General features: G+C 60.0%; 46 protein-coding genes and 1 tRNA gene. 33 read left to right on the forward strand and 14 right to left on the reverse strand.

From position 1 onward, the window contains the following. The 3 genes from WB402_RS09175 to WB402_RS09185 all read left to right on the forward strand — a co-directional run. Nucleotides 1-410, forward strand: a 410-nt coding sequence (locus WB402_RS09175) for a metal ABC transporter ATP-binding protein (protein WP_424207118.1), incomplete at its 5' end; no start/stop codon positions are given. Next, nucleotides 407-1,249, forward strand: coding sequence for a metal ABC transporter permease (locus tag WB402_RS09180; RefSeq protein ID WP_424207120.1), 843 nt, complete (start codon nucleotides 407-409; stop codon nucleotides 1,247-1,249). The genes WB402_RS09175 and WB402_RS09180, both read left to right, overlap by 4 nt. After that, nucleotides 1,219-1,452 (forward strand): hypothetical protein, encoded by a 234-nt coding sequence (locus WB402_RS09185; protein ID WP_424207122.1) that lies wholly within the window; start codon nucleotides 1,219-1,221, stop codon nucleotides 1,450-1,452. The genes WB402_RS09180 and WB402_RS09185 overlap by 31 nt, the downstream gene beginning before the upstream one ends. A 74-nt stretch (nucleotides 1,453-1,526) precedes the next feature. Here WB402_RS09185 and cydX read toward each other — a convergent pair whose 3' ends face one another. The 4 genes from cydX to cydP are packed head-to-tail and all read right to left on the reverse strand — an operon-like array spanning nucleotide 1,527 to nucleotide 4,597. Further along, nucleotides 1,527-1,652 (reverse strand): cytochrome bd-I oxidase subunit CydX, encoded by a 126-nt coding sequence (gene cydX, locus WB402_RS09190; RefSeq protein ID WP_424207124.1) that lies wholly within the window; start codon nucleotides 1,650-1,652, stop codon nucleotides 1,527-1,529. Nucleotides 1,653-1,673: 21 nt separating this feature from the next. Beyond that, nucleotides 1,674-2,816 (reverse strand): cytochrome d ubiquinol oxidase subunit II, encoded by a 1,143-nt coding sequence (gene cydB, locus WB402_RS09195; RefSeq protein ID WP_424207126.1) that lies wholly within the window; start codon nucleotides 2,814-2,816, stop codon nucleotides 1,674-1,676. Beyond that, on the reverse strand, nucleotides 2,813-4,387 hold the full coding sequence (locus tag WB402_RS09200) for a cytochrome ubiquinol oxidase subunit I (RefSeq protein WP_424207128.1): 1,575 nt from the start codon (nucleotides 4,385-4,387) through the stop codon (nucleotides 2,813-2,815). Before WB402_RS09200 ends, cydB begins: the two co-directional genes overlap by 4 nt. A gap of 33 nt (nucleotides 4,388-4,420) precedes the next feature. Next, nucleotides 4,421-4,597 carry a cytochrome oxidase putative small subunit CydP gene (gene cydP, locus WB402_RS09205; RefSeq protein ID WP_424207130.1) on the reverse strand — a complete coding sequence of 59 codons (177 nt, stop codon included), beginning with the start codon at nucleotides 4,595-4,597 and terminating at the stop codon, nucleotides 4,421-4,423. A gap of 343 nt (nucleotides 4,598-4,940) precedes the next feature. Between cydP and WB402_RS09210 the strand changes: the two genes are divergently transcribed. Together WB402_RS09210 and WB402_RS09215 are read left to right on the forward strand one after the other, a co-directional pair. After that, entirely contained in the window at nucleotides 4,941-5,192 is a 252-nt protein-coding gene (locus WB402_RS09210) for a hypothetical protein (protein ID WP_424207132.1), read from the forward strand. A 125-nt stretch (nucleotides 5,193-5,317) separates the two neighbouring features. Beyond that, nucleotides 5,318-6,436, forward strand: coding sequence for a site-2 protease family protein (locus WB402_RS09215; protein WP_424207134.1), 1,119 nt, complete (start codon nucleotides 5,318-5,320; stop codon nucleotides 6,434-6,436). Between the two features lie 158 nt (nucleotides 6,437-6,594). On the opposite strand, the gene WB402_RS09220 is transcribed toward WB402_RS09215, so the two are convergent. Continuing rightward, nucleotides 6,595-6,681, reverse strand: a tRNA-Leu gene (locus WB402_RS09220). 78 nt (nucleotides 6,682-6,759) lie between these two features. On the opposite strand from WB402_RS09220, the gene WB402_RS09225 reads away from it, so the two are divergent. Continuing rightward, nucleotides 6,760-7,752, forward strand: coding sequence for a glucokinase (locus WB402_RS09225; protein ID WP_424207136.1), 993 nt, complete (start codon nucleotides 6,760-6,762; stop codon nucleotides 7,750-7,752). A 97-nt stretch (nucleotides 7,753-7,849) separates the two neighbouring features. On the opposite strand, the gene WB402_RS09230 is transcribed toward WB402_RS09225, so the two are convergent. Together WB402_RS09230 and WB402_RS09235 are read right to left on the reverse strand one after the other, a co-directional pair. Continuing rightward, nucleotides 7,850-9,445, reverse strand: a complete 1,596-nt coding sequence (locus WB402_RS09230; protein WP_424207138.1) for a glycoside hydrolase family 57 protein — start codon at nucleotides 9,443-9,445, stop codon at nucleotides 7,850-7,852. Nucleotides 9,446-9,471: 26 nt separating this feature from the next. Further along, on the reverse strand, nucleotides 9,472-10,413 hold the full coding sequence (locus WB402_RS09235; protein ID WP_424207140.1) for a DUF4912 domain-containing protein: 942 nt from the start codon (nucleotides 10,411-10,413) through the stop codon (nucleotides 9,472-9,474). Between the two features lie 261 nt (nucleotides 10,414-10,674). Between WB402_RS09235 and WB402_RS09240 the strand changes: the two genes are divergently transcribed. From WB402_RS09240 to WB402_RS09260, 5 genes are all read left to right on the forward strand, one after another. Next, nucleotides 10,675-10,881 (forward strand): SAP domain-containing protein, encoded by a 207-nt coding sequence (locus WB402_RS09240; RefSeq protein WP_424207142.1) that lies wholly within the window; start codon nucleotides 10,675-10,677, stop codon nucleotides 10,879-10,881. A 33-nt stretch (nucleotides 10,882-10,914) separates the two neighbouring features. Further along, nucleotides 10,915-11,130, forward strand: coding sequence for an acetyltransferase (locus tag WB402_RS09245; protein WP_424207144.1), 216 nt, complete (start codon nucleotides 10,915-10,917; stop codon nucleotides 11,128-11,130). 89 nt (nucleotides 11,131-11,219) lie between these two features. Then, nucleotides 11,220-11,561: a ribosome hibernation-promoting factor, HPF/YfiA family gene (gene hpf / locus WB402_RS09250; RefSeq protein WP_424207145.1), complete on the forward strand. Its 342-nt coding sequence runs from the start codon at nucleotides 11,220-11,222 to the stop codon at nucleotides 11,559-11,561. Nucleotides 11,562-11,633: 72 nt separating this feature from the next. After that, nucleotides 11,634-12,293, forward strand: a complete 660-nt coding sequence (locus WB402_RS09255) for a class I SAM-dependent methyltransferase (protein ID WP_424207147.1) — start codon at nucleotides 11,634-11,636, stop codon at nucleotides 12,291-12,293. 52 nt (nucleotides 12,294-12,345) lie between these two features. Then, entirely contained in the window at nucleotides 12,346-13,155 is an 810-nt protein-coding gene (locus WB402_RS09260; protein ID WP_424207149.1) for an alpha/beta hydrolase, read from the forward strand. Nucleotides 13,156-13,177: 22 nt separating this feature from the next. Here the strand turns inward: WB402_RS09260 and WB402_RS09265 are convergent, their stop codons facing one another. Next, nucleotides 13,178-16,021 (reverse strand): AMP-binding protein, encoded by a 2,844-nt coding sequence (locus WB402_RS09265; RefSeq protein WP_424207151.1) that lies wholly within the window; start codon nucleotides 16,019-16,021, stop codon nucleotides 13,178-13,180. Continuing rightward, nucleotides 15,978-17,513 carry a glycogen synthase GlgA gene (gene glgA / locus WB402_RS09270; protein ID WP_424207153.1) on the reverse strand — a complete coding sequence of 512 codons (1,536 nt, stop codon included), beginning with the start codon at nucleotides 17,511-17,513 and terminating at the stop codon, nucleotides 15,978-15,980. The genes WB402_RS09265 and glgA overlap by 44 nt, the downstream gene beginning before the upstream one ends. Nucleotides 17,514-17,974: 461 nt before the next feature. Between glgA and glgC the strand changes: the two genes are divergently transcribed. From glgC to malQ, 3 genes are read left to right on the forward strand one after another with little or no spacing between them, the layout of a single operon-like run. Beyond that, nucleotides 17,975-19,243: a glucose-1-phosphate adenylyltransferase gene (gene glgC, locus WB402_RS09275; protein WP_424207155.1), complete on the forward strand. Its 1,269-nt coding sequence runs from the start codon at nucleotides 17,975-17,977 to the stop codon at nucleotides 19,241-19,243. Continuing rightward, nucleotides 19,233-20,939: a glycoside hydrolase gene (locus WB402_RS09280; RefSeq protein ID WP_424207157.1), complete on the forward strand. Its 1,707-nt coding sequence runs from the start codon at nucleotides 19,233-19,235 to the stop codon at nucleotides 20,937-20,939. The genes glgC and WB402_RS09280 overlap by 11 nt, the downstream gene beginning before the upstream one ends. Beyond that, complete coding sequence (malQ, locus tag WB402_RS09285; RefSeq protein WP_424207159.1) at nucleotides 20,936-22,408, forward strand: 4-alpha-glucanotransferase; 1,473 nt, start codon at nucleotides 20,936-20,938, stop codon at nucleotides 22,406-22,408. The genes WB402_RS09280 and malQ overlap by 4 nt, the downstream gene beginning before the upstream one ends. Nucleotides 22,409-22,461: 53 nt before the next feature. Here the strand turns inward: malQ and glgP are convergent, their stop codons facing one another. Continuing rightward, nucleotides 22,462-25,020 carry an alpha-glucan family phosphorylase gene (gene glgP / locus WB402_RS09290; RefSeq protein ID WP_424207161.1) on the reverse strand — a complete coding sequence of 853 codons (2,559 nt, stop codon included), beginning with the start codon at nucleotides 25,018-25,020 and terminating at the stop codon, nucleotides 22,462-22,464. Nucleotides 25,021-25,132: 112 nt separating this feature from the next. Here glgP and queA point away from each other — a divergent pair, with 112 nt between their 5' ends. From queA to WB402_RS09340, 10 genes are all read left to right on the forward strand, one after another. Beyond that, entirely contained in the window at nucleotides 25,133-26,179 is a 1,047-nt protein-coding gene (gene queA, locus WB402_RS09295; RefSeq protein WP_424207163.1) for a tRNA preQ1(34) S-adenosylmethionine ribosyltransferase-isomerase QueA, read from the forward strand. Next, on the forward strand, nucleotides 26,169-27,299 hold the full coding sequence (gene tgt, locus WB402_RS09300) for a tRNA guanosine(34) transglycosylase Tgt (RefSeq protein WP_424207165.1): 1,131 nt from the start codon (nucleotides 26,169-26,171) through the stop codon (nucleotides 27,297-27,299). The genes queA and tgt overlap by 11 nt, the downstream gene beginning before the upstream one ends. A 19-nt stretch (nucleotides 27,300-27,318) precedes the next feature. After that, nucleotides 27,319-27,660, forward strand: coding sequence for a preprotein translocase subunit YajC (yajC, locus tag WB402_RS09305; protein WP_424207167.1), 342 nt, complete (start codon nucleotides 27,319-27,321; stop codon nucleotides 27,658-27,660). Nucleotides 27,661-27,774: 114 nt separating this feature from the next. Beyond that, nucleotides 27,775-29,700 carry a protein translocase subunit SecD gene (gene secD / locus WB402_RS09310; RefSeq protein WP_424207169.1) on the forward strand — a complete coding sequence of 642 codons (1,926 nt, stop codon included), beginning with the start codon at nucleotides 27,775-27,777 and terminating at the stop codon, nucleotides 29,698-29,700. A gap of 8 nt (nucleotides 29,701-29,708) precedes the next feature. Continuing rightward, a complete protein-coding gene (secF, locus tag WB402_RS09315) occupies nucleotides 29,709-30,641 on the forward strand; it encodes a protein translocase subunit SecF (RefSeq protein WP_424207171.1) in 933 nt (310 codons plus the stop codon). Between the two features lie 489 nt (nucleotides 30,642-31,130). Beyond that, a complete protein-coding gene (locus tag WB402_RS09320; protein WP_424207173.1) occupies nucleotides 31,131-31,616 on the forward strand; it encodes a hypothetical protein in 486 nt (161 codons plus the stop codon). A gap of 217 nt (nucleotides 31,617-31,833) precedes the next feature. Continuing rightward, a complete protein-coding gene (gene glyA / locus WB402_RS09325; RefSeq protein WP_424207175.1) occupies nucleotides 31,834-33,099 on the forward strand; it encodes a serine hydroxymethyltransferase in 1,266 nt (421 codons plus the stop codon). Nucleotides 33,100-33,160: 61 nt separating this feature from the next. After that, nucleotides 33,161-33,724, forward strand: coding sequence for a transcriptional regulator NrdR (gene nrdR / locus WB402_RS09330; protein WP_424207177.1), 564 nt, complete (start codon nucleotides 33,161-33,163; stop codon nucleotides 33,722-33,724). Further along, entirely contained in the window at nucleotides 33,721-34,821 is a 1,101-nt protein-coding gene (ribD, locus tag WB402_RS09335) for a bifunctional diaminohydroxyphosphoribosylaminopyrimidine deaminase/5-amino-6-(5-phosphoribosylamino)uracil reductase RibD (RefSeq protein WP_424207179.1), read from the forward strand. Before nrdR ends, ribD begins: the two co-directional genes overlap by 4 nt. A gap of 77 nt (nucleotides 34,822-34,898) precedes the next feature. After that, nucleotides 34,899-35,555 (forward strand): riboflavin synthase, encoded by a 657-nt coding sequence (locus WB402_RS09340; RefSeq protein WP_424207181.1) that lies wholly within the window; start codon nucleotides 34,899-34,901, stop codon nucleotides 35,553-35,555. A 5-nt stretch (nucleotides 35,556-35,560) separates the two neighbouring features. On the opposite strand, the gene WB402_RS09345 is transcribed toward WB402_RS09340, so the two are convergent. Together WB402_RS09345 and WB402_RS09350 are read right to left on the reverse strand one after the other, a co-directional pair. Next, on the reverse strand, nucleotides 35,561-36,073 hold the full coding sequence (locus tag WB402_RS09345) for a hypothetical protein (protein WP_424207183.1): 513 nt from the start codon (nucleotides 36,071-36,073) through the stop codon (nucleotides 35,561-35,563). A gap of 98 nt (nucleotides 36,074-36,171) precedes the next feature. Next, nucleotides 36,172-37,455 carry a serine/threonine-protein kinase gene (locus WB402_RS09350; RefSeq protein WP_424207185.1) on the reverse strand — a complete coding sequence of 428 codons (1,284 nt, stop codon included), beginning with the start codon at nucleotides 37,453-37,455 and terminating at the stop codon, nucleotides 36,172-36,174. Between the two features lie 238 nt (nucleotides 37,456-37,693). On the opposite strand from WB402_RS09350, the gene ribBA reads away from it, so the two are divergent. Genes ribBA through tsaB form a run of 9 tightly spaced genes read left to right on the forward strand, consistent with a single transcriptional unit; the run spans nucleotide 37,694 to nucleotide 43,740 of the window. After that, a complete protein-coding gene (gene ribBA / locus WB402_RS09355; RefSeq protein ID WP_424207187.1) occupies nucleotides 37,694-38,866 on the forward strand; it encodes a bifunctional 3,4-dihydroxy-2-butanone-4-phosphate synthase/GTP cyclohydrolase II in 1,173 nt (390 codons plus the stop codon). Continuing rightward, nucleotides 38,863-39,339 carry a 6,7-dimethyl-8-ribityllumazine synthase gene (gene ribE / locus WB402_RS09360; protein ID WP_424207189.1) on the forward strand — a complete coding sequence of 159 codons (477 nt, stop codon included), beginning with the start codon at nucleotides 38,863-38,865 and terminating at the stop codon, nucleotides 39,337-39,339. The genes ribBA and ribE overlap by 4 nt, the downstream gene beginning before the upstream one ends. A 9-nt stretch (nucleotides 39,340-39,348) precedes the next feature. Then, nucleotides 39,349-39,789, forward strand: a complete 441-nt coding sequence (gene nusB, locus WB402_RS09365) for a transcription antitermination factor NusB (protein WP_424207191.1) — start codon at nucleotides 39,349-39,351, stop codon at nucleotides 39,787-39,789. A gap of 9 nt (nucleotides 39,790-39,798) precedes the next feature. Further along, nucleotides 39,799-40,761: a thiamine-phosphate kinase gene (gene thiL, locus WB402_RS09370; RefSeq protein ID WP_424207193.1), complete on the forward strand. Its 963-nt coding sequence runs from the start codon at nucleotides 39,799-39,801 to the stop codon at nucleotides 40,759-40,761. An 8-nt stretch (nucleotides 40,762-40,769) separates the two neighbouring features. Beyond that, nucleotides 40,770-41,969 carry a formate-dependent phosphoribosylglycinamide formyltransferase gene (gene purT / locus WB402_RS09375; RefSeq protein WP_424207195.1) on the forward strand — a complete coding sequence of 400 codons (1,200 nt, stop codon included), beginning with the start codon at nucleotides 40,770-40,772 and terminating at the stop codon, nucleotides 41,967-41,969. Between the two features lie 14 nt (nucleotides 41,970-41,983). Continuing rightward, entirely contained in the window at nucleotides 41,984-42,415 is a 432-nt protein-coding gene (locus WB402_RS09380) for an HIT family protein (protein WP_424207197.1), read from the forward strand. A 5-nt stretch (nucleotides 42,416-42,420) separates the two neighbouring features. Further along, nucleotides 42,421-42,678: a hypothetical protein gene (locus tag WB402_RS09385; protein WP_424207199.1), complete on the forward strand. Its 258-nt coding sequence runs from the start codon at nucleotides 42,421-42,423 to the stop codon at nucleotides 42,676-42,678. Further along, the gene (locus WB402_RS09390) at nucleotides 42,675-43,031 is read left to right on the forward strand and encodes a DUF4870 family protein (RefSeq protein WP_424207201.1); all 357 of its coding nucleotides are present in this window, start codon (nucleotides 42,675-42,677) and stop codon (nucleotides 43,029-43,031) included. The genes WB402_RS09385 and WB402_RS09390 overlap by 4 nt, the downstream gene beginning before the upstream one ends. 37 nt (nucleotides 43,032-43,068) lie before the next feature. Next, entirely contained in the window at nucleotides 43,069-43,740 is a 672-nt protein-coding gene (gene tsaB, locus WB402_RS09395) for a tRNA (adenosine(37)-N6)-threonylcarbamoyltransferase complex dimerization subunit type 1 TsaB (protein ID WP_424207203.1), read from the forward strand. Nucleotides 43,741-43,753: 13 nt separating this feature from the next. On the opposite strand, the gene ppsR is transcribed toward tsaB, so the two are convergent. Then, nucleotides 43,754-44,581: a posphoenolpyruvate synthetase regulatory kinase/phosphorylase PpsR gene (gene ppsR, locus WB402_RS09400; protein ID WP_424207205.1), complete on the reverse strand. Its 828-nt coding sequence runs from the start codon at nucleotides 44,579-44,581 to the stop codon at nucleotides 43,754-43,756. A gap of 105 nt (nucleotides 44,582-44,686) precedes the next feature. Beyond that, nucleotides 44,687-44,909, reverse strand: a 223-nt coding sequence (locus WB402_RS09405) for an NAD(P)-dependent oxidoreductase (RefSeq protein WP_424207207.1), incomplete at its 5' end; no start/stop codon positions are given.

Genomic DNA, 44,909 nt, shown 5'->3' on the forward strand with positions numbered 1-44,909 from the left:
ACCGTGCATTGGCGCGCCGCGCCATGGAGGAAACCGGCGTGGCGGAGCTGCGCGCGCGTCCCATCGAGACCCTCTCCGGCGGGCAGTTGCAGCGCGTGCTCATCGCCCGGGCCCTTGCCGGCGAGCCGCGCATCCTGCTGCTGGACGAACCGACCTCCAATATCGATCTCCGCGCCGAGGTCGACATCTTCGACCTGCTCAAGACGCTTAACGCACGCATGACCATTGTCGTGGTGTCGCACGACATCGGCTTCATTTCGCCGTACGTAACGCTCGTTGCGTGTCTCAACCGAACGCTGCTGTGCCATACCGCATCCCCGATTTCAGGCGAGATGATCCAGCAGCTCTATGGGGCGCCGGTGCGCATGATCCGGCACGTGACCGACCGGGAACCGGGGGTGCCCTCATGAGCGGTTTTTTCGGAACGCTCGCGCACGAAACCTTCCTGCAGCATGCGCTGATCGGTGGGCTGCTCGCGAGCCTGGGTTGCGGCGTGATCGGCACTTACGTGGTGGCCAAGCGCATCAGCTTTGTCGCCGGCGGCGTCGCCCATTCGGTGCTCGGAGGAATGGGTATTGCCTACTTCCTTGGCGCCAGCCCGCTATCCGGAGCCCTTGTCGCCGCGCTCGTCGCGGCGCTGATTATCGGCTGGGTAAACCTGCGGCTCCGCCAGAACGAGGACACGATCATCGCGGCGCTGTGGGCGGTTGGCATGGCGGTCGGCGTTCTGTTTATTTCCCGCACGCCAGGTTACAACGCGGACCTGATGAGCTACCTCTTCGGCAACATCCTCATGGTGTCGCGCGCGGATCTCTACGTGATGGCGGCGCTGGATGTGGTCGCGATCCTGGTCGTAACGTTATTCTCCAAACAATTTCTGGCGGTGTCATTTGATCAGGAGTTCGCCCGGGTGCGGGGAGTCCGCGTTGAGGTTTTCCACCTGCTGCTGCTCTGTCTGGTGGCACTGACCGTCGTGGTGTTGATCCAGGTGGTGGGATTGATCCTCGTGCTCGCGTTACTCACGTTGCCCGCCGCGATCGCCGCGCAGTACCTCTCGCGACTGGTTCCGATCATGGCGCTCGCGATCGTGCTGGGCATGGCGTTTACCTGCGGCGGCTTGGCGCTGTCCTATGCGCCCGACCTTCCCGCCGGCGCCACCATCATCCTGCTCGCGGGCGTAACCTATCTCTTTTCGCTGGGCGCCAGGAGGCTGCTGCCATGGCACAAGACTCACCGGACTCGCGCGTAACGAAGCGACAAATGGCCGCCGGGCGCGTTGCGGCGAATCCGAAGACGGCCCCCTTCGTCCGCCATCATCGCCGCTACGACGAATGGTTCGAACGCCACCGGGCGGCTTATCTCTCGGAGCTGCTCGCCGTGCGCGCGCTGCTGTTGTGGAGCGGTCGCGGGCTCGAACACGTCCGGACCGATCTGGTAACTATTATTTTTTGAGGTTTGTGAAGGCGGATTTGAACCCTCGGAATAAGCCGGGTTCGACAACAGGTTGGCGGTTCCATCAAAACGCCTTAGCGGCGCGGCGATCCGTCTTCGTCGTCCCTGCCGAGGCAGTGTTCCGATTCCAGCCACATCACGTTGACGATGCCGAAGGCGCAGGCCAGCAGCACGCCTAAAATCCAGGTGAAGTACCACATTGTCGTTCTCCTCTGTCTGCCTCAATAAACCGTGTGCGTCTGTTCACGCATCTGCTGCACCGTGACCTTGCCGCCCATGACCTTGTACACCCAGATCGTATAGCCCAAGACGATGGGCAGGAACACGAGCGTGGCCCAGAACATGAGTGTCAGGGTGTACGGGCTCGAGGTCGCATCCCACACCGTCAGGCTGCTGTTCGGCTCCAGGCTGGACGGCATGATGAACGGAAACATGGATACGCCCGCCGTGACGATAACGCCCATGACCGACAAGGCGCTGGACACAAACGCCAGGGCGCCGCGCCGCGCGGCGCTGAAGACCAGGACGCCCAGGGCACCGGCGAATCCGAGCACCGGTGCAATAACCGCCCAAGGATAAGTCTTGTAGTTGGCCAGCCACGCGCCCGCGACATGTGCCACCGTTTTGGCAAGCGGATTCGACGGCGCATCGAGTGCCGGGATCGTGGTTATGCGGTAACCGTCTATGCCGAAGCCGAGCCAGATCCCCGCGAGCGCGAACGTGACGATGAGCGCGATCGCCGCGAGCCGCGCCGCGCCGCGCGCGCGTTCAAGCAACACGCCATCGGTGCGCATTTGCAGATAAGTCGCGCCGTGCATGACCAGCATCGACAGGCTGACGATGCCGGTGAGCAGCGCGAACGGATTGAGCAGCCCGAAAAACGAGCCGTCGTAGTGCGCCCGCAGGTTGCCATCGAGGTAGAACGGCACGCCCTGCAGCAGATTGCCGAAGGCGACGCCGAACACCAGGGCGGGCACGGCGCTGCCGGCGAACAACCCCCAATCCCAGGCCGAGCGCCAGCGCGGGTCGTCGACCTTGCTCCGATAATCGAAGCCAACCGGCCGGAAGAACAGCGCGAATAACACCAGGAGCAAGGCGACGTAGAAGCCTGAGAAGGCCGCGGCGTAGACCAGCGGCCAGGCCGCGAAGATCGCACCGCCCGCCAGGATGAACCACACCTGGTTGCCGTCCCAATGCGGGCCGACGGTGTTGATCATGACGCGGCGTTCGTCGTTGTTGCGCCCGAGGAACGGCAGCAGCGTTCCAACGCCCATGTCGAAGCCGTCGGTCAGGGCAAAACCGACGAACAGTGCACCGATGAGTACCCACCAGATGACACGCAGGGTTTCGTAATCGAAGATCATGGGTCGCTCCTTGTCTGCCGGCTACCGGTCTCCAACGCGTAGCGGCCGGTATGCAGGCTGCTCGGGCCGAGACGCGCGTACTTGAACATCAGGAACAAATCGGCCGTGAGCAGCAGCGTATAAAAACCCACGAACCCGGCGATGCTGAATATCAGGTCGGACGTCGCCAGGGTGGAGGTGCCCAGAAAAGTCGGCAACACTTCGCCGATGGCCCACGGCTGGCGTCCGTATTCGGCGACGATCCAGCCGCATTCCACGGCGATCCACGGCAGCGGCAGGCCGTAGAGCGCCAGACGCAGCAGCCAGCGCTTGCGATCGGCGGTACGGCGCGCGCAAAAGTAGAACGCCGCCGCGAAGATGAACAGCATAAGGGATCCGGCGGCGACCATGATCCGGAATGTCCAGAAAAGCGGCGCCACGCGCGGGATCGTGTCCTGCGCCGCGTCACGGATCTGCGCCTCGGTGGCATCGGTCACGTTGGGCGTGTAGCGCTTGAGCAGCAGGCCGTAACCCAGATCCTGGCTGCGCGCCTCGAACGCCGCCTTGACGGCGGCGTTCTTGTCGCCGGTGCGCAGCCGCTCCAGCATGCGATAGGCGATCATGCCGCTGCGGATGCGCTTTTCGTGCTGCACCACCAGCTCCTTGATGCCGATGACGGGCTGGTCCACCGAGCGTGTCGCGATCAGCCCGAGCAAGTAGGGGATACGGATAGCATCTTGCGTCGTCTCGTGTTCCTGGTCCGGCAGGCCGAAGAGCGTGAACGCCGCGGGCGGCTTCTGCGTCTCCCACTCCGATTCGATCGCCGCGAGCTTGACCTTTTGCACGTCGCCCAGGGTGTAGCCGCTTTCGTCGCCCAGCACGATGACGGAGAGCGCCGAGGCGAGACCGAATCCGGCCGCGACCGCGAACGAGCGGCGCGCGAACGCCAAGTCGCGTCCCTTGAGCAGGTAATAGGCGCTGATCGCCAGGACGAACATGGAGCCGGTGACGTAGCCGGAAGCCACGGTGTGCACGAACTTCACCTGCGCCACGGGATTGAAGAACAGGTCGGCGAAGCTCGTGAGCTCCATGCGCATGGTTTCGTAGTTAAAGACCGCGCCCACGGGATTCTGCATCCAGCCGTTGGCGATCAGTATCCACAGCGCCGAGAGACTGGAGCCGACGGCCACGAGCCAGGTCACCATCAGGTGCTGCACTCTGTTCAGGCGGTCCCAACCGAAAAAGAACAGCCCGACGAAGGTCGACTCCAGAAAAAACGCCATCAGCCCTTCGATCGCCAGGGGCGCGCCGAAAATGTCTCCGACGTAATGCGAGTAGTAGGCCCAATTGGTGCCGAACTGGAATTCCATGGTGATGCCGGTGGCCACGCCCATGGCGAAGTTGATGCCGAACAGTTTGCCCCAGAATCGCGTCATGTCCTTGTAGATCTCGCGCCCGGTCATGACGTACACCGACTCCATGATGGCGAGTATGAAGCTGAGTCCGAGGGTCAGGGGTACGAACAGGAAGTGATAGAGGGCGGTAACGGCGAACTGCAATCGCGAAAGGTCCACCACAGTTTCCGAGACCATGTGCATCCTCCTTGAATAATATCCGGGCCGTGTTCAGCGCGCCGCTGCGCCGCCACGGCCGAGAATCACCGCGCTGACGCTGCGATCGGTGAGTTGCCGGTCGATGGGGTGATTGAAAAACGCGTACCACAGGCCGAAGATCAGGAATAGCTTCACCAACAGGACGACGGTGATTTCCTTCGCCAACCGGTTGTCCCTGAACTTTCTCATGGTTGAGCGCATGGAGCCTCTCTGTGCAACAGAGCTCAGTATTATAAGAGTAATAACCCCTGAGTGTCTTGCCCAGTGCGACAATCATCGCAACGGCGCCAATCAAGAGTAAAAACGGAAAAACGCCCCAGGAGGCGACCCTGCAGGTTCTCTGCCAGCACCGCTTTGATGCAACCGGGACCGAGCAGTCTGGCGAGGGTGGTGACGAAATGCGCGAAGAGAAATAGCACAGACCTCATCATGTCGATGCTACGCGCGCGTGCCGAATTGGCAAGGCTGCGAAATTGTTATGGGTTATGGTACAAAGTAGCATTTCGCCAGGCACAGGTTCAGGTGTATCTCGATGACCTTGACCCGGAAGGCCGTGCGGGTCGAGATCTATGTCGACGGAGTCCGGGACGGCGCTCCAGTGCGGCAGGAGATGAAGCGTGTGCGGCAACTGGTGGGCGCTATAAACGGCTACGCCTATCGCGCGCGGGTGCCTACTGTCCGCCCGGCGATGGACTATACGGCGCGGCTCATACCGCACCACGATGGCCTGGCGATTCCGCTGGAAGCCGCTCACATCCTAATGGCAGCGGTGATTGGATTTTGAATGGAGGATTGCGAACGTGGAAACCATGCAACCAGGCAGTATTGCCGGGGTAACAGCGCTCAAGGGCATCGTTGGCCGCTACCCATGGAATGGGTAGGCCGGCGCACCAAGAAGAGAGAACGCTCATGACTCGACACAACATCCCGTTAGGCAGGATTCTAGGGATTTCGATTGGTTTGGATTACTCCTGGTTTGTGATCTTTGCGCTGCTTACTTGGATGTTGGCGGGTAGTTACTATCCCGCCGAGTTCAAAGACTGGCCTCCGCTGCTGTACTGGTTCATGGGCGCGGTAACGGCCATCATGCTCTTTGTGAGCGTCCTGCTCCATGAACTTGGGCACTCTGTGGTAGCACTGCGGTACAGAGTTCCGGTGCGCAGCATTACGCTTTTCCTCTTCGGGGGTGTTGCTCAGATTGGGGCGGACCCGCCCAGCGCCAGCGCCGAGTTTCTTATTGCGACCGCGGGCCCGCTTGTGAGCCTGGTCCTGGCGGTCCTTTTCTACACGGTGCAGCCGCTGGCAGCTGGCATGGAACCCCTCTTGGGTCTGGCAAAGTACCTGGTCTACATCAACCTGGCCCTGGTGCTGTTCAACCTGATTCCCGGTTACCCACTCGACGGCGGTCGCGTGTTCCGGGCGATTGTGTGGGCGATCACGGGAAAAATGCGCCGGGCGACCCTCATTGCAGCAAACGTCGGTCGGTTCTTTGCTTTTCTGTTTATCTTCGCCGGCATCTGGCAGATGTTCAGCGGCAACTTTGGCGGAGGGCTTTGGATCGCGTTCATCGGCTGGTTTCTCGACAACGCGGCTTCCGCCCAGGTGCAGCAAGTGATGTTTCAGGATTTGCTGGCAGGCCATAGAGTCTCGCAGGCCATGAGCCCGCGTTGCGCCGCCGTTCCCACCGATATAACGCTACAGCAGTTGGTGGACGAACACATCCTCGGTGGCGGGCAACGCTGTTTTCTCGTCAACCGCGGAGACAACACCGTAGGTTTGATGACTTTGCACCGGATCAAGGAAGTGCCGCGTCGCGATTGGGCAACGACGAGTGTTGCTCAGGCCATGCTTCCCTTGGAACAGTTAAAATGTATCGATCCTGATACCGAGCTGTGGGCCGCCCTCAAGGAGATGGACCGCGATGGCGTCAACCAGTTGCCCGTCGTCCGGGATCACCATGTCATCGGCATGTTAAGCCGGGGAGATGTCATCACTTTCCTGCGTACGCTCCAGGAATTGGGAACGTAATCGACATAACAACGGAAACTCCGGGACCATAATGAAACGCTCAAAAACTAATTGAGGCTAAGTTCCAGATCGGAGGCGTTTCCAAACAGGATCTGATCTAAAGATTCCCGTCGCACAGTCCTGATCCGGATTTACTGTAACTGTAACCGCTTGATATATGGTACCGAGGGTCGGAATCGAACCGACACGGTGTCACCACCACCAGATTTTGAGTCTGGCGCGTCTACCAGTTCCGCCACCCCGGCTTGAGGCGCGCAGTATAGCAATCTTGCCAAGCTCCTCACAATGTGATGTCCTGTCCCCGATACCTGGGTTGAATCGACATGCGCGTGCTGGCGGGCGACATCGGCGGGACCAAGACACTGCTGCAAATCGCGGAATGCAGGGCGGGACGATGCCGTCCCGTGCGCGAGCAGCGGTTCGACAGCGGAGCTTACGACAGCCTGTCATCCATCATCCGTGAATTCCTGAAAGAAGATAAGAAGCAAAGCGTCAAGGCGGCCTGCTTCGGCATCGCCGGGCCGGTGGTGCAAACCGCAAGGGGCGAGAGCGTCAAGGTCACCAATCTGCCGTGGGAAATCCACGGACCGGATCTCATACGCAAGTTCAAATTTTCCGCACTGCGCCTGATCAACGACTTCCAGGCCGTCGGTTATGGCATCGAGGCGCTGGCGAAAAAAGACCTTGTCGTTTTACAGAAAGGCCGGTCGGTCCGGCACGCCCCACGCGCGATAATCGGGGCCGGAACCGGGCTGGGCCAGGGAATTCTCGTCTGGAATGATGACCACTATTCTCCGCTGGCGACCGAAGGCGGGCATGCGAATTTCGCCCCCACGGATGAGCTGCAGCTCGATCTGGTGCGGTATCTGCTGAAAACCCACGGCCGCACTTCCTGGGAACTGGTTCTCTCCGGCCATGGTCTGGTCGACCTGTATGCTTTCATGAAAGCGCGCGGTGAGGTATCGGAGTCGCCGGCTGTGGCCGAAGCCATGCGATGCGACGATCCGGCGGCGATCATTACCCGCGCCGCACTCGAGCAAAACGATCCACTGGCAAACCGGGCGCTGGATCTGCTCGTAGACATCTACGGCGCACAGGCGGGCAATCTCGCGCTGACCGCCGGGGCCACTGGTGGTGTTTACATCGCGGGCGGCATCGCGCCGAAAATTCTATCCAGACTCACCGACGGCCGATTCATGCGCGCGTTTCTCAACAAGGGCAGGATGCGGTCGTACGTGGAGGCCGTTCCGGTGCAAGTGGTAATCGACCCGCGCGTGGGCCTGATCGGCGCGGTGCGGGCGGCAAGCCGGTTGTAATATCAATGTAGCGTGAGCTATGCGCACGATATGAGTTTCAGCATGACCGTGCGTGTAGCGCACGTTACGTTATTCTGTTGGAGTGGGGGAATTTAATTTAAACCAACGGCCTGTTCTGAAATATCCGGTAATCCATGTCCGGAAACAGGCTGTCGCGCGCGGTGACTTCTCGCAGATAGTTCTCGTCGTAGTTCCCTGACTCGACCATGTCTGCAATCCGGTGGAAACGATGCAGGTGGGTTTTGAAACGTCGCACGGCGTATTCCACGCTGGTTCCAGTTTTCATGATGAACGGCCAGTCGCTCGATTGCGCCAGCAGCAGCTCGCGCGCGGTTTGATCCAGTGCCCAGCGTTGTAAACCATCCGCATTGGGAAAACGCTGTACCAGCGTGCTCATACGCTCGGCGGCGGCATGCAGGTACGGATAAATCCAGTCGTTGGAACCGTTCAGCCACACCTCGTGAAATCCTCCCGCGCCCCAGCTGCACTCGGGCGGCGAGACCGGCTGCAGATCGCCGAAGCGGTCGAGATATTCCGACGGCGTGATGGTTTTTATATCGCTCTGGTCGTAAGCGATCTTGCGCAGCAGGAAATCAATCCACTGCGGACCCTCGAACCACCAATGACCGAAAAGCTCGGCGTCATAAGGCGCGAGGATGATCGGCGGGCGATCGAAGAACGACGCCAGCCAACCGACCTGCATCTGGCGGTTGAACATGAAATGACCCGCGTGTTCCGACGCGCGCTCGCGCGCCCAACCGGGGTGGTACGGTTCTTTCCAGGCGGTCTTGCCGGTTATGCGGTGATATTTCAGACCGGTGAAAGTCGAAATGCCGGCGTGACGCAGTTTCGCGATATGCGGATCGTGCACGTCGAAACCGGCGTCGCGATAGAACTCACGATAGGTGGGATCGCCCGGATAGCCTTCTTCCGCGGCCCAGACCTGCTTGCTCGATTCGTAGTCGCGCGCGAACGCCGCGGGACCGGCGGGCGTGCGGACCGGGCGATGCACGCCGTACTTCGGCCGCGGATCGGCGTTGAGCAGGCCGTGCGAGTCCAGAATGAAATACTCGATGCCGAATTCGCGCAGCAGCCGGTCCACGCCCGGCTTGTAGCCGCACTCCGGCAGCCAGATGCCGCGTGGGCGCCGGCCGAGGATGCGCTGATGCGTGCGCACCGCCATCGAGAGCTGGGCGTAGAGGCTTTCCGCGTTGACTGCGAGCAGCGGGAAATAACCATGAGTGGCGCCGCAGGTGAGAATGTCGAGGTAGCCGGCTTCCATCAGGCGGCGGAACGCCTGTGTGACGTCGAGTCGATCCTGCTCGACGAAGCGGCGACGCAGGCGCGCATACAGGTCGGTATAGAACTGCACCACCGGATGAAAATACGCATCGTTCTCGGTACGGCGACTCTCGCCCTTCAGTGCTTCGAGCCGTTCGTCGAGATAACGCACGTAACGCTGCTGCAGCAGCGGGTCGGTCATCATCGAGAGCAGGGTCGGCGTGAGCGACATCGTCACGCGGAAATGCGCGCCATGTGACGCGAGCCCCTCGAAGACGTTGAGCAATGGCAGGTAGGTTTCGGTGAGCGCCTCGAAAAACCAGTCTTCTTCGAGGAAGCGGTCGTGTTCCGGATGGCGCACGAACGGCAGGTGCGCGTGCAGGACGAGCGCGAAGTAGCCTTTGGGATCCATAATCAGCCGGGAGCTGGCGCGATCCTTTATTTATGCGGGCTGCTGATGTTACCCGGCCAGGCGAGACGTTCGGAGGAGGGCGCGGGAGGCGCGCCGCCCGGACTGCTGATGGAAGCGGCCCAGCCCAGGCGCCCCCCACGCACGATGCCACCGGCGCGCCGGTACATGGCGCGGAATTGTTTTTCGCTCACCCACCACAGGCGATCGGTGCGCTCGGAGGCGTGCAGGCTCGGGATGCGCGCGATGCCGCGGCGTGTGGCGGTGACGAAACTTCCGTCCGCTTCGTAATAGCCGAGCTGCAAATAAATCGCGCCGGTGTCGGCGGATTCATCGAGATGGAAATACCAGTGGCCGCGCTCGTGCGGCAGGGATATTTCCTCGACGATTTCAAAGGCATCGCGGACGATGCGCCCCAGCCGCAACTTGAGCGATCGGGAGTTTGGCATGGTGTTCGGCGGAATGACCCAATAGCCGTGCAACACGCCCGGTTTCTGCGGCAACAGACAAAGCGTTGCCTCGGTGACTGGCGGCAGATTATCGATATCTTCGCCGAGATCGGCCGCCGTCACGGCGGGCGCAGCGGCGCTGCCGGGCGGGGCTGTCGCGTATTTGGCGCTTTCGACCCGCTCTTCCTCGGTAGACTGGCGGGCGATGTCGTCGGCCCATTCCCATCGGGGTAGCGGCGCGGACGGAGCCGCCGCCGGCGTCGTGGTTGGTGCGCGCGTTGCCGCCGGTTTCTTTTTCCCGCGGGCGAACGCCGGTTTAGCCGGTGCCCGTGCGGCTTTGGATTTGGTCGCCGATGCTTTTTTCGCGGACGGAGTTTTTTCCGGTTTTTTCGCGGCGGCCGGTTTCGGCGAGTCGCTCCCGGTCAGCAGGCGTTCAAGTTCGCCGCGGGACATTTTTGAATATCCCTTCAAGCCACGGGCGCGGGCCTGGGCGCGAAGTTCGGTGAGGGTTTTGGTCGTCATAAAGCTACCCTTTGCTTGCAGGGTTAGGGCAAAGCGCGTTGGAAAATAACATTCATCGAGTCACCGCCATCCTTTCACTCCTGGCCGGAATTGTAAAGGCCCGGGCCGAAAACGGGAGTGAACGCCCGGCCTATGGCGCTGTCAGTACAGCTGTGATTTATTGACATCGGTCAAAGTCGAACCGCGCCTGCGGCGTCATGATTTTGTCAGATGTGCAGGCGTATCTTTGGAACTTCTCACATTTCTCAAGGAGGCGAAATCATGAAAATCCAGAGAGTACGCGAGATAGCCCGCGAGCAGGGGCTGGACCCGGGCCAAGCCGGCAAAGCCGAGTTGATCAAGGCGATCCAGATCAAGGAAGGCAATTTCGATTGTTTCGCCACGGCCTATGGCGGAGTGTGCGATCAAACCGGTTGCCGGTGGCGCGAGGATTGTTTTGCCGCGGCCAGGAGTGCCAGAAATTCCTGACCCCGGCGATGGCAGGTGGAATGCGGAGGTACCATGTTTTTGAAGCATAAACCCAGCAGCAATATTGTTGAGGTGATGGACCTCGAAGCCTTGTTCGATCCGTTCAGGACCGATTTCAAGGGACGATTTCACGCCGGCGAAGAAATGCAGGATCCGACCGGGTTTCGCAAGGCCGACATGCTGTTTCTCTCAGGCGAACATCTGCCGCGCTGCTGGTTGGACAGACATTACAAGGAGCGAAAGATATAAAATCAGCGTATGCTTTTGTCCTACAAGACGTCTCAGCGCAAAGAGTCACTGTTGCCCGGTCACCGATGCATCAAAGGGGGAGCATGATCATGCAGATTCCATTACAGGTAACTTTGAAGGACATGCCGCAATCCGAAGCCGTGGAATCCCGCATCCGGGAAAAGGCCGACAAATTAGGCCGCTTTTACGACAAGATCAACAGTTGCCGGGTGGTGGTGGAATCGCCACAACGGCACCAACACCAGGGAAAACTCTACAGCGTGCGTATCGATCTCACCGTCCCGGGCGCCGAATTGGTGGCGAACCGCGCCCAGGATGAAGATATCTATGTCGCCATCCGCGACGCTTTTGTCGCCATTACCCGTCAGCTGGAAGATTTCGCCCGGCGCCAGCGCGGTGAAGTGAAGACGCACACGGCGCCAGGCGCTTGAGATGTTGCCCGGGCAACCGGGCGCGTGTACGGCGAGACTCAGGCATGACACCAGTGCAAGGGAGTTATGCGCGTGGATATCAATGCCATCCAGAAGGTCTATCGACGTTACGCCCAGGGTTATGATATTTACTTTGGCGCGTTGCTTCAGCCTGGGCGCAAGGCGATTATCGAGAAGATGCATTGCCGCTCCGGCGATCGCATTCTCGAGGTAGGGGTGGGTACGGGCCTGTCTCTGCCGCTCTATCCGCGGGGCGTACATGTGACAGGCATCGATATATCGCGGGAAATGCTCGCGCGCGCTCACGCCCGTACGATCCGGTTGCATCTCGATCACGTGATGGTGCTGCGGTTGATGGATGCAGAGTTCCTGCAATTTCCCGATAATAGCTTCGACAAGGTGGTAGCGATGTATGTCGTGTCGGTCGCGCCGCATCCGGCGCGTCTGGTATCCGAGATGCGCCGCGTATGCCGGCCGGGCGGCGAGCTTTTCATCGTGAATCATTTCCAGCACACCAATCCGGTGGTGGGCGGGCTGGAGCGGCTGTTTGCTCCGCTGTCCCGGCTGATGGGATTCCATCCGGATTTTTCCCTTGAGAATTTTCTGCGTGAATCCGGGCTGGACGTGGCGGAACGGACACCCGTCAATGCCCTCGGTTACTGGACGCTGCTGCGGGCATGCAACGGCAAAACCGCGGTGCGGCTCGGTGCATCTCGAACCGTGGCGACATAAGGACGTGCCGTTCGAACGGACGCGGGGAATCATGTTGTTAGCGGCGGCCCTGATGAGCGCAAACAGCGGGACCGACGCGGCTGCACCCGGTATCGGGAAAATGGACCCAAGCACGCGCGCGCCGGAAGCCAGCGTCTGCGGATTTATCCGCGAGCCGCTGGCGTTCTGGTTGTTCCGCCGCGCGGCCGGGTCGGCCGACGCCGGGCGCGTCGCCGGGATTCGCGATATCGACCGTCTGACATTCACGGCCGGAGACGGCCGGACCCTGGGCGGTTACCGGCTGCGCGCCGCCGCACCCAATGGCTATCTTCTGGTGGCGCAGGGCAATGCGATGCTTGCCGATCAGATCATGGGCGAGTTGCAATACTTTCGCGATCAGGGATTCGATGTTTACGTTTACGATTATCGCGGTTACGGCCTTTCCGAGGGCAGGAGCCGCCTGACCGCGATTATTTCCGATTACCGGGAGATCATTGCGAACCTCAACACCCAGCCCTATCACCGCCATGCGCTGTACGGCATGTCGATGGGCGGAGTCATCCTGCTGAACGCCGCGGGTGAGAGCGGCGATTATTCCTCACTGGTTATCGATTCCTCGCCCAGCCGGATATCGCCGCTGGGTTGCCCGGAGCAATACGATCCAATCAATCATTTACCGGCGGACAGCTCCCGCCTCGAGATCATCGCCGGCGGGCGCGACCGCGTGGTGCGCCCGCAAGAAATACAGGAGCTTCTGTTTGCGGCAAAATTTCGAGGCGCGCGGGTCGTGCAGCGCACGGAGTTTGCGCACCCGTTCCAGGATGCCACCGATGCAATTCACCGAAGCCGAATGAAAGCGGTGGCGGATTTTTTATCGCGCTGAAAGCGAAGGAAATCGGACTGTCTCAGGCGGGCGGTGGCCGATCGGACAGATCGGGTTCGCCGCAATGCCGCAGGATTTCCGCGCGCGCGGCATCGCGCAGCCGGATCGCCGCCGCCCAGTCGGCACCTTCGGGTGGGACCGGTGTGCCGATTGTGACAGCCACCGTTCCGCGGCGCGGGAACCACTGGTCCGACCGCAGGATGGAGCGGGTGCCGCGGATGGTTACGGGCACGAGCGGCACGCCCGCCTCGGCGGCGGCGACGAAAGCGCCCATGTGAAACGGCAACAGGCCCGGTGTGCGCGTGAAGGTGCCTTCGGGAAAAAAAACCAGTGTTTTCCCGCGGCGCGCGGCGCGTGCCACGACGCGCGCGTCTTCCACGCCGCGTGCCAGCTCGAAACGCTCCACGAATTCCGCTCCGATATGCCGCAAAAACAAGCGAGCGACAAAACGCGCGGTAAGCTCGCGCTTGGCAACGAAACTGAATTCTCCGGGCAACACCGCGGCAAGAACGATGCTATCCAGATAACTCGCGTGGTTGGCCGCGATTAGGTACGGGCCGCGCGGCAGTTTGTCGAGATCCTGCACGTGTAAGGACACGCCGGATAACCGCTGCAATATTCTTGCCGCGGCGCGAATGACGGCCAGTGCCCAGGCGGGGCGCGGAAGCGCTGCCACTGCCAGCCAGACCGGCGGCGCCAATATCCAGAACAGCATCCAGGCATAGAGCGCATACAGCATGGCGCCGGCCCCGCGCGCGGCCCGGCGTAGTTGTGGCGTCATGCCGGTCCAGGCCAGATGCAGAATCTGTCGCCACGCGGGGCGTGTGGGTGCGGTTAGGCGGCCGCGTTCATACAGATCGCGGCTGGCGGCGCGTCGTACCTTGCCGCTCGAGGTTTTGAGCACGGTGTGCGGGGGCGCGAGCACCACATCATCCGGCGCGGCGCCGGCCAGGTCCACCGCGAGAGCGGTGATCGCGGTTTGCAACCGTTCCCGCGCGTCTGGTTCCGTCTCATGCGTTTCCGCCAGTATCACCAGCTTCTCGGTAGCGGTGGCGCGATCGATACTGCCGAATACGGCGATGCACCCCTTGCGTATGCCCGGCAGGTTACCGATCGCCTCTTCCAGTTCATGCGGGTAGATATTGCGCCCGGCGCGGATGATGATGTCTTTCACGCGCCCGGTGATGTACACGTCGCCGCCGGCCATGTAGGCGAGATCGCCTGAATCCAGCCATCCGTCGTGAAACAGACGCCGGGTTTGCTCCGGGTTGCGAAAATAACCGGAAGTCGCCGAAGGCCCCTTAAACTCGAGTTGGCCTTCTACACGTTCGCTTACCTCGTAGCCGGTGGAATCGACAAGGCGAATCTGGTGCCCGGCCAGGGGTTGTCCGCAGGCGACAAAGCGCAGCGCGTTCGTGTCGTCCGCCGCGGCGGGCACGGCCCGACCTTCACGCATGAACACCTCGCGGTTGATGCGATCGATGACGGGCGCGCGCCCGGGTGGCGGGAAGGCCAGGCCCACGGAGCATTCCGCCAACCCGAACACCGGGTACATGGTTTCGTGCCGTAAACCGTAGTGCGCGAATCGTTCCTGGAACCGGGCAATGGTATCGGGGCTGACCGGCTCGGCGCCGTTGAATGCCACGCGCCAGGAACTCAGGTCCAGGCCCTCGATGTCGCGGTCCTGGAGGCGACGCAGGCAAAGTTCGTAGCCGAAGTTGGGCGCGCCCGAGAGTGTCGCGCGGTGCCGATGGATCGCCCACAGCCACCGCTCCGGTCGCGTGAGAAAGGTGAGCGGTGACATCACCACCAGCGGCACGGCATAGTACAGGCTTCCAAGCCAGGCGCCGATCAGGCCCATGTCGTGATACAGCGGCATCCAGCTGACGAACACATCGCTTGAGCTGGCGCCGATCGCCTGGCCCATGGTACGGATGTTCGCCAGCAGGTTGGCGTGCGTGAGAATCACCCCTTTGGGGTTTCCGGTGGAGCCGGAGGTGTATTGCAGCATGGCAATATCCTGCGCCTGCACCGCGGGCGCAGCCTGGCCCGCCGGCGCCGCGGCCTCGACGATTTCTTCGGGGGTGATGACCGTGTGCAGCCCCTCCACGTGCAGACGCAGCAGCCGCGCGAAGGGTTTCGCTTCCGCGACGGTGATCAGCATCGCGGCGCCGGCATTGTCGAGGATGCGCGCATGGCGGCGCAGATGTTCCTCGATCTGCGACAGCCGCGCGGGCGGGTAGATCGGGACCGGAATACCGCCGGCCCGCAACACACCGTAGAAACTGAAAAAATATTCCAGACTCGTGGGAAGCATGATTGCCACCGTCTGGCCGGGCTGCAAATCGCGTTTCCGCAAGCCAGCAGCCACGGCATCCGCGCGCTGTTGCAGAACGGCATAGGAAATTTCCTCTTCATTTCCGGTTTCCGTGATCAGATAGATATGCGGGCGCGCGGGATGAGCACGCACATGCCAGTCCAGGACCGTCAGCAAGGTATTCGCCTCCGGCGGCGGTAGTTCCATTGTGCCCGGAAGCGGAGAAGGTTGCGGCGGGGTGGGTGTCAACGGCAAATGACCCGGCCTGGCGACTTGCACCGCGCGCAGCAGGTCGCGCGGCGTTTCCACCGCTGCCAGCGCCCGTTCCATGAGACTCACATCGAATACACGCTCAATACGGGCAAGTAGTTCCACCCTTCCCAAACTGTCAAACCCCAGCTCCCGATCTAGAAGACTGTCGAGCGTTATTTCCCTGGCAGTGGCGGGGTGAGAGCGCAACTCGGCGGCCAGCCGCCGTGTGATGTCGAGGACTACCGCCTCGGCATCAATGCTTCGGTCCGGATCGTTTTCCTCTTTTCCCAGGGACATGCGCATCCTTCCTGTTGGGCTCATTGTCCTGATGTTGTCGGTTCGCCTGTACGGTCTGTTTATAGAGCCGCAGGTACTCCGCCGCACTGTGGTGCCAGGTGAAATCGTGTCGCATGCCTGTGCGCATCATTTGATTCCACCGGCGGGTGTTTTGACGCAATACAAGGGCACGGTCCACGGCGGTGAGGAGCGCCACCGCGCGCGCCTCGGCGAGCACGACACCCGTGGCTTTTCCAGCCTTGAGGTTTTCTTCGGTGGCATCCACCACGGTGTCGGCCAGCCCGCCGACATGCCGCACGATCGGGATGGTCCCGTAGCGCAGGCTGTAAAGCTGATTCAGTCCACACGGCTCGAAGCGCGACGGCATCAGGAACATGTCCGCCCCGGCCTCGATCAGATGCGCCAGGCGTTCGTCATAACCGATATGTACCGCCAAGCGCCCGGGATATCGCGCCACCTGTGCGCGCAACGCCGCTTCATAGCCGGCCTCGCCCGTGCCCAGAATCACGAGTTGCAGCGGCCGGTGCATGAGTCCGGGCAGCGTCTCGAGAACCAGGTCAATGCCTTTTTGCTGCACCAGTCTTCCCACCATGCCGATCAAGCTTGTCTGCGGTTCCCCGGGCAGGCCGAATTTCTTTTGCAGCGCGAGCTTGTTGGGCAGTTTGTCTTGGAGACGGTGCGCGGAATAGGGTTTGGCGATAAACGGATCACATGCCGGATCCCACTCCTCGCCATTTATGCCGTTCAAGATGCCTGTTAATCGTTCCGCGCGCTGATGCAGCAGACCTTCCAGACCGCTTCCGAATTCCGGTGTCTGGATTTCGTGTGCATACGTGGGACTCACGGTGGTCAGACGGTCGGCAAAGGCGATTCCGCCTTTGATAAACGACAACTGGTCATGAAATTCCAGGGCACCGGGCGACCAGAGCGAAGCGGGAAGACCCAATGCGGTAAAAGTCTTATAGGGAAACAAACCTTGATAGGCCAGGTTGTGAATGGTGAAAACCGTGGCCGGCCGATTTTTTTCCGGCGCCAGCAGTACGGGCACCAGACCCGTTTGCCAGTCATGACAATGCACGACATCGGGCCGCCATTTGAGCCGGGTGCGGCCAAGCGCGAGCGTGACCGCCACGTGCGCCAGCAGCATAAAGCGCATGGCGTTGTCCGGCCAGGGTTGACCAAGCGCATCGAGATAGGGGTTGCCGGGCCGGTCGTAGGCCGGAGGGAAATCGACAAGCCATGTGATCAATGACGTGCCGGGAAGCCGGCCTTCCAGAATCCGGACCGGCGCATCGAGGCCGGGAACCGTCAACGTCGTCACAGTTTTCAGCCTGCCGGCGCGCGCCACGGCATCGTGGTAGGCAGGCAGGAGCAGGCGCACGTCGGTGTGCGAGGATTGCAGGGCGACCGGCAGACTGCCGGCGACATCGCCCAGCCCGCCGGTTTTGATCAGCGGATGAGCTTCGCTTGCGACAAAAAGTATATTGGTCAAGTTCTGTCTGGTTTGATAACAGTTATATTGGTGACGCCCGCTAGGGAAAATCTGATTAAGTCATTCCGTTCGCCCTGAGCTTGTCGAAGGGTGAACGGCAAACACTGTGATGACAGGGCCGCCAATCGTTCGTGGTTCGACAGGCTCACCACGAACGGGCTTGATCAGAGCTTCCCTAGTGTATTTGAATTCGCGGCGTTGTGGTAAATTCTGTAATGGCGGCAACGGAAAATTCATGCGCGCCGCGGTTATTGATCCGGTACGATTTATATTTAACGCTGGCTTGGGCAATGTATGTTCCTCTGTCGTAGCTGCCGCGAAAGCGCCAGATCGATAACGAGAATACTAATTGACGGATAATTGAGGCGGCAAGGTGGCCGACTCGGTGGCCGTGGCGAAGTTTTAATATGGCGGCATTCCTGGTTGATTCAGGCTGCCTCAGATAATCAAGGGAGCGAACCATGATTCGGGACACTGCCGCGCGTCATATCACGCGCCTGACGCGCGACACTTTGGCCCTGGTGCTCGCCGGCGGTCGCGGTTCGCGCCTGAAACATCTCACCTTGTGGCGCGCCAAACCTTCCGTTCCTTTTGGCGGCAAGTTCCGCATCGTGGATTTCCCGCTTTCCAACTGCATGAACTCCGGTATCCGGCGCGTGGGCGTGCTGACCCAGTACAAGGCGCATTCGCTCATCAAACACATCCAGCGAGGCTGGGGATTCCTGCGCGGCGAACTCGGCGAATTCGTCGAGCTGCTGCCGGCGCAGCAGCGCATCGAAACTTCGTGGTACACCGGTACGGCGGACGCCGTGTACCAGAATCTCGACATCCTGCGCAATCACGACCCGAGCTACGTCCTGATTCTCGCCGGTGATCATATTTATAAAATGGATTACGGCACCATGATCGTGCATCACGTCGAAAGCGGTGCCGATGCCACGGTCGCCTGCGTTGAAGTGCCGGTTCAACGCGCGCGCGAGTTTGGGGTGATGGAAGTGGACGGGCATCACCGGATCGTGGGTTTTCAGGAGAAACCGGAAAATCCGGAGCCACTGCCGGGCCGCCCCGATACGGCATTGGCTTCCATGGGCATCTATGTGTTCAACACCAAGTTCCTGTATGAACAGCTCATCCGCGACGCCGACTTGCGCGATTCGGCGCACGATTTCGGAAAAGACATCATTCCTTCGATTATCCAATCGTATCGCGTGATGGCTTATCCGTTCAGCGACCCGCTCACGGGCAAGCAACCTTACTGGCGCGACGTGGGAACCGTGGATGCGTTCTGGGAAGCGAATATCGAGTTGGTCGACGTTACACCCGAGCTCAATCTTTATGATGACGACTGGCCGATCTGGACTTATCAGGAACAACTGCCGCCGGCCAAGTTCGTGTTCAATGACGACGATCGGCGGGGCATGGCGGTGGATTCGATGGTTTCGGGAGGATGTGTCATTTCGGGTTCAAAGGTGCGTCATTCGTTGCTGTTCTCGAACGTCAAGGTGCATTCCTACTGCGAAATCGCCGACTCGGTGGTTTTGCCCGATGTCGTCATCCAGCGCCACTGCCGTCTGAAGAATACGATCATCGACAGAGGATGCCTGATTCCCGAGGGAATGATCATCGGCGAAGATTTACAGGAAGACGCCAGGCGCTTTTACGTGACGCCACGCGGGGTGGTGCTGGTGACAGCCGAAATGCTCGGGCAGGAACTGCATCATGTCCGATGAAGCGCGCCTGAAGCTTGTCCTGTGCTGGCACATGCACCAGCCGCAGTATCGCGATATGGTGAGCGGCACGTCGCATCTGCCCTGGACCTACCTGCACACGATCAAGGATTACGTGGACATGGCAGCGCATCTCGAGGCCGTGCCGGCGGCGCGCGCCGTGGTCAATTTCGCGCCGTTGTTGCTCGAGCAGATTGAAGACTATGCGCGTCAGGTGGATGGATTCCTGACCAACAGCCTGCCGATCCGCGATCCGCTTCTGGCGGCGCTGGTGAGTCCGGCGTTGCCGCTGTCGGACGAGCAGCGCATGACGCTCATCAAGGACTGCCTGCGCGCCAACGAATCGCGCGTCATCGGTCGTTTTCCCGCCTACCGCCGGATCGCCGACATGGCCGCCTGGGTTTTGCCGCACCCGGAGGCGATGCGTTACCTGAACAACCAGTTTCTCACCGATCTCCTCGTGTGGTATCACCTTGCCTGGCTCGGTGAAACCGTGCGCCGCGGCGATTTACGCGTGAAACGGCTACTCGACAAGACTTCCGGTTACACACTGCATGACCGGCGCGAACTGCTGACCGTGATCGGCGAGCTGCTGTCCAACGTGATTCCCCGTTATGCAAACCTGGCCTCCCGCGGACAGGTGGAGCTTTCAGTGACGCCTTATGCCCACCCGATTCTGCCACTGTTGCTCGACTTCAAGTGCGCGCACGATGCCATGCCCAAGGCACCGCTGCCCTTGTTGCAGCAGTATCCCGGCGGGGAAGAGCGGGCACGCTGGCATATCCGCGAAGGTATCGAGACGTTCCGTCGTTATTTTGGTTTCGTGCCGGCCGGTTGCTGGCCATCCGAAGGCGCGGTGAGCACGGCTTCGCTGAAACTCCTGGCGGAGGCAGGTTTTCGCTGGGCCGCGAGCGGCGAAAGCGTGCTGCATAACAGCCTTGCCCATTCCGGCGCCAAGACTGATGGCGCGAAAGATACCTGGCTCTACCAAGTTTATTCGGTGGCGGACAGCGGCATAAATTGTTTTTTCCGCGACGACGGATTGTCGGATCAGATCGGTTTCAACTATGCCACGTGGCACGCCGATGACGCCGTGAGCAATTTCCTGAACCATCTTGAAGAGATCGCGCTGCGTTGCAGCGGCCATCCCGAGCACGTGGTGTCCATCATCATGGATGGTGAAAATGCCTGGGAGCATTATCCGGAGAACGCCTATTATTTCCTACACGCGCTCTATCGCCGTCTGTCGGAGCATCCGAAAATCGAATTGACCACGTTCTCGGATTGTCTCAAAACCATGCCGGTGAAATCCCTGCAAACTCTCATCGCCGGTTCATGGGTGTACGGTACGCTGTCCACCTGGATCGGCGAGCCTGACAAAAACCGTGGCTGGGATATGCTGGGCGACGCCAAGCTCGCCTTCGATGCCGCCGCCGGCCGCCTCGACGCCGCGCATCTCGATCGCGCGACCCGACAGCTCGCGGTGTGCGAGGGTTCGGACTGGTTCTGGTGGTTTGGCGGCGACAATCCGGCAGCGACGGTGGCCGATTTCGAGCGCCTCTACCGTCAACACCTGACAAATCTTTATCAGCTGATCGCCGCCGAACCGCCGGAGTATCTCTCGCAGGTGTTCACACACGGTGGCGGCGCGCCTGTGCACGGCGGCGCCATGCGCCCCGGCCAGCTTTCCAGCGGATGATTCCCGCAGTGCTCGAACGCCGGCGCGCCGGCGTGCTGCTGCATCCCAGCTCGCTGCCGGGCGGTATCGGCAACGGCGATCTCGGCGCGGATGCGCACCGGTTCGTGGATTTTCTGGGACAGTCCGGTTTCAGCGTGTGGCAGATGTTGCCGCTCGGACCGCCGCACCGCGACGGTTCGCCTTATCATTCGTTGTCGTTGCATGCCGGCAACCCCATGCTCATCAATCTGGAACGTCTGGTGGAATGGGGCTGGCTGGATGACGCCAAAGCCGCCAGTTCGGAAAATCCGGTGGGTTATCGTCTCAAGCGTCTCGCGCAGGCGTACCGCATATTCACGCAGCGCGCTTCCGTTTCCGACCAGCAGGTCTTCGAGGACTTCATTAACGCTGAGGCGCACTGGCTGGACGATTATGCGCTTTACCGCGTGCTGCGCCGGGAATATTCCGGGCGCGCCTGGTTTCAATGGCCAGCACCGCTGCGCGACCGCCAGCCGCAGGCACTGGCGGAGGCGCGCGTGCGCTTCATCGACGAGATTGCGCAAGTGTTCTTCGAGCAGTTTGTGTTTGCCCGTCAATGGCAGGCCTTGCGGGCACATGCCAACGAACGCCATGTGCTGCTGTTTGGCGACATGCCCATCTTCGTGGCGCACGACAGCGTGGATGTCTGGACCCAGCGTGAATATTTCATGCTCGATGCCGAAGGCCAGCCGACCGTGGTCGCCGGCGTGCCGCCGGATTATTTTTCGGAGCAGGGGCAACGCTGGGGCAATCCGCTGTACCGCTGGGAGCGCATGCAGGCGGACGGTTTCCGCTGGTGGATCGCGCGGCTGACCACCGAGTTCAGGCGTTTCGATCTGTTGCGCGTGGACCACTTTCGCGGTTTCGAGGCCTGCTGGGAAATTCCGGCGACGGAAGACACCGCGATCCATGGCCGCTGGGTGAAGGTTCCGGGCACGGCGCTATTTGAAGCCCTGAAAACGCATTTCAGCGCGTTGCCGCTGGCGGCCGAGGATCTCGGTCTCATCACGCCGGAAGTCTACGCGCTGCGTGACCGATTCGAATTGCCGGGCATGAAAATTCTGCAATTCGCCTTCGACAGCAGTGCGGACAATCCCTATCTGCCGCACAACCATTGCGTGGCGAGCGTGGTTTACACCGGCACGCATGACAACGACACGACACTGGCGTGGTTCGAGAATCTGCCGGCGGAAACGCAATTACACGCTGTGGAATATCTCGGCTATCCGCACGAGTCCATGCCATGGCCGCTTATCCGTTCCGCCTTCGCGTCGGTATCGCAACTGGCGATTATTCCCATGCAGGACTTGTTGGCACTAGGACGCGGATATCGCATGAATACGCCGGGCACGACGGAGGGAAACTGGCGCTGGCGTTTTGCCTGGGAGCAATTACCGCCCGATCTGATGGAGCGGTTGGCGCGCATGGCGCGGCTGTATGGGAGGGCGTGAGGCGGAGAGACTTCGCTTGCCGTCCTAACTCCTCACGCTTCACTCCTCACTACTCACAGCCAAATCATGTACCCCGATTCGAAGCGGTGGGACATGGAGGGATGGAACGGAAACATCCGGATTTTGTAATATTGCAGGCCCGCCAGCCGCGGGTAAAGATCCAGCCTGAACAGCGTCTCTCCCGATTCGTTGTGTGATTCCACCGTGAAAATGTGACTGTCGAGACGGACGAACTCGCCGCTTTCCGATTCATGTCCCACGAGGCACTCCATGAGGACGTCATCCGGGTGCAGGCCGTTCAGGCGCGCGGACACGCGCAGCGAAAATACCTGGCCGGAACGGATTTCAGACGGACCACCGTCCACACGCCGCAGGCTGATGTTCGGCCAGCTCTGATCGAGACGTTTTCGCCACGTAGCGATTTCCTTGGCGCGCGCGTATTGGTTGCCCATCATCATGAGACGCTGGCGTTTCGCGGGCGCGTAATAGTTGCGCACGTAGTCCATGACCATGCGCTGGGAATTGAAGCGCGGAATCAGCGACTTCATGGAATTTTTCGATTTCCGCACCCACCCGTCCGAATAACCGTGGCCGTTGCGTGCGTAGTAAAGCGGAATTACCTGCTTTTCAAGGATATCGAGCAATTCCTGGCCTTCCTCGCGGTCGCGATAAACGCTGTCATACTGCGGTCCGTGCGGCGTGATCGCCCAGCCGTTATCGCCGTTATAACCCTCGCCCCACCAGCCATCGAGCACGCTCAGGTTGATGACGCCGTTGATGCCGGCCTTCTCTCCCGAGGTGCCGCTCGCCTCCATGGGATATTCCGGCGTGTTCAGCCACACATCGACGCTGGTGACGAGCTTGCGCGCCAGCGCCAGATCGTATCCCTCGAGCAGGATGATTTTTCCCTCGAATTCCGGGCGGCGCGAGTACTCGTGAATAACCTGGATCAAATGCTGTGCCGGCAGGTCGTGTGGATGCGCCTTGCCGGCGAAGATCAGCAGCACGCGGCGTTTGGGATCGTTGAACAGACGCGCCAAGCGTACCGGGTCTGAGAAAAGCAGCGTGGCGCGCTTGTAGGTGGCGAAGCGACGCGCGAAACCCAGCGTGAGAATGTCGGCGTCCTGCGGCATGAGGTATTGTGTGTAGCGTTCGATCAGTGCCTCGCTCGTGCCGTGGCGCCGGTGCTGCAGGATCACCCGGCGTTTTACTTCCGAGAGCATTTCCGATTTCAATGACTGGCGCAGACTCCAGAAGCTGTGGTCGGGAATATCGTCAATGTGCTTCCAGAATTCATCGTTGAGCAATTCGTTGCGCCAGCCGCTGCCGAAGCGCATGTCGAAGAGGTTTGCCCATTCGCGCGCCAGGAACGTCGGCACGTGCACGCCGTTGGTGATGCAACCGACCGGGTTTTCCTCCGGGGGAATCTGGGGCCAGATGTAGGCGTCCATGCGCGAGGCCACGTTGCCGTGAATCCGCGAAACACCGTTGCGAAAGCGCGAGCCGCGCAGGGCCAGCGCCGTCATGTTGAAACCACCCTGACTGTCCGGGCTGGAACCGAGAGAAAACAGTTTTTCCATGTCCAGACCCAGCGCTTTCACCTGAGGACCAAAATATCTTTCCATCAGCGTGTAATCGAAGATGTCATGGCCGGCGGGTACGGGCGTATGGGTGGTGAAAACGGTATTGGCTGCGACCAGTTCCAGGGCGCTGTCGAAATCCAGACCTTGGGCGACGACTTCGCGGCAGCGCTCGAGAATCTGGAACGCGGCGTGACCTTCGTTGATGTGCCATACCGTCGGTTTGAGCCCGACCGCGCCGAGCGCGCGCACGCCGCCACTGCCGAGCACGATTTCCTGCTGCATGCGCGTGTTGATGTCGCCGCCGTAAAGTTGATAGGTAATGCGCCGGTCGACCTCGGCGTTGTCCGGCAGATCGCTGTCGAGCAGGTAGAGCGTGATATGACCGGCCTTGGCCTTCCAGACCTTGAGCTGGACGCGCCGGCCGGGCATGTCGACCTGCACGTGAATTTCCTTGTCGTCGGCGTCAATTGCCGGAACGATGGGCAGGTCGGCGAAGTGCGTGGGCGAGTAATGCGCCACCTGGTTGCCGTGGGTGTCGATGGTCTGGGTGAAATAGCCCTGCCGATAAAGCATGCCGACCGCGACAAACGGAATATTCAGGTCGCTGGCCGCCTTGCAATGGTCTCCGGCGAGGATGCCGAGGCCGCCGGAGTATATCTGGAAGCTTTCGTGGAAGCCGAACTCGGCGCAGAAATAGGCGACCAGATCCTCGTTCGGATCGAGATACTGGAGGATATCAGAGCGGGCTCGCTCCTGATGGTAAGTGTCGTAGCCCGACAGGACGCGGTTGTAGTCCTCCATGAACACGCGGTCCTCGGCGGCATCGTTTAGCCGTTTCTGCGACAAGCGCCGCAGGAATACCTTGGGGTTGTGGCAGCAGGCCTCCCACAGTTCGCGGTCGAGACGGAAGAACAGGGCGCGCACCTCCCGGTCCCAGCTGTACAGCAGGTCATTGGCCAGTTCCTGCAGGCGTTTCAGCCGTTCCGGAAGGACGGGTTGAACTTCAAGCGTGTAACGGGTGCCGGGCATAGTTCCTTTCGTTTGTTCCGAGACTGGTTCTGGCTACATAGTATAGTATGCCGTCCGCTTAAGGACGGTTGAGGCATATCCGCGCTGCGTGCGCGGGGCTTGGTCAAAGTACATGCGGAAATCCGATTTTCATTATTCCCTTCCCCACGATCTGATCGCGCAATATCCGGCAGCGTCGCGCACCGCCAGCCGCCTGCTGGCTCTCGATGGCGTGGACGGCACCCGGCGCGATCTGCGTTTCAACGATCTGCCCGGCTTGCTGCGGGCAGGCGATCTGCTGGTGTTCAACGACACGCGCGTGATTCCCGCGCGCCTGTTCGGCCACAAGGACAGTGGCGGGCGCGTCGAAGTGCTGGTGGAGCGTATTCTGGATACCCATCGTGTGCTTGCCCAGCTGCGCGCGAGCAAGCCGCCGAAGCCGGGACAGAAACTAATATTGGACGGGAATGTTACCATGACCGTGCAGCAGCGCGAGGGCGAATTTCACCATCTGATATTCGAAACGGATGTTCCGGCGACGGAGATTCTTGAGCGCATCGGTCATGTTCCGCTCCCGCCCTACATCGAACGTGCGGACAACGCGAGCGACAGCGAGCGTTACCAAACGGTGTACGCGCACCATCCTGGTGCAGTCGCCGCACCTACCGCCGGTCTGCATTTCGATGAGGCCATGCTCGCGCGTCTCAAGGGGATGGGGGCGGAGACCGCCTTTGTCACCTTGCACGTCGGCGCCGGGACGTTTCAGCCGATCCGGGTGGACGACGTCCGCGCGCATCGCATGCACGCGGAATATCTCAGCGTATCGCAGGCCACCTGCGAAAAAATCAATACGGCGAAGCGGGAAGGGCGGCGCGTGGTGGCGGTCGGCACCACCGTGGTGCGAGCGTTAGAGACCGCGGCAGACAGCGGGAGCGTGACGCCCTATGAAGGTGAAACAGAAATTTTTATCTATCCGGGGTACCATTTTCATATCGTGGATGCGCTGTTGACCAATTTCCATCTGCCGGAATCGACGCTGTTGATGCTGGTGTGCGCCTTCGGCGGCACGGAGCATGTGCTTAGCGCTTATCGGCACGCGGTGGCGCAAAAATACCGTTTCTACAGCTACGGGGACGCGATGTTCGTGACCCGCCATATGCCGGAGACCAATGCGTTTTGAATTGATTGCATCAGATAGCGCCGCGCGCCGGGGGCGCATGATTTTCGAGCGCGGCACCGTCGAGACGCCCACGTTCATGCCAGTCGGCACCTACGGCACGGTCAAGGGCATGACGCCGGAAGAGTTGCGCGAGTGCGGGGCGGAGATCATCCTCGGAAACACCTTTCATCTGATGCTGCGCCCGGGTGTGGACGCGATCAAGGTGCACGGCGGACTGCACCGCTTCATGCACTGGGACGGCCCCATCCTTACCGACTCCGGCGGTTTCCAGGTGTGGAGTCTCGGGCAGTTGCGCAAGCTGAGCGAGCAGGGCGTGTGGTTCCAGTCGCCGGTGGACGGCGCGAAGATTTTCCTCGGTCCGGAAGAGTCAATGGCGGTGCAGCAGGCGCTCGACGCCGACATCATCATGATATTCGATGAGTGCACGAACCACCCGGCGACCGAGCCCGAAGCACGCGCCTCGATGGAACTCTCGCTGCGCTGGGCCGAACGTTCCAAGATCGCCCATGCGGATTATCCCGCGGCGCTGTTCGGCATCGTGCAGGGCGGGATGTACGAACATCTGCGCGATATTTCGCTCACCGGGCTCAAGCAGATCGGTTTCGACGGTTATGCCATCGGCGGCCTGTCGGTGGGGGAGGAAAAGAGCGAAATGTTCCGCATTCTGGACCACATCGCGCCGCAAATGCCCGCCGACCGGCCACGCTACCTGATGGGGGTCGGCACGCCCGAGGACCTCGTGGAAGCGGTGCGCCGAGGCATGGACATGTTTGACTGCGTGTTGCCCACGCGTAATGCGCGCAACGGCTGGCTTTTCACCCATGACGGGGCGGTGAAGATCAAAAACAGCTGTTACGCCCGCGATACCGGCCCGGTGGACCCGCTGTGCGACTGTTATACCTGCCGGCATTACACCCGTGCCTACCTGCGCCACCTGCAGCAGGCGAACGAGATTCTGGGCGCACGGCTCGCCACCATCCACAATCTCCACTATTACCAGCGTCTGATGCAGAACCTGCGCCAGGCCATCGCAGAAAAAAAACTGGATGATTTCGTCGAGAAGTTTTATCGTATGCGCCGCCCGGCCGCCTCCCAAGAGGCGCCGACGGGATCCGACTGACATAACCGAAGGAAACACCATGAACTTTCTGATTTCCGATGCCTGGGCCGAAGCCCCGGCCGCCGCCGGTGCGCCGGCACAAGGCAGTCCGTTCGTGACTCTCATCATGCTCGGCGTACTGTTCGCGGCGTTTTATTTCATTCTCATCCGCCCGCAGGCCAAGCGCGCCAAGGAACACAAGGCCATGATCTCCGCGCTCGCCAAGGGCGACGAGGTCGTGACGGCGGGCGGCGTCCTCGGCCGGGTCACGAACCTCGGCGATACCTACGTGACGGTGGACATTGCCGAGGGAGTGGAGATCAAAGTGCAACGTCAGGCGATCCAAACTGTTCTGCCCAAGGGCACGCTCAAGTCGGCTTAAGAATCAAAAAATTTGATCTGAATCGCCAGGACGCCAGTATCGCAAGGGAATGAGAACAAGGAACGATTCTCCTGGCGCCTCTGGTGGCCCGCCGGTTAAAAATAATTTTTAAATATGAACAAATATCCGCTCTGGAAATACCTGCTTATCCTCATCGTTGTCGTGGTCGGGATCGTTTATGCCCTGCCTAACCTTTATGGCGAGTATCCCGCCGTCCAGATCTCGCCGACACGCACCACCAAGGTTGATCAGGGCCTGCTGTCTCTTGCCGAGAACCAACTCAAGCAGGCGAATATTTCTTACGTAAGTGCCGTGCTCGACGACAAGGGCGCGCGGATCCGCTTCACCGACACGGAAACCCAGTTACGGGCACGCGATCTGGTGCAGAAGGCTCTGGGCGAGCAATACATCGTCGCCCTGAATCTGCTGCCGGCAACACCTGGCTGGCTCGAGGCGCTGCGCGCCAAACCCATGTACCTCGGTCTCGACCTGCGCGGCGGCGTGCACTTCCTCATGCAGGTGGACATGGCGGCGGTGCTGAAGAAGGCGGAGGAGAGTTACGTCGACGACATGCGCCGCATCATGCGCGAGAAAAAGGTGCAGTACCTGACAGTGACGCGCTTCGACCGTGGCGGTATCGAGATCCGCTTCCGCGATGGCGCCGAGCGCGACAAAGGGCGTGACATTCTCCGCAAGGAACTCCCGGACGTCGAACTTGTCGACGCGGATCGTAGCGGTGACTTCGCCATCAACGCGAAAATGAAGCAAACCGCTGTGTTCGAAAAGAGCCGGTTTGCGCTGGAACAGAACATGAACTCGTTGCGCAATCGCGTCAACGAGCTGGGCGTGGCCGAGCCGATCATCCAGCAGCAGGGACAAGACCGCATCGTGGTGCAACTGCCCGGCGTGCAGGACACCGCCAAGGCCAAGGAAATCCTCGGGCGCACCGCGACCCTCGAGATCATGATGGTGGACGAGGAACATGATTTGGCCGGTGCGCTCGCGGGGCAGGTTCCGGCCGGGTCGAAGCTGTACAAGATGCGGGACGGGCGTCCGATTCTGCTCAAGAACCGGCTCATCTACTCGGGTGACAATATCGTGGATGCCGCGCCGGGCTTTGAAAGTCAGACCGGCAGCGCGATCGTCTCAATCACTCTCGACGCGCGCGGCGCGGCCATCAATCAGCGCATTACCGGAGAGAACGTCGGTAAGCGCATGGCGGTGGTGTATATCGAAATCAAGTCCGAACCCAAACTCGACGAACAGGGCAAACCGGTGCTTGACGCCAACGGCCGCCCGCAGCGCGTGAGCAAACGCGTGGAAGAGGTGATTACCGCGCCGGTGATCCGTTCGCAACTGGGCAAGCGTTTCCAGATCGAAGGTCTCGATTCGGTGCAGGAGGCGAACGAGCTGTCGCTGCTGTTGCGTGCCGGCGCCTTCGCCGCGCCGGTGGAGATCATCGAGGAGCGCACCGTGGGCCCGAGCCTCGGCGCCGACAACATCGCCAAAGGTTTCCATTCGACCTGGGTCGGTTTCGCCGCTATCGCGCTGTTCATGAGCGTTTATTACGTCATCTTCGGCCTGATCTCGGTGATGGCACTGGCGATCAACGTGCTGCTGCTGGTGGCGTTGCTGTCCATGCTTCAGGCAACACTCACGCTGCCCGGCATGGCCGGTATCGCGCTCACCGTCGGCATGGCGATCGACGCCAACGTGCTGATCAACGAGCGCATCCGCGAAGAGCTGCGCAACGGCAATACACCGCAGGCCAGTATCTACACCGGCTACGAACGGGCCTTTGGCACCATTCTCGATTCAAACGTTACCAACCTGATCGCGGGGTTGGCGCTGTTCATGTTCGGCACCGGTCCGATCAAAGGGTTCGCCGTCGTGCTGTGCCTGGGCATCCTCACCTCCATGTTCAGCGCGGTGATGGTCTCACGCAGCATGGTCAATCTGATTTACGGCAGCCGGCGCAAGCTGGAAAAAATTCCAATCGGCAATACCGCTTGGAAAGAAACGAGTTCGGCCAAGGGGTAAGACGCACCATGGAATTTTTCAAAATCAGAAAAGACATCCCGTTCATGCGCCACGCGCTGGCGTTCAACGTGATTTCAGGTGTGACGTTCCTGCTCGCCGTGTTTTTCCTGATCACAAAGGGCCTGAATTTTGGCGTCGATTTCACCGGCGGTACGGTGATGGAAATCAATTACCGCCAGGCCGCGGATGTACCGCAGATCCGCGATTCGCTCGCCAAACTTGGTTATCGCGATGTGGCGGTGCAGAATTTCGGCACCTCTCACGACGTGCTGATCCGGTTGCCGCTCAGGAAGGAAACGTCCAGCGCCAAGCTGTCCGAGACGGTCATGGAATCCCTGCGCCAGGGCGACCCGACGGTCGAGCTGCGCCGCACCGAGTTTGTCGGCCCCCAGGTCGGCCGGGAGCTGGTTGAGAACGGCGCGCTGGCGCTGCTATTCGTCTCCATTGGCATTGTGCTCTACCTCTGGTTCCGCTTCGAGTGGAAATTCGGCGTGGCAACGATTATCGCGAACCTGCATGACGTCGTGATCATCCTCGGCTTTTTCGCCTTCTTCCAGTGGGAATTCTCGCTTACGGTGCTGGCCGCGGTGCTCGCGATCTTCGGCTACTCGGTGAACGAGTCGGTGGTGGTGTTCGACCGCGTGCGCGAGAATTTCCGCAAGCTGCGCAAGCATACCGTGCCGCAGATCATCGACAACGCCATCACGCGTACGATTTCGCGCACCATCATCACTCACGGCAGCACCCAAATGGCGGTGCTCGCTATGCTGTTCCTCGGCGGCGAGACGCTGCATTATTTCGCCCTTGCGCTCACCATCGGTATTATGTTCGGCATCTATTCCTCAGCGCTGGTGGCGAGCCCCATTGTCATGTGGCTCGGTGTTTCGCGTGAGGACCTCATGCCGGTGAAGAAAGAGACGCTCGAAGACGGCCGCCCCTAGTAGTCGCTTCAGTATGCCGCCCACCCGGGCAGACAGTCCCTTCCATCTTTCAGCCTCGTGCCGTTATACGATCCTCACGGCAGCGATAAGTCATTGCGCAATGCTATTCACACTGCTGGCGTTGTTTTCTGCACCAAATTAGTTCAAGGCGCGGTGCGATTCCCGTTGCTGGTGCAACTCGATCGTGGGTGCACCTCGTTGCATCGCATAATTACTTGAAACCGCGCCGTTTTTTCATCGTGTATGGTTGGCACACGGGTTGCTATAACAACTATTGGATACACATGCGCACCACGCCTACCGGGAGTCAGAGCCATGCTGCACAAGGATATGAAAGAAAACGTACCGTCGGCCATTGAGGGAAACCCATGTTTGCGCAAACCATGATACAGAATCTGGGTGCGCTCAAAGTCGGTTGGCACTGGTTTTCCCTGATGTTGTTGCGCAGTTTTGGCGGAACCAGGAAACTGATGCAGGAGAAGTAGAGCAATGCGCTCACGGTGGCTGCAAATCCGTGGCGATCCCTCCGTGCGCCAGTTCGTGTTCAAGCAGGCGCGCGTGCCGAATGAATTCGACAAGAGTCTCGACGAAGTGCTCGCGCGTGTCGAGGTGCTGATCCTGGGGCACGGCGTGTTTCACGCCAAGATGCACTTCTCCACCGGACAGGTGACCCTGTGGCTGCTCGACGACCCGCTGCGCTACCGCGTGCACGTCAAGGAAGAGTTTCTCGATCCGGACATCTGCCTGGCCTATCCACGCCTGCCCTATACGGAAGAGGCGCTCGTTCCCACGCCGGAAATCCCGAAAGTTTTGGCCGAATTCAAACGCCTGCGCATGCAAGATAATCATATCTACCTGCGTTCGGCTTCCCTCAACGTGGTGAACGGTCTGGTGGGGCTGAATTTTTCCTGCGATGGCAGTCACTATATCAACTACGCGGAATTTCTGACTCAGGCCATTAACCTCTATGCCTGACTTCCATTTTCTGCCGCAGTGGTAAATCTATTGCAGGCGCAATACCCCTGATTGGATCACTGACATTTCCCGAGGGCTTCAAGCTCGATGCGTGGCGTGTTCCACGTCCACCCATGCATCGCCGGGCATAATCGTATATCCTAGGCCGCTTTTCAGGCCGCTAACCCCCGTTATCGAACGGGATGGGCGGTACGCAACGGACAGGAGCAAGGTTTAAATGTTCACGAATGACATGACCATCAAGGGCTTTGACGACGAGCTGTGGATCGCGATCCAGAACGAAGCCCGGCGCCAGGAAGAGCATATCGAGCTGATCGCCTCCGAGAACTATGCTAGTCCGCGTGTGTTACTGGCTCAAGGTTCTCAGCTCACCAACAAGTACGCCGAAGGTTATCCGGGCAAGCGCTACTACGGCGGCTGCGAGTACGTCGATGTTGCCGAGCGCCTGGCCATCGAACGCGCCAAACAATTGTTTGGCGCGGCCTATGCCAACGTACAGCCGCATTCCGGCTCGCAGGCGAATGCCGCGGTGTACATGGCCCTGCTTAATCCCGGCGACACCATTCTCGGCATGAGCCTCGCGCATGGCGGGCATCTCACGCACGGTGCCAAGGTGAATTTCTCCGGCAAGATCTACCACGCCGTGCAATACGGCTTGAGCGACAAGACCGAGGAGATCGACTACGAGCAGGTCGAGCGTCTCGCCAGCGAGCACAAGCCTAAAATGATCGTGGCGGGCTTCTCTGCCTATTCGCGCGTGGTCGACTGGGCACGGTTCCGCCGCGTCGCGGACAGCGTCGGCGCCTACCTGTTTGTCGATATGGCGCATGTCGCCGGACTGATTGCCGCGGGTATTTATCCGAATCCGGTGCAGATCGCCGATGTGACGACGACCACCACGCACAAGACGCTGCGTGGACCGCGCGGTGGCATTATTCTGGCGAAGGCCAATCCCGAGATCGAAAAGAAATTGAACTCGATGGTTTTCCCAGGCAGCCAGGGCGGCCCGTTGATGCATGTCATAGCGGCCAAGGCAGTGGCCTTCAAGGAAGCGCTCGCGCCCGAATTCAAAACTTACCAACAGCAGGTGCTGAACAACGCCCGCGCCATGGCGAAAGTCATGATGGACCGCGGTTACAAGGTGGTTTCCGGTGGCACCGACAATCACCTGTTTCTGGTCAGTTTGATCGAGAAGGGCATTACCGGCAAGGATGCCGAAGCGGCGCTGGGCGAGGCGAACATCACGGTGAACAAGAATGCCGTGCCCAACGATCCGCAATCGCCGTTTATCACCAGCGGCATCCGCATCGGCACGCCGGCCATTACCACGCGCGGCTTCGGCGAGAAGGATGCCCGCGAGCTAGCCGGCTGGATCTGCGATATTCTCGATCGCATGAGCGACGCCGCGGTGCGCACCGCGGTTCGCGCCAAGGCACTGGATATTTGTCGGCGGTTTCCGGTGTATGAGTCCAGCCAGCGCTAGCAGCTAACCGCTGGCGGGGCGGACAGTTCGCCTTTCAGCCGCTGCTTGCTACTATTCTGCTATGCGCTGCCCGTTCTGTTCCGCTGATGAAACCCGTGTCGTCGATTCGCGGCTTTCCGACGAAGGTGACTCCGTGCGCCGCCGGCGTGAGTGCGAGGTCTGCGGCGAAAGGTTCACGACCTTCGAACGCGCCGAGCTGCGCCTTCCCCAGATCATCAAGTCCGACGGGCGCCGCGAGCCGTTCAACGAAAAGAAACTGCAAAATGGCCTGTCGCGTGCACTCGAAAAACGCCCGGTGGATACCGATGCGATCGATAAAATCATCGGTCGTATTCGTCACAAACTCATGGCCAGTGGCGAGGGCGAGGTCGCTTCGCGCAGGATTGGCGAGTGGATCATGGAAGAGCTGAAGGATCTCGACCCGGTGGCCTACGTGCGTTTCGCCTCGGTATATCGCAGCTTTCAGGACCTCAATGCCTTTCGCGAGGAAGTGCAGCGCTTGCAGAACGAGCCAAGCGCCGAGACGCGGCGCAAGCAGCTTTCGCTGATTCCCGAGCCGGAGACGCCGCCCAAATCAAGCGCCGCGCAGGGACGGAAACCGCACACCGCGGGTAAGAAGTCATGACGACCTCCGCCGCCGATGCGCGCTTCATGGCGCGCGCCCTGCAGCTTGCACGCCGCGGGATGTACACGACCGATCCCAACCCGCGTGTCGGCTGCGTGATCGTGAAGGACGGGAAAATCATCGGCGAAGGCTGGCATGAGCGTGCCGGTGAGCCGCATGCCGAGGTCAATGCGCTGAATCAGGCGGGAAAAATTCAGGCACACAGCGCTGGCGTGTACCTGACGCTCGAACCTTGTTGTCATCAGGGCCGCACGCCGCCATGCACTCAAGCGCTTATCAAGGCAGGCGTGACGCGGGTCGTGGCGGCGATGCGCGACCCGAATCCGCAGGTCGCGGGCAAAGGGATCAAGGTATTGGAAAGTCATGGTATCCGGGTGGATGTCGGGCTGATGGAGAAAGAGGCCGAAACGCTAAACCCGGGATTCGTGAGCCGCATGAAGCGTGGCCGGCCGTATGTTCGAGTGAAACTTGCGGCCAGTGCCGATGGACGCACTGCCATGGCCAACGGCGAGAGCAAGTGGATCACGGGCGAGGCCGCACGCGCGGACGTGCAAAAATGGCGCGCGCGCAGTTCGGCAATCCTGACGGGGGTAAGCACGGTACTCGCGGACGATCCTTCGCTGAATGTGCGTGACATCAAGACCGGTCGTCAGCCGCTGCGCGTGGTGGTGGACAGCCGCCTGCGGATGCCAGTCACGGCGCGTATGTTGCGCGGCGCGGGCAAGACTTTGGTGATCACGGCGAGTCAGGACATGGCGATTACGGAGAAATTGAAAAAAGCCGGCGCCGAGATCGCCGATATGCCCACGCAGCAGAAGACCGTGGACCTGGGGAGGCTAATGAAGCATCTCGCCTGGCTGGAGATGAACGAGGTGTTGGTTGAGGCGGGCGCCACGTTGTGCGGCGCGTTGTTGCGGGCGAACCTGGTGGATGAATTGGTGCTCTATTACGCACCGCAAATCATGGGGAATAATGAGCGCGGGATGTTTGCGCTAACGCCGCTGGCACGCATGGCGGATCGGGTTAATCTTGAAATCATGGATGTGCGGCCCATTGGGAAAGATTGGCGGGTGATCGCCAGAGTCAGTGAAAAATGAAGAGTAAAGAGTAAAAAGCAGGAACTAAAACGCGATTTCAAATTTTTCACCATTCACTTTACACGTTTCATTGTCATATGTTCACGGGAATCATTCAGTCGGTCGGAAAAATCGCCGCCCTCGAAGCCAGCGGCGGTGACGCACGCGTGCGCATCGCCCGCGGGAAACTCGATATGTCGGATGTTAACACCGGCGACAGTATTGCCGTCAGTGGTGTCTGTCTGACGGTTGTCGAGCATTCCGTCGCGGGGTTTACGGCGGATGTCTCCGGCGAAACCCTGGCACGCACGACACTGGGGCGTCTGCGTAGCGGCGATTCCGTGAATCTTGAAAAGGCCCTGACGCTGTCGACCCTGCTGGGCGGACATCTGGTGAGTGGCCACGTGGACGGAGTGGGCGTTGTGGTCCGTCGCCGCGAGGCGGCCCGGTCAGTACAGTTCCGGATCAAGGCGCCTGAAGGCCTGGCAAAATATATCGCGGAAAAAGGTTCTGTTTGTGTGGATGGCGTGAGCTTGACCGTCAATGCCGTTCATGGTGTGGAATTTGAGGTCAATATCGTTCCGCATACGCTGGCGGAAACCACGCTGGACGCTATCAAGGAGGATTCAGAGGTCAATCTCGAAGTGGATCTTGTGGCGCGTTATCTGGAGCGACTCATACACGGCGAGTACGCGGCACGAGGCGGATCAGAGATCACCCGCGAGTTTCTTGCCAGGCATGGATTTATCAAATAGCCGGTCTATTGCCGCGACAATACCTGGAAACTCACGCTGGTTTTGGCGAGCACGATAGTCTTGGATTTCTTGTTCGTTTTCAACACGAGTTTGCTCACGATACGGTATTTCCCCAACGGTGCGTTTTCGGGAATCGGCAGCATTGTCTCTCCCGTATAGTAGCCGCTGGTGCGGAGCCGGTCGCCGACGGATTCTGTCTTGGTCGCGATCAGTGCGCCGTCGGTCGTGTAGATTTCGCGGACTTCTTCCAGCGTCCGTTTCAGCCGGGCGCTTTGCAGCAGATATATTTCCTTATGGATCGTGAGATGGCGGCAGGGCTTTACCTTGGGAGGGTCGAGTTGTATCCGGTACAGGCGGACCACAGTATTTGCGCCGCGGGGTAACGGCTTGAAGTTCTTGGCGAATGTTTCCGTATCCGACTCGGAAAATTGATATTGCGTACTGTAGTCGGTGTCTTTACGGTTTGCCTCGAATTGCTCGCAGGTTTCCTCACGGATAGTCGCGCAGCCGGACGCCATCAGACTTAATCCGACGAGAATAACCGGAACAAGCCGGCGCAGGTGGAAGCAGCGCTGAGCGCGCGTCATGTCAAACAACGATGAATCTCCGTAATGGTTCAGCTGCCCCAAGCCTGACGCAAAGTCTCATATTTGTCGCGGGTTTTTTTGGCGGCGACCTGATTTGATTCAGTGGTTTTAGGTGCCATGGAAACAGACTGTCTGGGGGCGGTTATGGTCGATTTCCGCTGCGCGACCTTTTGTGTGGCAGCATTGGCGGCAAAGTTATTATCCTCTGACAATTTATGCAACGGATAGATATCGAACGCCAGTACCAGCAGCAATGCCATGGTTGCCAGGGAAACATCAAACCATGCGCCGCCCCAGATACGCTGCCCTGCGGATTCTTGCTGGCGCTTCCATGGGCGGCGTTTTTCGTTGCCGGTGCGACTGAGAGTGGTTTGGCGGCGTTCAACCAGACCGAGTCCAAGTAGGGTGGCGCGGAATTCAGCGGTTGTCTGGAATCGCCGGTTCGGGTCTTTTTCAATTGCCTTGAGAATGACAGATTCAAGCTCGCGCGGCAGTCGGCGCTGGAATTCCTTTGGGCTCGGTGGATTTTCCTGCACGTGTGCGTGCATGAGCGCGTAATCGCTGCGGCGCTCGAAGGGAAGTCGTCCGGTGACGGCTTCGAACAGACTGACGCCGAGCGTATAGATATCAGAACGGCAGTCGGTTTCCCGACCGTTGATCTGCTCAGGGGATATATAAAGGAGTGTCCCAACCATGGTGCCGTTCTGTGACGGGTCGTGGTTGTCCATGAGCCGTGCGACGCCGAAGTCCATCAATTTGATCACACCATCGCGGGTGATGAAGATGTTGCTTGGCTTGAGATCGCGATGCACCACGCCCATCTGGTGGATGTGTTCCACGCCGCGCAGCGCCTGATCGAAGATGCGGATCGCCTCGGAAACAGACATCGGGCCGTAATGACGTAGACGATTTTCGAGCGTTTCCCCTTCAACGTATTCGAGCACCAGTATCTCTCCGGCAGGATGCTCCATCAGTTCGTACAGTGTGATGATGTGGGGGCTGTTCAGCCGCGCCTGGGCCTGCGCCTCGGTGCGGAAACGCTTGAGATATTCGGTGTGTTTGCAAAGCTGCGGCGGCAATACCTTCAGCGCCACGGTACGATTCAATTCAGTATCATGGGCGCGGTAAACCACCCCCATGCCGCCGACGCCCACGCGGCTCAGCGTCAGATAACGTCCGACCATGCTGCCGGGCTCGAGCACCTCCGCTGCCGGATCATCGTCCAGACGCGTTGCGCTGACTTGCGCCCGCCGTTCGGTGAATCGACCGGATATAATGACGGTGCTTTGCAGCTTGTCGGCCTTGGCGGTCATGGGTTTTTATATATGGATCAGGAAAAAACCAGCGGATGCCGCCCTCCCTGGCAGAACCCGCTTACTCTCTAAAGTATGGCGCGGGTTTGGCGAATAGCATGGCGAGGTGGGACGGAAGACCAAGAAGCCCCGACAAGCGGTGACCCCAGACTTAAGGGCTTGATATGGCTGAGATCAGCGCATCCGGTGCGAAAATAGGTGATAATGCACGCCCAATCCCGGAATTTGTAATGGATTTATGCCGATAAGCCCGGTAAACGAGATTATTGACGAGATAAAACGCGGTCGCATGGTCGTGCTGATGGACGACGAAGACCGCGAAAATGAAGGTGACCTGGTGATGGCTGCGGTGCATACGCGTCCGGAAGACGTCAACTTCATGGCGCGTCACGGCCGCGGACTGATCTGCCTCACCCTGACCCAGGAACGTTGCCGCCAGTTGCACTTGCCACTCATGGTCAGCGACACACATCACCGGCGTGCGACCAATTTCACCGTTTCCATCGAAGCGGCGGAGGGCGTCACCACCGGCATTTCCGCTGCCGACCGCGCACGCACCATCCAGGCGGCAGTCAAAAGCAATGCCATACCGAGCGATATCGTACAACCGGGGCATATCTTTCCGCTGATGGCGCAGCGCGGCGGTGTGCTGGCGCGCGCCGGACACACCGAGGCCGGCGTGGATCTCGCGCGCGTGGCGGGACTGGAACCCGCGAGCGTCATTTGCGAGATCATGAATGAAGACGGCACCATGGCGCGCCTGCCGGAACTGGAGGAGTTCGCCAACAGGCATGGATTCAAGATCGGCACCATCGCCGATCTCATCCGCTACCGGACGGAGCATGAATCCACGATTCAGCGTGTCGGTGAATGTGTGATGCCGACTGAATTCGGCGACTTCCGCGTCGTGGCCTTTCATGACGACATTGGCGATGCCGTGCACCTGGCGCTTGTCCGCGGCGACATCCACCGTGACCGGCCGGTGCTCGTGCGGGTGCACGTCCAGGAAAGTCTGCTGGATCTGGTCACCACGGCGCATCGCGCCGGTTCCTGGACGCTGCATGAGGCGCTAACGCATGTCACGGCGGAAGGCGCCGGTGTCGTGGTTATCCTGCAGCAGGAAGAAAAGCCCGCCGATCTCGTGCAACGCATCCGGCATTTTCAGGAACAGGGCAAAGCATTAGAATCGAAGAGTGGCAAACCGGGACGCGCCGAAATGCGCACCTACGGCCTCGGCAGCCAGATTCTCGCCGACCTTGGCGTGAGCAAGATGCGCGTGCTGGGTCATGCCATGAAAGCGCCGGGGTTGTCCGGCTTTGGGCTCGAGATTGTAGGATACATCGAGGGCGGTAAGACGCCGTCCACACAGGATCATCACCGGCACAACAAAGAGAAAAAGGTATCCCGATGAGCGACGTAAAGAACATAGACGGCGATTTGATCGCGCGCAGCGCGCGTTTCGGTATTGCACTCGGACGCTTCAACAGTTTTATCGGCGAACGGCTGCTCGAAGGCGCGGTCGATACGCTCGTGCGCCACGGCGCCGAAGCAGCCAACATCGATGTCGTACGCGTGCCAGGCGCATTCGAGATGCCGCTGGCACTCAAGACCATGGCGGCGTCCAAGAAATACGATGCGCTGATCGCGCTGGGCGCGGTGATCCGTGGTGAGACGCCGCATTTCGAATATGTCGCCGGTGAATGTGCCAAGGGCGTATCGCAGGTGGGAATGCAGTTCGATCTGCCGGTGGCTTTTGGCGTGCTGACGGTGGATACTATAGAGCAGGCGATCGAGCGCGCCGGCACCAAGGCCGGCAACAAGGGTGTGGATGCCGCGTTAACCGCCATCGAGATGGTTAATCTGCTCAAGAAACTGCGTATTTGAGGGGACATCATGAACAAGGGCAGTCGTCACAAAGCGCGCCGTGCTGCCGTTCAGGCCCTATACCAGTGGCATTTGACCCAACAGCCGCCGGGCGACATTGAAGATCATTTCATCCTCGACCACGAGATGAATGGTATCGACGTCGAGTACTTTCACCATCTGGTGCGTGAGATACCACGGCACATTCACGAGCTGGACGATCACATCTCCCCGCATCTCGACCGCAAGCTGAATGATGTAGATCCGGTCGAGCTCGCGTGTCTTCGCATCGGCACCTACGAATTCGAGTTTCACCCCGAGATTCCCTACAAGGTTATTCTGAATGAATCTGTGGAACTCGCCAAAACCTTCGGCGCCGAACATGGTCACAAATACGTCAACGCCATTCTCGACAAGGTCGCCGCCGGTCTGCGCGCGAACGAAATCAAGGCCGCCCATTCCACGGCCTGACCTCGGTCTTTGAACGAGTTCGAGCTGATCCGCACTTTCTTCGCGCGCCAGCCGGTGTCGCGCGCCGACGTGGCCGCCGGTATCGGCGATGACGCGGCGTTGCTGCATCCGCCCGCCGGCCAGCTACTTGCCGTGACCTCCGACCTGCTGGTATCGGGCGTGCATTTTCTGCCGGATGTCGAACCTCACTCTCTCGGTCGCAAAGCATTGGCCGTCAATCTCAGCGATCTCGCGGCTATGGGCGCGGAGCCGGCATGGTTCCTGTTGAATCTGGCACTGCCCGAAGTAGATGTACAATGGCTTGAGCGATTCTGCGGAGGGATGTTCGATCTGGCGCGCGCCTACAACGTGCAACTTGTGGGCGGCGATACCTCGCGCGGACCGCTCGCGATCGGGATCGAGGCGCATGGATTTGTGCCGGAGGCTATGGCGTTGCGGCGCTCCGGCGCCAAGGTAGGCGACCGGATTTATGTCACCGGCACCCTCGGCGATGCGGCTGTGGCGTTGCGGCACCGGCTGGGAAAACAGCGACTGTCTGAGGACGATTTCGCCGCAGTGGTCGAGCATCTCGACCGGCCCACACCGCGTGTGCTCGAAGGCATGTCGCTGCGTGGTCTGGCGCACAGTGCGATCGATATTTCCGACGGTCTGGTAGCGGATCTCGGACATATTCTGGAGCAGAGCCAGGCCGGCGCATGCATTTTTCTCGATAAAATACCCGTGTCGCCGGTCTGCCGGGCGCATATCACAAAGTTCGGCTGGGAGGCGGCACTGGCCATGGGCGACGATTACGAACTGTGCTTTACCGTGCCGCCGCACAATATCGGCGCATTGGAGAAACTTCAATTCGCTTGCGGGCTGCATTGCATCGGAGAGATCGAGTCGGAGCCCGGCTTGCGTATCGTGGATGAATCGGGTGGGCCTTATCGCCCGGCATTCACAGGTCACGATCATTTCGCCAAATTAAAATAAGGAGACACATGAAAATCGGCACACCACTCAGCCCCAGCGCCACGCGCGTGATGTTGCTGGGAGCGGGAGAGTTGGGCAAGGAAGTGATCATCGCCTTGCAGCGGCTGGGGGTTGAGGTTATCGCGGTGGATCGTTACCCCCACGCGCCGGGGCACCAGGTCGCGCATCGCGCGTACGTAATCAACATGGCAGACGGCGCCGCCCTGCGCGCGCTGGTCGAGCAGGAGCGTCCGCATATTATCGTGCCCGAGATCGAGGCCATTGCCACGGACATGCTGGCGGAAATCGAGCGTGATAAGCTCGCCGAGGTTATCCCCATGGCGCGTGCGGCGCAGCTCACCATGAACCGCGAGGGCATCCGGCGGCTCGCGGCCGAAACGCTGGAGCTGCCAACCTCGCGTTATGCATTTGCCGCCAGCCTCGGCGAATTGAAGGAGGCAATCGATGGCGGAATCGGGTATCCCTGCATCATCAAGCCGGTGATGTCGTCGTCGGGTAAGGGCCAATCCACCGTGAGCAGCCCGGAGGACGTTGCCAAGGCATGGGACTACGCCATGAGCGGCGCGCGCGTGAATCAGACACGGGTGATCGTCGAAGAGACGATCAAGTTCGATTACGAAATTACGTTATTAACGGTACGAGCTGTGGGTGATTCCGGTGATGTCGAGACTTTCTTCTGCGATCCCATCGGGCATGTGCAGATCAAGGGCGATTATGTTGAGTCCTGGCAACCACAGCCGATGAATATGAAAGCATTGAATAGGGCCCGCGAGATCGCCAGGAAAGTCACTGATAGCCTCGGCGGACGCGGAATCTTCGGCGTGGAGTTGTTCGTCAAGGGTGACCATGTCTGGTTCAGCGAGGTCAGCCCGCGCCCGCACGACACCGGCATGGTGACCATGATTAGCCAAGTCCAGAACGAATTCGAATTGCACGCCCGTGCGATTCTGGGATTGCCGGTTTCTGTGGCCCTGCGCGCGCCGGGCGCGAGTGCGGTGATTTATGGCGGCATGGACGCCAAGGGCATCGCGTTTGAAGGCGTTGACGAGGCGCTGCGTGTGCCGCAATCTGACCTGCGTCTGTTCGGCAAGCCGGAGGCGTTTACGCGCCGGCGCATGGGCGTGGCCTTGGCCAATGGCGCCGATACGAACGAAGCCCGCGCCCGCGCCAAACTCGCGGCCTCCAAGGTCAGGCCGGTCAAGGCCTGAAGCGGATGACGGCGATGACAGACTGTCCGCTTTGCCGGCCTGACAAGGAAACCGCTTTGTGGAGCGATACTCGCTGCCGGGTGATACTGGTGGACGATCCGGATTACGCCGGTTTCTGCCGCGTGATCTGGCAACAACATGTGAAGGAAATGACCGACCTGACCGAAACAGATCGCGGCCATTTCATGGCCGTGGTATTCGCCGTCGAGCAGGCATTGCGCGAGTCAATGCATCCCGACAAGATCAATCTCGCTTCACTCGGCAACCAGGTACCGCATCTGCACTGGCACGTGATACCGCGATTCGCCGACGACGCGCATTTTCCCGATCCGGTATGGGCCATGCGTAAACGCGATCACCGAATGATCAGGACGGACAGAATCCTGTTGGCGGAGCAGCTGAAACGGCGGCTGGGTGAATTGCGCCAGAGGAAGACGGGTCGCTGAAGCACATGAGACGAAAACTTCTCTTCGCGTTTGTGTTGTGGATGGCATTTGCCTTCAGTTTTTTGCAATCCATTACCGTCACCGTTGGCTGGTGGAAAGGCGAATTGCACGCCGGTCTGTGGGAATGGTTGTGGATCGGATTATTGCCGGTATGGATATTCGTGTTCTTCCGTTATTATTCGATATTCCGGCCCGGATGCCGCGCCTGCCAGCCGCCGGAGCATGAATCGTCGCACCATCCGGCAGGTCCGGGAGCGCCATGAGCACACCGCTGACAACTAACAACAGTCGTCAACCCGATCGCCAGTCGCTGAAGACTATCGCCACGGTGGTATATGCCCTGCAAGCGGCGAGCCTGTTCCTCGTGTTTCCTTATTTCATCGCGGTGATACTGAGCTACCTCAAGCGCGACGACGCGCAAGGCACCTGGCTCGAATCGCATTTCCGCTGGCAGATACGCACGTTCTGGTTCGGCCTGCCATGGATCTTGTTGGGATTTGTCACTTATATCTTGATTGTTGGCCAGCTCATCCTTTTCGTGTTTGCGCTGTGGCTGGTCTACCGCATCCTCAAAGGCTGGCTGAAACTGAGCGATGGAATAGCGGTGGACGCTTGACTGTCAGCTGTCGCACACGGCGCGGGTAATCTCTTCCTTGAAAATTCTCGCACTGGATTCCTCCACCGAAGCCTGCTCCGTCGCCTTGTGGACGGATGGCGAAGTGCGGGAGCGTTTTGAAACCGGCAGTCAGCATTCCGAGCGTATTCTTCCCATGGTGCAGGAAATGCTGGCCGAAGGCGGCCAGGTGCTGACGCAACTGGATGCCATTGCCTTCGGGCGCGGACCGGGATCGTTCACGGGCCTGCGCATCTGCGCCGGCGTCGTGCAGGGTTTGGCTTTCGGCGCGGATCTGCCGGTGGTTCCGGTATCCTCGCTCGCGGCCCTGGCGCAGGGAGTCGATGCTGCGCGTGTGCTGGCGGCGTTCGACGCGCGCATGCATCAGGTGTACTGGGGTGCCTACATTCGTAACGCACAAGGAATGGCCGAACCTGTCGGCGAGGAAAAAGTCTTGACGCCTATGCAGGTGCCAGTACCCGATGATGCCGGATGGGTTGGCGTCGGCAGCGGTTGGGATCAGTATGCCGCCGTGCTAACCGCGCGCCTGAAGAATCGTGTGGCGGCATGGCGCGCGCAAAGTTTCCCTCGCGCCCGGTTTGTGGCACAGCTTGGTGCTTATTTGTATGAAAAAGGAACAGCATTGAAACCGGAGCAAGCGCTTCCGATTTACCTGCGCGATGACGTTGCTGTAAAGCAGACAAAACTCTGAGTAATTTATTCCGCTAGCTTTTAACTTGCTTGATCAATCCCGTGGCATGGAGAATGGAAATGGCGATCTCCTCCACCGACTTGGTTGTGGTGTCGAGGATAGGAACCTGCGCCTGGCGCATCAGAGATTCGGAGGCGCGCAGTTCGCTGCGACAGTTTTCCAGCGAGGCATAACGGCTTCCCGGTTTGCGTTCGTTGCGAATTTTCGCCAGCCGTTCGGCGTGGATGGTGAGGCCAAACAGCTTGGCGTGGTGAGGAAGCAACGGTTTCGGCAGCATCCCGTCAGAAAAATCATCCGGCGTAAGCGGGTAGTTGGCGGCGTGGATTCCATACTGCATGGCGAGATAAAGGCAGGTCGGCGTTTTGCCGGTGCGCGACACGCCGGTCAGGATCACCTCGGCCCGGTTGTAGTTGGCGGTGTTGACGCCGTCGTCGTGTGAAAGGGTGTAGTTCACCGCGTCCATGCGCTTCTGGTAGGCCAGTTCGTCGCCCATGCCGTGGCTGAGACCGAGCGCGTGGGACGAGGTCAGACCGAGCTCGGATTCCAGCCGGCCGATGAAGTCCGCGAAAAAATCGAGAAACAGCGCGTTGGCGGAAGTGACCACGGCGCGCACGTCATCGTTGATCAAAGTACTGAAGACGATCGGCGGTTTTCCTTCCTGAAGCGTAACACGGTTGATTTCAGCAACCACGGCCTCGGCTTTTTCCACCGTGTCGACAAAGGGCGTGGTGTGTTTGTGAAACTCGACATCGGGGAACTGCGTCAGCAGTGTTTTTCCCAGCAGCTCCGCCGTGATACCGGTGCGGTCCGAGACAAAAAAGACGCTACGCTGTATTTTCATGATCGATCGGTAAGATCGCCCTGGTTGTGACAGACGGAGTATGCAGCAGACCGCAAGTTCAGGCAAAACATCTGTCAAACATTTCGATTTGGAGCCGGGCCGTTTTCAAACGACACGATTCCGCGGCGCGCCATGAATGAATGCCTCGATGTTGTCGATCAGCTGATCGGCCATGATCTGCATGGCGTTGCGGCTCGCCCAGGCGACATGCGGCGTCAGGATTAAGTTGGGCAGATCCAGCTCGAGCAAGGGGTTGCCCGCGCGCGGCGGTTCTGAAGTCAGCACGTCGAAGCCCGCGCCGCCGATCACGCCCTGTTTGAGCGCGAGC

It is taken from the genome of Sulfuricaulis sp. (genome assembly GCF_049587675.1).
Taxonomy (GTDB): domain Bacteria; phylum Pseudomonadota; class Gammaproteobacteria; order Acidiferrobacterales; family Sulfurifustaceae; genus Sulfuricaulis.

Bases quoted from the DNA above. Each gene is read 5' to 3' on its own strand.
- WB402_RS09260 (WP_424207149.1), top strand. From the start codon at position 12,346: ATGAGCGCAAACAGCGGGACCGACGCGGCTGCACCCGGTATCGGGAAA.
- ribE (WP_424207189.1), top strand. From the start codon at position 38,863: ATGAGCGACGTAAAGAACATAGACGGCGATTTGATCGCGCGCAGCGCG.
- secD (WP_424207169.1), top strand. From the start codon at position 27,775: ATGAACAAATATCCGCTCTGGAAATACCTGCTTATCCTCATCGTTGTC.
- WB402_RS09390 (WP_424207201.1), top strand. From the start codon at position 42,675: ATGAGCACACCGCTGACAACTAACAACAGTCGTCAACCCGATCGCCAG.
- WB402_RS09225 (WP_424207136.1), top strand. From the start codon at position 6,760: ATGCGCGTGCTGGCGGGCGACATCGGCGGGACCAAGACACTGCTGCAA.
- WB402_RS09350 (WP_424207185.1), bottom strand. From the start codon at position 37,455: ATGACCGCCAAGGCCGACAAGCTGCAAAGCACCGTCATTATATCCGGT.
- cydB (WP_424207126.1), bottom strand. From the start codon at position 2,816: ATGATCTTCGATTACGAAACCCTGCGTGTCATCTGGTGGGTACTCATC.
- hpf (WP_424207145.1), top strand. From the start codon at position 11,220: ATGCAGATTCCATTACAGGTAACTTTGAAGGACATGCCGCAATCCGAA.
- WB402_RS09340 (WP_424207181.1), top strand. From the start codon at position 34,899: ATGTTCACGGGAATCATTCAGTCGGTCGGAAAAATCGCCGCCCTCGAA.
- tgt (WP_424207165.1), top strand. From the start codon at position 26,169: ATGCGTTTTGAATTGATTGCATCAGATAGCGCCGCGCGCCGGGGGCGC.
- nusB (WP_424207191.1), top strand. From the start codon at position 39,349: ATGAACAAGGGCAGTCGTCACAAAGCGCGCCGTGCTGCCGTTCAGGCC.
- purT (WP_424207195.1), top strand. From the start codon at position 40,770: ATGAAAATCGGCACACCACTCAGCCCCAGCGCCACGCGCGTGATGTTG.
- nrdR (WP_424207177.1), top strand. From the start codon at position 33,161: ATGCGCTGCCCGTTCTGTTCCGCTGATGAAACCCGTGTCGTCGATTCG.
- WB402_RS09235 (WP_424207140.1), bottom strand. From the start codon at position 10,413: ATGACGACCAAAACCCTCACCGAACTTCGCGCCCAGGCCCGCGCCCGT.
- ribD (WP_424207179.1), top strand. From the start codon at position 33,721: ATGACGACCTCCGCCGCCGATGCGCGCTTCATGGCGCGCGCCCTGCAG.
- secF (WP_424207171.1), top strand. From the start codon at position 29,709: ATGGAATTTTTCAAAATCAGAAAAGACATCCCGTTCATGCGCCACGCG.
- glgP (WP_424207161.1), bottom strand. From the start codon at position 25,020: ATGCCCGGCACCCGTTACACGCTTGAAGTTCAACCCGTCCTTCCGGAA.
- WB402_RS09200 (WP_424207128.1), bottom strand. From the start codon at position 4,387: ATGGTCTCGGAAACTGTGGTGGACCTTTCGCGATTGCAGTTCGCCGTT.
- WB402_RS09320 (WP_424207173.1), top strand. From the start codon at position 31,131: ATGCGCTCACGGTGGCTGCAAATCCGTGGCGATCCCTCCGTGCGCCAG.
- WB402_RS09380 (WP_424207197.1), top strand. From the start codon at position 41,984: ATGACAGACTGTCCGCTTTGCCGGCCTGACAAGGAAACCGCTTTGTGG.
- queA (WP_424207163.1), top strand. From the start codon at position 25,133: ATGCGGAAATCCGATTTTCATTATTCCCTTCCCCACGATCTGATCGCG.
- WB402_RS09230 (WP_424207138.1), bottom strand. From the start codon at position 9,445: ATGGATCCCAAAGGCTACTTCGCGCTCGTCCTGCACGCGCACCTGCCG.
- WB402_RS09215 (WP_424207134.1), top strand. From the start codon at position 5,318: ATGACTCGACACAACATCCCGTTAGGCAGGATTCTAGGGATTTCGATT.
- cydX (WP_424207124.1), bottom strand. From the start codon at position 1,652: ATGTGGTACTTCACCTGGATTTTAGGCGTGCTGCTGGCCTGCGCCTTC.
- glyA (WP_424207175.1), top strand. From the start codon at position 31,834: ATGTTCACGAATGACATGACCATCAAGGGCTTTGACGACGAGCTGTGG.
- WB402_RS09210 (WP_424207132.1), top strand. From the start codon at position 4,941: ATGACCTTGACCCGGAAGGCCGTGCGGGTCGAGATCTATGTCGACGGA.
- WB402_RS09280 (WP_424207157.1), top strand. From the start codon at position 19,233: ATGTCCGATGAAGCGCGCCTGAAGCTTGTCCTGTGCTGGCACATGCAC.
- yajC (WP_424207167.1), top strand. From the start codon at position 27,319: ATGAACTTTCTGATTTCCGATGCCTGGGCCGAAGCCCCGGCCGCCGCC.
- WB402_RS09385 (WP_424207199.1), top strand. From the start codon at position 42,421: ATGAGACGAAAACTTCTCTTCGCGTTTGTGTTGTGGATGGCATTTGCC.
- WB402_RS09240 (WP_424207142.1), top strand. From the start codon at position 10,675: ATGAAAATCCAGAGAGTACGCGAGATAGCCCGCGAGCAGGGGCTGGAC.
- glgC (WP_424207155.1), top strand. From the start codon at position 17,975: ATGATTCGGGACACTGCCGCGCGTCATATCACGCGCCTGACGCGCGAC.
- cydP (WP_424207130.1), bottom strand. From the start codon at position 4,597: ATGAGAAAGTTCAGGGACAACCGGTTGGCGAAGGAAATCACCGTCGTC.
- WB402_RS09345 (WP_424207183.1), bottom strand. From the start codon at position 36,073: ATGGCGTCCGGCTGCGCGACTATCCGTGAGGAAACCTGCGAGCAATTC.
- ribBA (WP_424207187.1), top strand. From the start codon at position 37,694: ATGCCGATAAGCCCGGTAAACGAGATTATTGACGAGATAAAACGCGGT.
- WB402_RS09265 (WP_424207151.1), bottom strand. From the start codon at position 16,021: ATGTCCCTGGGAAAAGAGGAAAACGATCCGGACCGAAGCATTGATGCC.
- malQ (WP_424207159.1), top strand. From the start codon at position 20,936: ATGATTCCCGCAGTGCTCGAACGCCGGCGCGCCGGCGTGCTGCTGCAT.
- ppsR (WP_424207205.1), bottom strand. From the start codon at position 44,581: ATGAAAATACAGCGTAGCGTCTTTTTTGTCTCGGACCGCACCGGTATC.
- WB402_RS09180 (WP_424207120.1), top strand. From the start codon at position 407: ATGAGCGGTTTTTTCGGAACGCTCGCGCACGAAACCTTCCTGCAGCAT.
- WB402_RS09245 (WP_424207144.1), top strand. From the start codon at position 10,915: ATGTTTTTGAAGCATAAACCCAGCAGCAATATTGTTGAGGTGATGGAC.
- WB402_RS09185 (WP_424207122.1), top strand. From the start codon at position 1,219: ATGGCACAAGACTCACCGGACTCGCGCGTAACGAAGCGACAAATGGCC.